The sequence below is a fragment of the Agrobacterium sp. rho-8.1 genome (genome assembly GCF_033957725.1).
Lineage (GTDB): Bacteria > Pseudomonadota > Alphaproteobacteria > Rhizobiales > Rhizobiaceae > Agrobacterium.
This window is the reverse complement of record NZ_CP192791.1, coordinates 1-57,421: the sequence shown is the minus strand read 5'-3', so window position 1 is coordinate 57,421 and position 57,421 is coordinate 1. Positions and strand designations below refer to the sequence as shown.

51 protein-coding genes and 2 pseudogenes (1 of these 53 cut by a window edge) are annotated in these 57,421 nt (G+C 54.8%); 26 read left to right on the top strand and 27 right to left on the bottom strand.

Annotated features, from left to right (window positions below):
* A protein-coding gene (locus RMR21_RS24065) for a retron St85 family effector protein (protein WP_498672565.1) crosses the window boundary here: on the bottom strand, positions 1-917 show its 5' portion. The gene continues 19 nt to the left of window position 1, outside the view; only the first 917 of its 936 coding nucleotides appear in the window; the start codon lies at positions 915-917; the stop codon falls past the left edge of the window.
* 350 nt (positions 918-1,267) lie between these two features.
* Here RMR21_RS24065 and RMR21_RS24060 point away from each other — a divergent pair, with 350 nt between their 5' ends.
* Both RMR21_RS24060 and RMR21_RS24055 read left to right on the top strand, forming a co-directional pair.
* A complete protein-coding gene (locus RMR21_RS24060; RefSeq protein WP_498672563.1) occupies positions 1,268-2,107 on the top strand; it encodes a hypothetical protein in 840 nt (279 codons plus the stop codon).
* Positions 2,108-2,287: 180 nt separating this feature from the next.
* Positions 2,288-2,437 (top strand): site-specific integrase, encoded by a 150-nt coding sequence (locus RMR21_RS24055; protein WP_498672561.1) that lies wholly within the window; start codon positions 2,288-2,290, stop codon positions 2,435-2,437.
* 201 nt (positions 2,438-2,638) lie between these two features.
* Here the strand turns inward: RMR21_RS24055 and RMR21_RS24050 are convergent, their stop codons facing one another.
* On the bottom strand, positions 2,639-4,891 hold the full coding sequence (locus RMR21_RS24050; RefSeq protein WP_498672558.1) for a S8 family peptidase: 2,253 nt from the start codon (positions 4,889-4,891) through the stop codon (positions 2,639-2,641).
* Positions 4,884-5,855: an AAA family ATPase gene (locus tag RMR21_RS24045; RefSeq protein ID WP_498672663.1), complete on the bottom strand. Its 972-nt coding sequence runs from the start codon at positions 5,853-5,855 to the stop codon at positions 4,884-4,886. Before RMR21_RS24045 ends, RMR21_RS24050 begins: the two co-directional genes overlap by 8 nt.
* 278 nt (positions 5,856-6,133) lie before the next feature.
* Here RMR21_RS24045 and RMR21_RS24040 point away from each other — a divergent pair, with 278 nt between their 5' ends.
* Together RMR21_RS24040 and RMR21_RS24035 are read left to right on the top strand one after the other, a co-directional pair.
* Complete coding sequence (locus tag RMR21_RS24040) at positions 6,134-6,358, top strand: DUF2188 domain-containing protein (RefSeq protein ID WP_498672553.1); 225 nt, start codon at positions 6,134-6,136, stop codon at positions 6,356-6,358.
* 51 nt (positions 6,359-6,409) lie between these two features.
* Positions 6,410-6,670 (top strand): hypothetical protein, encoded by a 261-nt coding sequence (locus tag RMR21_RS24035; protein ID WP_498672551.1) that lies wholly within the window; start codon positions 6,410-6,412, stop codon positions 6,668-6,670.
* A 19-nt stretch (positions 6,671-6,689) separates the two neighbouring features.
* On the opposite strand, the gene RMR21_RS24030 is transcribed toward RMR21_RS24035, so the two are convergent.
* From RMR21_RS24030 to RMR21_RS24020, 3 genes are all read right to left on the bottom strand, one after another.
* Complete coding sequence (locus tag RMR21_RS24030) at positions 6,690-7,088, bottom strand: DUF2513 domain-containing protein (protein ID WP_498672549.1); 399 nt, start codon at positions 7,086-7,088, stop codon at positions 6,690-6,692.
* Positions 7,089-7,091: 3 nt separating this feature from the next.
* Positions 7,092-7,307, bottom strand: coding sequence for a hypothetical protein (locus RMR21_RS24025; protein WP_498672547.1), 216 nt, complete (start codon positions 7,305-7,307; stop codon positions 7,092-7,094).
* A 164-nt stretch (positions 7,308-7,471) separates the two neighbouring features.
* Positions 7,472-8,602: an RHE_PE00001 family protein gene (locus RMR21_RS24020; RefSeq protein WP_498672545.1), complete on the bottom strand. Its 1,131-nt coding sequence runs from the start codon at positions 8,600-8,602 to the stop codon at positions 7,472-7,474.
* A 178-nt stretch (positions 8,603-8,780) separates the two neighbouring features.
* Between RMR21_RS24020 and RMR21_RS24015 the strand changes: the two genes are divergently transcribed.
* The 6 genes from RMR21_RS24015 (at position 8,781) to RMR21_RS23990 (ending at position 11,991) form a co-directional block, all read left to right on the top strand.
* Positions 8,781-9,068 carry a type II toxin-antitoxin system Phd/YefM family antitoxin gene (locus RMR21_RS24015; protein ID WP_498672543.1) on the top strand — a complete coding sequence of 96 codons (288 nt, stop codon included), beginning with the start codon at positions 8,781-8,783 and terminating at the stop codon, positions 9,066-9,068.
* Positions 9,065-9,442: a type II toxin-antitoxin system VapC family toxin gene (locus RMR21_RS24010; RefSeq protein ID WP_498672542.1), complete on the top strand. Its 378-nt coding sequence runs from the start codon at positions 9,065-9,067 to the stop codon at positions 9,440-9,442. The genes RMR21_RS24015 and RMR21_RS24010 overlap by 4 nt, the downstream gene beginning before the upstream one ends.
* Entirely contained in the window at positions 9,426-9,698 is a 273-nt protein-coding gene (locus RMR21_RS24005) for a prevent-host-death family protein (protein WP_498672540.1), read from the top strand. The genes RMR21_RS24010 and RMR21_RS24005 overlap by 17 nt, the downstream gene beginning before the upstream one ends.
* Positions 9,695-10,822 (top strand): site-specific integrase, encoded by a 1,128-nt coding sequence (locus tag RMR21_RS24000; RefSeq protein ID WP_498672539.1) that lies wholly within the window; start codon positions 9,695-9,697, stop codon positions 10,820-10,822. The genes RMR21_RS24005 and RMR21_RS24000 overlap by 4 nt, the downstream gene beginning before the upstream one ends.
* 23 nt (positions 10,823-10,845) lie before the next feature.
* Positions 10,846-11,292 carry a hypothetical protein gene (locus tag RMR21_RS23995; RefSeq protein WP_498672537.1) on the top strand — a complete coding sequence of 149 codons (447 nt, stop codon included), beginning with the start codon at positions 10,846-10,848 and terminating at the stop codon, positions 11,290-11,292.
* Between the two features lie 321 nt (positions 11,293-11,613).
* Complete coding sequence (locus tag RMR21_RS23990) at positions 11,614-11,991, top strand: hypothetical protein (RefSeq protein WP_498672536.1); 378 nt, start codon at positions 11,614-11,616, stop codon at positions 11,989-11,991.
* A 322-nt stretch (positions 11,992-12,313) separates the two neighbouring features.
* Here the strand turns inward: RMR21_RS23990 and RMR21_RS23985 are convergent, their stop codons facing one another.
* A complete protein-coding gene (locus RMR21_RS23985) occupies positions 12,314-12,820 on the bottom strand; it encodes an invasion associated locus B family protein (protein WP_498672534.1) in 507 nt (168 codons plus the stop codon).
* 29 nt (positions 12,821-12,849) lie between these two features.
* Positions 12,850-16,068, bottom strand: a complete 3,219-nt coding sequence (locus RMR21_RS23980) for an autotransporter domain-containing protein (RefSeq protein WP_498672533.1) — start codon at positions 16,066-16,068, stop codon at positions 12,850-12,852.
* 492 nt (positions 16,069-16,560) lie between these two features.
* Between RMR21_RS23980 and RMR21_RS23975 the strand changes: the two genes are divergently transcribed.
* Positions 16,561-17,193, top strand: a complete 633-nt coding sequence (locus RMR21_RS23975; RefSeq protein ID WP_498672532.1) for a LuxR C-terminal-related transcriptional regulator — start codon at positions 16,561-16,563, stop codon at positions 17,191-17,193.
* A gap of 38 nt (positions 17,194-17,231) precedes the next feature.
* Here RMR21_RS23975 and RMR21_RS23970 read toward each other — a convergent pair whose 3' ends face one another.
* On the bottom strand, positions 17,232-19,019 hold the full coding sequence (locus RMR21_RS23970) for an ATP-binding response regulator (protein WP_498672530.1): 1,788 nt from the start codon (positions 19,017-19,019) through the stop codon (positions 17,232-17,234).
* A 114-nt stretch (positions 19,020-19,133) separates the two neighbouring features.
* On the bottom strand, positions 19,134-20,069 hold the full coding sequence (locus tag RMR21_RS23965) for a hypothetical protein (protein ID WP_498672529.1): 936 nt from the start codon (positions 20,067-20,069) through the stop codon (positions 19,134-19,136).
* Between the two features lie 233 nt (positions 20,070-20,302).
* Here RMR21_RS23965 and tssI point away from each other — a divergent pair, with 233 nt between their 5' ends.
* Genes tssI through RMR21_RS23940 form a run of 5 tightly spaced genes read left to right on the top strand, consistent with a single transcriptional unit; the run spans position 20,303 to position 29,195 of the window.
* Entirely contained in the window at positions 20,303-22,705 is a 2,403-nt protein-coding gene (tssI, locus tag RMR21_RS23960; RefSeq protein WP_498672527.1) for a type VI secretion system tip protein TssI/VgrG, read from the top strand.
* An 8-nt stretch (positions 22,706-22,713) separates the two neighbouring features.
* Positions 22,714-23,856, top strand: a complete 1,143-nt coding sequence (locus tag RMR21_RS23955) for a DUF2169 family type VI secretion system accessory protein (RefSeq protein WP_498672525.1) — start codon at positions 22,714-22,716, stop codon at positions 23,854-23,856.
* Between the two features lies 1 nt (position 23,857).
* Complete coding sequence (locus tag RMR21_RS23950) at positions 23,858-24,265, top strand: PAAR-like domain-containing protein (protein WP_103588174.1); 408 nt, start codon at positions 23,858-23,860, stop codon at positions 24,263-24,265.
* A 38-nt stretch (positions 24,266-24,303) separates the two neighbouring features.
* On the top strand, positions 24,304-28,824 hold the full coding sequence (locus tag RMR21_RS23945; protein WP_498672523.1) for an RHS repeat-associated core domain-containing protein: 4,521 nt from the start codon (positions 24,304-24,306) through the stop codon (positions 28,822-28,824).
* Positions 28,824-29,195, top strand: a complete 372-nt coding sequence (locus RMR21_RS23940; RefSeq protein ID WP_498672521.1) for a hypothetical protein — start codon at positions 28,824-28,826, stop codon at positions 29,193-29,195. The genes RMR21_RS23945 and RMR21_RS23940 overlap by 1 nt, the downstream gene beginning before the upstream one ends.
* A gap of 35 nt (positions 29,196-29,230) precedes the next feature.
* Here the strand turns inward: RMR21_RS23940 and RMR21_RS23935 are convergent.
* A protein-coding gene (locus RMR21_RS23935) for an IS3 family transposase (protein ID WP_498672519.1) occupies positions 29,231-30,420 on the bottom strand; the annotation gives its coding sequence in 2 pieces (ribosomal slippage) (positions 29,231-30,168 and positions 30,168-30,420; 1,191 coding nt in all).
* Positions 30,421-30,923: 503 nt separating this feature from the next.
* On the opposite strand from RMR21_RS23935, the gene RMR21_RS23930 reads away from it, so the two are divergent.
* Positions 30,924-31,313 (top strand): transposase, encoded by a 390-nt coding sequence (locus RMR21_RS23930; RefSeq protein WP_498672517.1) that lies wholly within the window; start codon positions 30,924-30,926, stop codon positions 31,311-31,313.
* A gap of 283 nt (positions 31,314-31,596) precedes the next feature.
* Positions 31,597-31,944, top strand: a pseudogene (locus RMR21_RS23925) (nitrilotriacetate monooxygenase); the annotation flags it as partial.
* Between the two features lie 20 nt (positions 31,945-31,964).
* Here the strand turns inward: RMR21_RS23925 and RMR21_RS23920 are convergent.
* The 6 genes from RMR21_RS23920 to RMR21_RS23895 all read right to left on the bottom strand — a co-directional run bounded on the left by RMR21_RS23920 (position 31,965) and on the right by RMR21_RS23895 (position 38,109).
* Positions 31,965-33,035 carry an ABC transporter ATP-binding protein gene (locus RMR21_RS23920; RefSeq protein ID WP_498672514.1) on the bottom strand — a complete coding sequence of 357 codons (1,071 nt, stop codon included), beginning with the start codon at positions 33,033-33,035 and terminating at the stop codon, positions 31,965-31,967.
* A gap of 3 nt (positions 33,036-33,038) precedes the next feature.
* A complete protein-coding gene (locus RMR21_RS23915) occupies positions 33,039-33,869 on the bottom strand; it encodes a carbohydrate ABC transporter permease (protein ID WP_498672512.1) in 831 nt (276 codons plus the stop codon).
* 3 nt (positions 33,870-33,872) lie between these two features.
* A complete protein-coding gene (locus RMR21_RS23910; protein ID WP_498672510.1) occupies positions 33,873-34,805 on the bottom strand; it encodes a carbohydrate ABC transporter permease in 933 nt (310 codons plus the stop codon).
* Positions 34,806-34,920: 115 nt separating this feature from the next.
* Positions 34,921-36,180 carry an ABC transporter substrate-binding protein gene (locus tag RMR21_RS23905; protein ID WP_498672507.1) on the bottom strand — a complete coding sequence of 420 codons (1,260 nt, stop codon included), beginning with the start codon at positions 36,178-36,180 and terminating at the stop codon, positions 34,921-34,923.
* A 37-nt stretch (positions 36,181-36,217) separates the two neighbouring features.
* Entirely contained in the window at positions 36,218-37,393 is a 1,176-nt protein-coding gene (locus RMR21_RS23900) for a PLP-dependent transferase (RefSeq protein WP_498672504.1), read from the bottom strand.
* The gene (locus tag RMR21_RS23895) at positions 37,390-38,109 is read right to left on the bottom strand and encodes a FadR/GntR family transcriptional regulator (protein ID WP_498672502.1); all 720 of its coding nucleotides are present in this window, start codon (positions 38,107-38,109) and stop codon (positions 37,390-37,392) included. The genes RMR21_RS23900 and RMR21_RS23895 overlap by 4 nt, the downstream gene beginning before the upstream one ends.
* A gap of 199 nt (positions 38,110-38,308) precedes the next feature.
* Here RMR21_RS23895 and RMR21_RS23890 point away from each other — a divergent pair, with 199 nt between their 5' ends.
* Together RMR21_RS23890 and RMR21_RS23885 are read left to right on the top strand one after the other, a co-directional pair.
* Positions 38,309-39,298, top strand: coding sequence for an AraC family transcriptional regulator (locus RMR21_RS23890; RefSeq protein WP_498672500.1), 990 nt, complete (start codon positions 38,309-38,311; stop codon positions 39,296-39,298).
* 60 nt (positions 39,299-39,358) lie between these two features.
* Complete coding sequence (locus tag RMR21_RS23885; RefSeq protein ID WP_498672496.1) at positions 39,359-40,567, top strand: MFS transporter; 1,209 nt, start codon at positions 39,359-39,361, stop codon at positions 40,565-40,567.
* Positions 40,568-40,891: 324 nt separating this feature from the next.
* On the opposite strand, the gene RMR21_RS23880 is transcribed toward RMR21_RS23885, so the two are convergent.
* On the bottom strand, positions 40,892-41,575 hold the full coding sequence (locus RMR21_RS23880) for a hypothetical protein (RefSeq protein WP_498672494.1): 684 nt from the start codon (positions 41,573-41,575) through the stop codon (positions 40,892-40,894).
* A gap of 528 nt (positions 41,576-42,103) precedes the next feature.
* Positions 42,104-43,051: a YiiG family protein gene (locus RMR21_RS23875; protein WP_498672493.1), complete on the bottom strand. Its 948-nt coding sequence runs from the start codon at positions 43,049-43,051 to the stop codon at positions 42,104-42,106.
* A gap of 438 nt (positions 43,052-43,489) precedes the next feature.
* Between RMR21_RS23875 and RMR21_RS23870 the strand changes: the two genes are divergently transcribed.
* The 4 genes from RMR21_RS23870 (at position 43,490) to RMR21_RS23855 (ending at position 47,561) form a co-directional block, all read left to right on the top strand.
* Complete coding sequence (locus RMR21_RS23870) at positions 43,490-45,505, top strand: aq_1923 C-terminal domain (protein ID WP_498672491.1); 2,016 nt, start codon at positions 43,490-43,492, stop codon at positions 45,503-45,505.
* Between the two features lie 111 nt (positions 45,506-45,616).
* Complete coding sequence (locus tag RMR21_RS23865) at positions 45,617-46,390, top strand: SMI1/KNR4 family protein (protein WP_498672489.1); 774 nt, start codon at positions 45,617-45,619, stop codon at positions 46,388-46,390.
* A 307-nt stretch (positions 46,391-46,697) separates the two neighbouring features.
* Entirely contained in the window at positions 46,698-47,321 is a 624-nt protein-coding gene (locus RMR21_RS23860) for a hypothetical protein (RefSeq protein WP_498672487.1), read from the top strand.
* Positions 47,322-47,411: 90 nt separating this feature from the next.
* Positions 47,412-47,561, top strand: coding sequence for a hypothetical protein (locus RMR21_RS23855; protein ID WP_498672486.1), 150 nt, complete (start codon positions 47,412-47,414; stop codon positions 47,559-47,561).
* Between the two features lie 296 nt (positions 47,562-47,857).
* Here RMR21_RS23855 and RMR21_RS23850 read toward each other — a convergent pair whose 3' ends face one another.
* The 3 genes and pseudogenes from RMR21_RS23850 to repC (RMR21_RS23840) all read right to left on the bottom strand — a co-directional run.
* Positions 47,858-48,163, bottom strand: coding sequence for a helix-turn-helix domain-containing protein (locus tag RMR21_RS23850; RefSeq protein WP_498672484.1), 306 nt, complete (start codon positions 48,161-48,163; stop codon positions 47,858-47,860).
* Positions 48,160-48,444, bottom strand: a complete 285-nt coding sequence (locus tag RMR21_RS23845; protein ID WP_498672482.1) for an addiction module toxin RelE — start codon at positions 48,442-48,444, stop codon at positions 48,160-48,162. The genes RMR21_RS23850 and RMR21_RS23845 overlap by 4 nt, the downstream gene beginning before the upstream one ends.
* A gap of 112 nt (positions 48,445-48,556) precedes the next feature.
* A pseudogene (gene repC, locus RMR21_RS23840) lies at positions 48,557-49,326 on the bottom strand (replication initiation protein RepC); the annotation flags it as partial.
* An 89-nt stretch (positions 49,327-49,415) separates the two neighbouring features.
* Here repC (RMR21_RS23840) and RMR21_RS23835 point away from each other — a divergent pair.
* Positions 49,416-49,730 carry a hypothetical protein gene (locus tag RMR21_RS23835; protein ID WP_498672480.1) on the top strand — a complete coding sequence of 105 codons (315 nt, stop codon included), beginning with the start codon at positions 49,416-49,418 and terminating at the stop codon, positions 49,728-49,730.
* 568 nt (positions 49,731-50,298) lie between these two features.
* Here the strand turns inward: RMR21_RS23835 and RMR21_RS23830 are convergent.
* Positions 50,299-50,385 carry a WGR domain-containing protein gene (locus RMR21_RS23830; RefSeq protein ID WP_498672660.1) on the bottom strand — a complete coding sequence of 29 codons (87 nt, stop codon included), beginning with the start codon at positions 50,383-50,385 and terminating at the stop codon, positions 50,299-50,301.
* 681 nt (positions 50,386-51,066) lie between these two features.
* Positions 51,067-52,311, bottom strand: a complete 1,245-nt coding sequence (locus RMR21_RS23825) for an MFS transporter (RefSeq protein ID WP_498672478.1) — start codon at positions 52,309-52,311, stop codon at positions 51,067-51,069.
* A gap of 106 nt (positions 52,312-52,417) precedes the next feature.
* Here RMR21_RS23825 and RMR21_RS23820 point away from each other — a divergent pair, with 106 nt between their 5' ends.
* Positions 52,418-52,858: a winged helix-turn-helix transcriptional regulator gene (locus RMR21_RS23820; RefSeq protein WP_498672476.1), complete on the top strand. Its 441-nt coding sequence runs from the start codon at positions 52,418-52,420 to the stop codon at positions 52,856-52,858.
* An 884-nt stretch (positions 52,859-53,742) separates the two neighbouring features.
* Here RMR21_RS23820 and repC (RMR21_RS23815) read toward each other — a convergent pair.
* The 3 genes from repC (RMR21_RS23815) to repA form a co-directional block, all read right to left on the bottom strand.
* Positions 53,743-54,981 carry a plasmid replication protein RepC gene (gene repC, locus RMR21_RS23815; protein WP_498672474.1) on the bottom strand — a complete coding sequence of 413 codons (1,239 nt, stop codon included), beginning with the start codon at positions 54,979-54,981 and terminating at the stop codon, positions 53,743-53,745.
* A gap of 152 nt (positions 54,982-55,133) precedes the next feature.
* Positions 55,134-56,153 (bottom strand): plasmid partitioning protein RepB, encoded by a 1,020-nt coding sequence (gene repB, locus RMR21_RS23810; protein ID WP_498672473.1) that lies wholly within the window; start codon positions 56,151-56,153, stop codon positions 55,134-55,136.
* Positions 56,150-57,358, bottom strand: coding sequence for a plasmid partitioning protein RepA (gene repA, locus RMR21_RS23805; RefSeq protein WP_498672469.1), 1,209 nt, complete (start codon positions 57,356-57,358; stop codon positions 56,150-56,152). Before repA ends, repB begins: the two co-directional genes overlap by 4 nt.
* Positions 57,359-57,421: the final 63 nt, after the last annotated feature.

Sequence of the window (57,421 nt, the reverse complement as noted above, 5' to 3'; positions counted from 1 at the left end):
GCGGCCTGGATGCTGCTGAACCGATCAGCATCCGTCGTTTTCCAGTGCTCAATCACCCGAGCTCGCCAACGCTCTCTGTCCTTCTCTTCCACGGGCAGGTCTTTGCGCAGCTTATATTCTATAGCGGGACCCGTGTTGGGTAGTGCGCAAAAATATTCTTCGACGCCTCTTTTGTCCTTTAAGATCCAGTTAGCATTCACCGCACACAACAGATAATCTGGGATCTTTTCGGGCCTTACCTTTAGGTCCATGGCAAAAAGTAGCACTTCGATTTCGGTCTCGGTCAGAGCACCATAATGCTGGATTAAGCCAACGATCAATTTGATAAGATGGCCAGTTCTGTCGGGAATGAAGGTGGTACGCTCCTTGTAATCGCTTTTCCGTCTGGTGATGGCCGCAACGAGCGTAGCTGCGAATTTGTCTAGATTGACGTCTGCCACTTTGGTAATATCTGAAATATTGATGTCTTGCCGGTTTAGCACGCAGACCGCCGATTTGCCGTATTTGGTTTCCAGTCGTCGAACGGGGCCAAGCTTTACAAAGGAAGGGTCGGCGTAATTCTTGTCGTCCATTACCACAAGCAGTCGAAGGGCAATTTCTTCGACCATCGCAAATGCGCCAAGCTCCGCTACGCTGCCGTAACTCTCCGAAAACAGGATAATCAAATCCACGATTTGAGCGAATTCGCTCTCGAAGCTTAGCCAGTCCTGATAGTTGCCGTCCGGTGCAAATATCTTGAACTCTTCGGGCGTGACGTTTGCATAGTCCCGAAGTGTGGTACGCCCGTACACTAATGTGTAGGCTTCGCGAAGGGAAACCGGTTTTGGCGTCTTAACGTCAATAGGCCCGCCACAAAGCAGGATTATTGGACTTGGCGCGCGGACGTGCAGCGACTTCGCTTCGAAGCGGTATACCAAGTCTGTTATGTCACCCCCAGCTATCACTTACCCTTGGAGGTGTGGAAGAACGTGGGGTTTTACCGAGCGGAGCGGCCTGTGGCGGTAAGACACCACGTTCTTCCACACCGGATAAAACCTAACAATCAATTGATGTCTGACGAAACGTCGGACCAAGCACGCAAGGTGCTTATCGCGTAAGCTATGCAATATGTCTCACCCCCTATCGGCCCTGTCAAGAATGTGCCTTCCTCAGAGAGCAATATCAAGAGCTAGGTTGCTGAAAAGACATACTAGCGGTAATCAAAACAGTCCGCTGCTTTTCCTCATATATGATAATGTCCTTTATCACATATAGGAGAGGAAATCGCATGATTGGATTCCGCATTGTGAATCTTGTTTTGCCGGGGGAGCCTCGTTGCTTTGATGTAACGACCGGAACCGGCGTCTGGTCATTTGAGAAGGACAGTCGCTATGACCAGAACGTGGCGGCGATCAGGCAGGGACAATGTGCTGAAACCTACTTCACGTCCCATCCGGCAGCACTCAGCAACGGGTCTGCGTCGGTCGATGCAGCCTTTGATGAAATGATCCCCCTGGTTTTGGGGGCTTCGTATCTGACTGGCCTGAGCGTCACCTCCAAGCGATCGTTGCCCGGCAGTGATGTCATGCTGATGCAGAACGGACCCCACTGGCCCCGAGAAAGAGCGATGGGTGATGGGAATGCCATCGTAAAATCCGAAGCGGAATTCGTGACCAAGGTCGCGCAGTTCGTCGCGGCATGGAATACGGTTGGCGCGCAGGAAAAAGCACTGCTTCTTCTGCATCACTGGCTGGATTCGATGGCCTGTTGGTCATTTGAGGACCTTTATCTTAGCACCACAACGCTCCTGCAGATTATTGTGGAGACGGAAAAGACCGTGCAAGCTCGGGACATGAGTTACTTCCAGGGCGTCACCTATGCTGCCGGCAGAGCTGGGATCAGGGTCTTATCTCGCGATTTCAAGGATATGAGAAATGTTCTCATCCATGAAGGCCGATTAATCGGGGGCAGTTTCTCCGGAACTACCCTTGAGGATTGTGCTGATGTTGCGGCTGACGTTCTCAACTGGTTCGATGAGTACATCCATGCTGTCATGGGATTGGGATCGGTCGGCGACCCACGGTTCAGCAGACGTGATTTCCTTGGTCTAAATGCCTATTCGATCTAGACCATGAGTAAAATTGCTTTTTACGCTCCGGCCGGTCTGTCGCCTCTTCTTAAATCAGGTGGTGAGCCGGCCCGAATGCGGTTCATGGAATTCTTCACCGCACAAATCCGCAATGCCAATACCCGTCGCTCCTATCTTAAAGCCCCCACCTAGTTGCTTTCCTGGTGCGAGTTGCGGGACGTGACAGTATTGGCAGCAATCACTCCGATCCATTTAGCGGCGTGGATCGAGGGGCTGACGAAAACCCACTCGGCGCTAACGGTCAAACAGCGTTTAGCGGCCGTTCGGCATCTGTTCGACTGGTTGGTTACCGGCCAAGTGATGGTCTAGAACCCGGCTCCTTCTGTGCGCGGGCCGGCGCATTCCCGCCGACGTGGTAAAACGCCGGTGCTATCGCCGCAGGAGGCGCGTCAACTGCTCGACAGCCTTCCGTCCGACACGATCGTCGGAAAGCGCGACCGCGCCGTATCGGCCTGATGAACTACACGTTCGCGCGAATCGGCGCTGCGACCGGCATTAAAGCGCCGGACATCAGTTGCTGACCTCGATATCCTGATTGAGGACCGCGCTTTCGACGAAATTCCCGAGGGCCTGAGCAGTCGAGTCATAGATCGACTTGTCCCCGTCCGCGCTCGACAGAGTTAGGACGAAAGAGACGTCTTGGGGGCCAGCTTGGCTATGGTGCGTCCAGCCGAATTGATAAAGATCACGCATGAAGACCCGGGCATACAGCCGTAGGTGATTGCCGGAAAAGCCGAGGCCAGCGCCTTTTGTAAAATTCCGGCAGTGCCTTCTGATCGGCTGCCATTTGCGCAATTCGCCGCGTGCGTCTTGTTCGGCAAGGGTCGATTCCTGCATTGACCCCAGAAGCGGCGACCACTTCTTGGGTCCCGTCGGAAACGTCAGCGACGTTTCCAGCCTCGAGGCAAAATAGTTCGCGCCGCCATAGGGAGATACCAGCGGCCGCAACACCGCTGTGAGGCTTGCGCGTCCAAACAGCTTCTTATTGCGTACCAACTCCGGAGGAATGGGAATGTCGTTCCAATAGTATGCAGTTCCTGGTTCGAGTTGGGCGCGCCAGGCAAGCGTCACGCTACCAGGCGCGCAGGTCCATGGGAGATGGCCTTGGTAGGGTGTTCCCCATCCGAGCCGCGGATCATGCTCATCGCGTTCAGCAGCGTTGATCAAAAGTGCCTTTACCAAATCTGGCGTCGGTTCACGTAGCTGCGCAAATGTGTGAGCAGCCAAGGATGAAACCAGCGGTGCAGCATAGCTGCTTCCTGTCTCCACGACCCCGCCCAACATCCGGAGGGTCGAAAACCACGACAGGTCGGGCTTCATCATGCCATCGGGTCCAGGACCTGATAAGCAGGATGGGCACCCATCACCCGGCGTTCCATCCGCAAGCGCCTGCCGTCCGCCCACCACAATCGCAGCCTCGCAGTCAGCCGGCGGGTTCGGTCGCGTATGGTTGTCGGGGCCGACATTTCCGACCGAGATCACCGGAAGGATATTGGCGGCGCGTGCGAGGAGGCCGATTTCATGGCCAAGGACACTGACCTCAGACGGATCCAGGCCAACGCCGTCCTGATTTGCGGAAATATTCCACACGCGAGCTTCCGGGTAAAGGCGAGCAACTTCAGCCAGGTAATCGACCAATTCTCGCTCGTCGAAACGTCGGTTGGCATTCGCATGGGGAACTGCCTGAACCGAACCAACGCGGCAATCCAGCTCTGGCAAGGAGCGATTGCTATTCCACGCATGCCCGTGGATAACGAGCGAGCTTACGCAATTGCCATGACGGCGGTCAGCCTGCGCATTTGTAACGAATGGCGTTGCACGAAACGCCTCGGCTGCGCTGTAGCTTTGGGCATGCAGGCCGCCGTCGATAACTGCGACGACAGGAGCATTGGAAAGATTGGCGGGCGCCAGTGGCTCCGTACCTTCTCCAGGAGCTGCGACCCGAATTGGCCGGACCGGATCAATCCTGTAGGAGGCCCCTGACGCAATGAGGCGTATCAAGCCCTCCTTATTCGGGATCCGGACAGTTGCTCGGCCAACACCGGTGTTCCGATAGTCGCGCATCGCACGCGCGATGCTGGATTGGCGTGGTGTTGTCACCGGACGGGGTTCCGTGACTTCATCCGCAGACCCGATTGTGAGGCGGACGCTGGTAAACGTTGAAAGCAATATCTGCTCGTTAGACAATGCCACAATACGTTCCAGCACTTCAGCCTGTGCTGTGCGATTTCTGAATGGGGCCAGCCAGACGACGAAGAGCCGTCCATCGTCATCCTCCGGAGCAGCCTCCCACAGGTCCTTGATCGAGCGGCCCCGCAATCGATTGGCCGTATCAAAGCGCTCAAGTGCCGATACTCGTGAAATATCAGCCTGAACCGCATATCCTGTTGGACGCTCGATCGCTTGAATGAGCCGGGGCAGCGCCTTGACCTCAGCTTCGATCAGATAGCCGTTGTGAAACGGCGCGACGAGGCGACATCCGTTATCGGGTGAGAACAGGTCATCCGGTGTGTGTGTCGGAGCTAGAGAATCCTCACTAAACATGCGAACGACAAGATGCGTGAGGCCCGAATAGGTCGGAAGGTCCGCACTGTCGGCGTAGATATCACGGGTTTCCCGCGCAAGAACTTCCTGTTGGCGGCCCAGGCGCTCGCTTACAATGCTGTCGATGCCCTTACCGCGGCCGGTCGGGCTTCTGAGCGACGGGTCCATCTGAAGACTGAGGACCGGGTAAAGTAAAGGCAGGTCTCGTTCTTCAGCCATGTTGCGTCTCTCCGTCCTGCTGCTTCAGGTAGCCATAAATTGCCTGACGGGACACTCCGAGAATGCGCGCGGTATCCGCGCCGGCGATCGCGTATTTCTCCTTCAGCGTCACGGCGAGTTGTCTTTTCTGCTCGGCGTCAAGTGGATGGCGCTGAGGCGTTGCAACATGGCCCGATCTCAATTCTATAAGCGCCGAAACAACGGTCCCCAGATCAAGGTCGCGCCGTTCGTGAAGTGCGTGTCGGCGTGCTGTGAGACTGACTGTTTCGATGTCCGCGCCAGACAATCCTTCGGAGACCATTGCCAGCAAACCAGCTCGGCCGTCGTCGTCTTTATCTTCGAACAGAAAATGTCGCCAAAGGTCGGCGCGAACGCCTTCTTCTGGAATACCCAACTCAATTTTGTACGGAAATCGCCTCCAGATAGCGGGGTCGAGAAGATGTGAGTGATTTGTCGCACCAATGACAATGGAACTGGGATCCAGAGCATCAAGCGATTGAATCACGGTGTTGACGACGCGCTTCAACTCGCCCAACTCATGCCTGTCGTCGCGCAGTTTGGCGACAGCGTCCATTTCGTCTAGAAAAAGTACAGCATCTTTCCTCGGGACGAAATCAAAAACGGACCGGATATTTTTCGCAGTGTCGCCAAGCAGCGATGAAATCACGGAATCCAGCCGAACTACGTAAAGAGGGCGCGACAGCTGCGCAGCGATATGGCCTGCGAGAAGTGACTTTCCTGTGCCTGGTGGCCCAGAAAGAAGAAGGCCGAGACGCGAGGCCAACCCCTTTGCACTCAAATCTTCGATTCGCTTCGCGTCCGCTATAAAATCGTTGAACGTCCGCCACGCACCCTCATTCAGAAAAATGGGCGTGTCGGGCCAAGTCTGCTCCTCAAGCAGTGGAAGGCGGGATTTCGAATCCACCGGTAGTGTTTCCACATAACCAGATGCCTTCAAGGGCACCCCACGTTTGCGGACAAGGGCTTTGAGTTCGTTCGCTACCGCATCCTCGCCGCCCTTGGCCAGATCGCGCGCGAGCGCGTTAGCAGCACGGCGCACACGCGTGTAATCCGCAGCAAGTGCCGCATCGGCAAGCTCCAGTACATTTTTCAGCTCAATCGTCACGACCGCTCCATGTGTAAAATTCTAAGACCTATGTGTAAACCTTTTTTCGCATATTGACAATTAAAAACTAGTTAATGTAAGTTAATGTGGCACTCAAGAAAAAGGATTTTGATGCAATGACAAAGAAAAACCAGCATGTGGTACCGCATAACGGTGACTGGGCCGTTCGTGGTGCCGGAAACCAGAAGGTGACTTCCACCCACGCAACACAAGCGGATGCCGCAGCGGCTGCCCGCAGAATTGCGATTAACCAGCAGAGCGAAGTGGTGATCCATCGTCCCAACGGTCAGATCCGGGACAAGGATTCCTACGGCAACGACTCGTTCCCCCCGCGTGGCTAAAACCTGAAGCCGCCCGGGGTGAGGCGGCTTCTTTTTTCCAGGAGAAAACAAATGCAGTTCGAAGGTGCTTTAATCCGTGAGCAAGGCCTCACGTTCGCCGTTGTTATCGTCAAGCCGCATGTGCTCAACAGTGGCACCCAGGCCGATGATGTCGCGGACAGTTTCCGGCCAGCATTTCCCGGCGTTCCTATCGTGCTTATGGCGCAAAACGGGCGTGGCGTGCCGACCTATCGTGGTCGGCGTGATATCGTGAACTTTCTGTCCCGGGTGCCGGTGCGGGCCATCCCTTGGCGGCGCTACACCCTGAATTAGTTGGCGGGCGTGGGCGGAACTACAGCGAAATACCTGTCCGGTCTTCGATTTGCTTCTTGATGAAGCCTTTGGCGAGATCCTTCAATAGCTCGACTGTGAACCCGCCCGCCTTCAACGCCCCTGCTTTTGTACGGTCCCAAACATCCGGATCGCGTATGCTGTCGATGAAATCGTGGCCGGACCATGTTATCCCGTTGACGAACCAGCCACCGCCGCCTGTCTGCCGAAATTCGACCAGACCAGACTCATCCAAAAGTTTGAGATGGTAATTCCATTTCTCGGCGTCCTCGCGCGACATGGAGCCGGCCTCCTCGACGCCCAATGCCCGGCTCACTTCATTCGAACGAATGTCGTACAGTCGCTTTCCCGCCTCTATTTCCAGAAGTATCTGACGGATTAGATCCATATCGCGTTTCATTGTCTATTCGCCTTCATAGGGCTTGGTCACTCTCTTCAAGGGAGCTTCGAGGCGAAGTTTGACAACGCGACGGTTGCGTTCGATCTTTGCCAGAACTTGGCTGATGGTCGTCAGTGAAACTGAAAGCTCAGCAGCGAGCGCGGCGAGTGTTGCTCCCTCGCGTCTTTTCTGTTCGATCAAAGCATTCCGGCTGGCCTTCGAGGCGATCATCCATTTCATCTCCCTGTTCCAGCTAAACGCATAGCATGCCCATAGATGTTCCTCATTTGTTTTACGGTGCTCGTGGCAAATTACGCACAGGAGATGAGGCAGCGCATCCTGCAGACCAAGGCCTTCAATCGGCGCTGCAGCGCTTAAACCCCGACGAACAGCGTAGAGAAGGGTCAGATTACCCCCCATGCCCGAAACCTCCCCCTCCCCGTCATCTCGCGCAAGCCCAGCTCCAAAACGATCCGCCGCGCCGCCTGCGGCGTCACCTCGAGCGTCTTTGCCACCATTTTTGCCGACACCAACGGTTTGGCCATCACCAGCTCCACCAGCTCCGGCAGTTTTGAAGATGTCCGGCGCCCTTCCAGCTTTCGCTCCATCAGTGTTCGAGCCAGCGCCAGCCTGTCATGCTCCTTGAGCCCGATCTCCGCGGCCGCGATCAGCCCATGGGAGATGGCAAGCAAACGAGTCTCGCGATCGCGATGGCGGCGCCGATCGACAGGAATGGTTTTCAGGCCGAGATTGATGGCGGCGAGATGGGCACCGGTGGTAACGCCGGTCTGGCGCAATATCGACGCGGCCAATAGCCGACCAAGCCAGGGCGCGTGCTGAAGGACGGACAATTCGTTCCAGGCATCGAGGGCGACGATCGCCTGCAGCACCGCCGGCAGGTTTTCTACCTGGCGCACCACGCTCCGCCATTCGTCGAGCCGGGCATCCTCGTCCCAGTCGAGATCATAGACCAGCGGATCGGCCGGAGCCCGGCCGGGCTTTTTGGCTCGTTCGATCGCGGCGTCAGAGCGCGCGAGGATCGCATCGATCTCGGCATAGTCGACGCCGGGCAGAGTTTTGACGTCGTCACCTTCATCCCCCTCCCCTTCCGCGTCGATCGCGACTGCCGCCCGAATAACTCCGGCCGTCGTCGCCTCGTCCCCGCCGCCCGACCCGATCTCCGAGGTTTTCCGTAGCGAGCGGATGCCGTCGGCAGAGAGCGCCCAGTCCGGTGACTGGGCAGCGACGCGCCGACGGATTCGCAGCACGTCGCGGGCGATTGTCAGCTCATGGGTGGGTGTGCGAATATCTTTCGTGGCATCGTGGAGGACGAGGTCTTCGAGATGGACCAGTTCGCCGTCGATCCACAGCGATGCGCAGGCATCGGCGAAGTGGGTGCGCTCAATCCAGCCGGCGCCGACCGGCGAACGGGCGATGCGCTCATCCAGACGCGTGAGGGCGAGACCCGCCCGAAAAGCTGGCTCCATCAGGGCTGTCATGCTGATTTTCGTGAAATCATAAGTCATTGAAATCATGGTAAATGATTTGTTATAGGAACTCTATCTGTATTTTATAGTTCGCCAGTTGGTACGATTGACGGTTGGCATCCTAACCATCGATAAGTACCCCTTATCGTTTCTGATATGTACGTTTTTATTGTACATTCTCGTATCCCGTGATACAGTCGCTTACATCATGAATTCGGAGGTCGCCATGCCCCAGACCAGCTATAAAATCAGTGAGGCTCGCAAGAATTTTGCGGAAGTCCTCGAGCGTGCCAATCAGGGCGAGGAAATTGTGATTATGCGCGGCAACGAGGTCTATGCCCGTATTGGACCCGCCGTTGATGGCAACAAGCGCCCCTTTGGTCTTTTGCGCCATCGTGGCCTTCCCGACGACCTTTTCGATATTGTCGATGCCGAGCAGGCTGCGATAGACGCCGGCGACTGGAACGACGAGACAGGTGTCTGGCAGGACCAGCCTGGCGAAACAGCGCAATGAAGATCCTGCTTGATAGTCATGCGATCTACTGGTGGACCATCGGTAGCGAAAGGCTTTCTGAACGGGCACGCGCGCTGATCGAGGATAAGACGAATGTCGTCCTGGTCAGCGCCGTTTCGTTCTATGAGTTGGATAACAAGATGCGGCTGAACAAGCTCGACTTGAAGCCACAGGAGTTGCGGACAGCCGTGACAGCCAGTGGCCTGCAAACTCTTGCCATAACCGATCTGCACGCCGAGCTGGCTGCGGGCTTTGACTGGGACCATCGCGATCCATGGGATCGCATTCTGGCAGCACAGACGAGACTGGAGCATTGCGTGCTGATCTCAACGGATGTCGTGTTCGACACAGTGCTGAATGAGCGGATTTGGTGAGGCAGGGATGAGGGTGTTCATTGAAATCGAAGGGGCAGCAGAACGGCTTGAGGATCTGATTGAGCTGGCGCTCCTTGGTGATGAGATCGTGATCTGTAGAGACGGGACGCCGACTGCCTCCTTGACCTCGATCAATGAAAAAGAAAAAGCGATGGACAGGTTCATGGCTCTTGCAGAAGAAGGTCGCAAGAACGTTCCAGTCGGGGCCACATCCAACCACGACGATTTTTACGATGAGCATGGATTACCGATATGAGTGGTCTTGATCGCCGCTTACGTGAACTCGACACGATTGCAGCGGTCCTGCCGCTTGAGCGTCGCGATGAGCTTGCAGAGCTTTTGACCGATCAGGATATCGAGACGCTTCGACATCTGGTCAACGAAGGAATGGGTGCCAACACGCTGCGGGCGCTGACGTCTGACCTTGCCTATCTGCAGGCCTGGTCCATTGCAGCGACCGGCGTCTCCCTCCTCTGGCCTGCACCCGAAGCTCTGCTGCTGAAATTCGTTGCCCATCATCTGTGGGATCCCGAAAAGCGGATCAGCGATCCCGATCATGGCATGCCGCAGAACGTCGATCATCTCCTGCGTGAGCAGGGGTTCCTGAAATCCGTCGGCCCTCACGCACCCGATACGGTCCGCAGACGGTTGGCAAGTTGGTCGACGCTGACGAAATGGCGCGGCCAGCAGGGAGCGTTTACCTCACCTGCCCTCAAGCAGGCAATCCGGCTGGCGGTCCGAGCCACGCCGCGTCCGCGAAAACGGAAAAGTGCCAAGGCCGTAACCGGCGACGTCTTGGCGAAGTTGCTTGCGACCTGTGGGTCAGACAGCCTGCGCGATATCCGCGACCGGGCGATCCTGATGGTCGCGTTTGCCTCCGGTGGACGTCGGCGCAGTGAAATCGCTGGGCTGCGCAAGGAGCAGTTGACCGTCGAGGTGCCGATTGCGGTCGACGACGCCCTTTCCCTCCCTTCGCTTTCCATTCACCTCGGACGAACCAAAACGTCTGAGAGCGAAAACGATGACGTTGTTTATCTGACAGGGCGGCCGGTGGATGCACTGAATGCATGGATGACGGCCGCATGCATCGACAGCGGAAGCATTTTTCGCAAGATCGATCGCTGGGGAAACCTGTCGAAACATGCTTTGGAGCCGGGCGCCATCAATGCGATCCTGAAGCAGCGCGTGGTTATGGCCGGGCTGGAGCCCGGGGAGTTTTCCGCCCACGGGCTTAGGTCCGGCTATCTGACGGAGGCCGCGAACCGGGGCATTCCCCTGCCCGAAGCGATGGAGCAATCACGCCATCGTTCCGTTCAGCAGGCATCCAGCTACTACAACAATGCCACACGGCGCAGCGGTCGAGCGGCAAGAATGCTGTGATGGAAAGGCTCGGAATTTAGTCCATGGCAATCCTGTTCAAAACGACAATCACTGAAGACCAGGCCTTCGCAAAGATTGAGGCAGCGCTGGATACCGGTCGCGACTATGACGGCTATTTCAGTGTCGCCGACGATGACGCCGAGACCCCCTTGTCGTGGGGACCCTCCATGAGCGGTGAAGAATTTCTCGCGAAAGTAAGGGAGATGCTCGAAATGAAGTGGAAAGCAGCTCGGTTTTGGGTTGTCTATGACCGTCGAGAGGACCGTGGTGATCATGATGCCATCGTGATGCGCAATGCAGCGTTTCGGATCACCCGCGGTTATAACGGCGTCATCGTAGCTTCATTCAGTCTTCTGGGACGGAAAGACGCTTCACAAGATCTCGAACTGGTTTTTGTCTGTTTCAGAGAGGATTTCCAGCGTCGCAACTTTCGAATTCGCTTTGAGAACAAACCCATTACACCTCCGTGATACGGGGTCAGTCTCCCGAGGCGATCTGCAGTCGGCTACAAGCATTGGCGGATTTCATGCTTTCAAGCGCAGAAGCGTGAGACTCAACCTTCGTGTAGGACGTTGAAGCCGACGACGCCGCCATATATCTGAGGGACATTGAGTCCCTGCAGAAAAATCGTGATCGGCTGTTGTCAGCCCTCGGCTGATCAGAAATGAAGCCATCCGGAATATGAAGATTCAGTGGCCGGTCGAATCCCGTAAAAAAACTTGATGACCCATTGTAACTTTGTACCGCCCTAGAAATCCGGCGAAAGTGCAAAATAGTGTGAGGGCAGGATCATGAACAAGCCGCATGGTGTTGATATTTATATTTCGAGAGAGGTCAGTCTCGAAGATTCAAAGCGAGCAATATGTGAGGTTCTGGGCATCCCTGCGAGCAACATCTGGGACGGCGATGTTGTAGCTGTCGGCGAAATGCTTGATAACGGCGTCCCTGATTCATGGGCCGTTTTCTGGAAAACGGAAAGTATCGATTTTCCGATCAAGTTCGACGTTGAAGCCATCGATGGAAGAGATCACAAACTCGCACTTGGTGGTCTACCTCGGGCGTTAAATGGCGATATTGCGATCCCTGATGATGCAAGTGAAAATCCCTATGCAATGATCTTGTTTAAAGAAAACGGGACGATTGAGAAAACTTTCATTGAAGAAACCTAAGTTCATGGCGATATCGCCAGGTGTGCGACGCGTTCTGCAACAAAATGGGCAGCCATAATGAGGGTAACTCACATGAGCGCTGTTGCGGGAACAACAGGAAATGAAGATGATAAAATTGCTGATAGCGTTTTAGGTGTGAGGTGATTGAACGGATATCTGACGGCCCTGTCAGAGCCTGAGTTGTTCGGATCCCGTGCTGATTTACAAGTGGTATGGTACCAAGTTACCGGCAGAGGAATGAGCCGATAAAAGGCCAGATCAAGCACCGGAATAGAAATCCTTATGTAGGTTTTCTATTCCGGTGCTCTTCAAATCCCAACGGCTATTGTTTGCCAAGAGCACTCGTTCGCTGCAAGGCCGTTTCAAATCCTTTGAGCGACACTGAAAACACAACATCCTCGCCGCTATCGCTCGACTTGGCGGTAATTTTCAAAGTTGTTCCCGCGCGAAGTGAGGACGCAACCTTCTCGGTAAAGATCAATGAGACTACGCAGCCCACAGGAAGACAGGTGCGGAACGGCGCAGGCTTGCCTGGCGGCAGGTCGTCAACCGCGAAGGTTGCGCCGTCCGCCAATCGAAGTCCGAAAGGCAAAATCAAGCTTCCACGGAGGCTTCCATCTGCCTGAGTTCGTAACTCAGCGACCAGAACACGTTGCGAATTTGTGTTGAGTTGCGTCTGCGAAAACGCGCATTCACGCGCCTCATTTTTCGTCACGCAACGCACGCTCCAGTCGCCGTAGCTTTCTGCCAGAGAGGATGGCTCAGTCTTGACCGAGCCTGGAGACTGGGAAAATGCCGGGCCGATGGCGGCGGAGTAAACCGCCACCATCGTTATTATTTTCAGAAAGATGCATCTCATCAGAATTGCACTCTCAGGCTGGTATCAACACCGTTATTCACACCGTCGGCACCATATTCGCCGTTATAAGACACGCCTAAAGTGGCATCCTCCGAAATCGCGAAATCCAGCCCCAACTGCAAGACTGCGGTGTTTTGGGAAACAGATGCGCCATCGACAACGAAGCTATCGCTACCAGCAAAAGACATGCGAGACGTTGGGTCTGTGTCGCCGAAGGCATGTCTCCAGCCAACCGTACCGCTGGCCTTGGTGAGAACGCCGCCCAAGCTGAAATCGGAGGACGTGCGTAATCCCAGTGTCGTAAAGGTGGTGTTTGTGGTGTCTTTTTGTGAACTGAGCGCGGCGGAACCGCCACTTTCAGAAAACGCGTCTGTCCGGAGATTGACATGCGCTACGTTGAGGAAAGGCTCGAATGCCGCGACAGACGTTTGGACCTCATATCCGACCTCACCATAAACCTGCAACGAGCCGGCATTGTAATCGGCCTTCAGCTCTTGGGACAAGCCTGGGAAGTTTACAAAGCGGTCAGTCGATATCCGGTGGACCGTGTAGGCTGCGCCTGCCCTTACGCCCAAAGCACCCCATTCCTTGCTGCCATACAGACCGAATGAGTAATTATCGCTGTCTCCTGAAGAGGTGAGATCATCCGCTTCGAAACTGGAGCGGCTGTAGCCGGCAAATGCGCCGAGCCGAACATCCTGATCAACAAGTGTGTCGATACCTGTCACAAAGCCGCCGGTCGCAACGTCTGTCTTTGCTCGTCCGCCGTCCGCATCGAGACTGCTCCATGAACCGAAGGCTTTTCCCCATGCAGACCAAGCTGGATCGAGTTTCTTCGGAAGAATGGCGGCCATTGGATCTTCCTTCATCCAGCGGCCATTGTCCCAATAGTTACTGACTGGTACCGGCTTGGCGGCAACATCACCCGATGCCGCCCGTAGTCTGTCGTTTGCAGCATCTCTGATGAAATGGTTGCTTGAGACCAAGCCTGATTTCGCTGCGGCATGGGTTTCCCCGGACAGTTGATCGAAGGCACCACGCGCCTCGTCTGCACTCAGCAGCAAAAGTCGGTTATAGAGAGCAAGCGACTGTCCGCTCTGCTGCAGAGTGTTGAGCGAGCGGGCCACTGCGACCTGATTGCTTGTATCCGCAACGCTGTCGAAAAGTCCGGCTTCAGGGCTGACCGGAGGTGTTGGCGTCGGATTTGTCGGCGGCTGGGGGGGTGGATTGGCGGGCGGTTCCGGATTTGCTGGAGGCTCAGGAACCGGAGGTGTTGGCGGTTGCGGATTTGTTGGAGGCGGCGTCACCGTATCCTTCACCGAGATCCTCAGATCGATCTCTTTTTCTTTCTGATCAAGCGCCACGTCAAGGAATGCAGATTTGGAAACTGCCTGCGCAAAACTGCCTGTGATCCCTCCTTGCGATGTCAAGATCGTATAGGTCTGACCGGTCTGATAGCTTGTCGCATCATCCAGTGCAGTGACGTGGACAGCTGTATCCTGACCGATGGTGGTTTTGCCAACGCCGTCCACAGTGATTGGGTTGCCGTTCGCGTCACTACCTGCATACGCTTTAAGGGTCTCTACGTCGATACGATCACTCATGCCGTTTGCGGCAACGTCAACCTCGTAGATCGAACCTTCGAGGAAATCGAGTTCGCCACGAACCTTAATTGTACCAAGTGGATTACCGATATCGCCGGGTGAGATTGACGCACCCTTATCGACGCGTACCGAGCCGACAGTGCCAAATCCAGCAAGGCGGCCATATTTACCGGTGACGCTCGTTCCAGTATCTGCGGAGTTCAGCGTATCACCCCAGACGTCAACGCGACTGGTATAAAGTTCGTTGCCGAGGAAATCCGTGATGACTTGTCCGGTTTCGCCACCGATCACCAATGTGCCGTCACGCACTGAAAAATAGCTTGGGTCCTTGAATACCGAATCGTCGTCATCAATGATAGCAGTCCCAAGATCACCCTTGATCACAAGTCTACTGTTGCCATCGACAATGACCCGTCCTGCATAGGAATTAAACGATCCATAGCCGGTGAGGTCCCCGGTTAGAATCGTCTCACCCGCAAGACTGACAATTGAACCGTCACCGACAATTTTGTTAGAGAATTCGTAGGCTGTCTCGGTATGATTGAAAACAATCCGACCAGATCCCGACCCATCAAAATCGACCAGGGCCCCTGGATTAATTTTTCCCGCAGCCTCCGTATTGATAATCTTAGGTATACCAGCCAGAGAATCCGTATCAATCTGGCCGCCAATGACGAGATAACCATCGTTTCCAATGTTGATCGAGTTGGCGACGTTCAGCGAACCTCCCTGTGAAACGACAACATGGCCATCGTCTTCAATTTCGATCTTGTCTGAGATGTTGATGGAGCTTGCCCCACCTGTGACAATCAAGTCTGCGTGGGTATCAAGGGAGGCAGTCGACGTAACGAGAGTGCCGCCGTCCGAAACGCTCAGACTTCCGCTCAAGTCAAATGCACCGGTGTTTGTCCAATTTGATCCCTGACCTTTTATATTGACCGCACTGGTACCAACGGACGCATTACGCAATCCGATACCAGCGTAGTTAGTTAGGATGGATCCGCCATTTTCGACTGTGATGGAATCCTCTTCGTCTCCACTTTGAGCTGTGGTGAATGTGTCAGTTGAAAGGACAGAACCTACGCCCGTCACCAAAAGCGTGCCACGTGAATCCATCCCGTCAGCGAGGTTCACCTCCCGTGCGTCGACTTTTCCGCCGTTCTCGATGATCAGAGTACCATCGCCGCCGGTTGTGCAAAACAGCGAATAACCATTGCACCCGCCACCAATTGTCAAAAGGTTACCGAGGACGCTTGTTGTCCGACGGACATTGAGCTCGGAGCCCGGACCGGAGACAGTGACTGTGGCCTGAGAACCGCCTAAACCACCAATGATAACTCTGTTATCAACCAGAACCTTGGCACCGTTATTGATATCCAACGAGACGCCCTTATTGTTGAGGCCAACAATGAAGTCATCCTCGAATATATTATCGGTGCTAATTGTGGTGCTGCCATTGTCATGGATAAAGTCATTTGCGTCCTGAGACATCGCTGTTGACGTCAAAAGTGCAAGCGAGGCCGGAATAAAAACCGCTGCACGGCGGGTCACCATCAGCGCCGTAGAGTTTGATAGGGCCTGATACAGGCTCCCTTTTTTGCTTTTTGGGGTCAATCGTTTTTCTCCATAATCATGCCGGCGCACGCAATGCGTATGCGGTAGGTTAGGAGCGAGGATTAACCACAGGTTACAAAGCCAAGCCATTAGTACGGATGTACTACTCGATTATACTAAACCGAGAGACGTAAAAGAATGGGTTCAGTTTTTCTATAAACCACGCCTCTGATGAGACAACCCATTTTTAATCGGTATCTCAGAAGCCAGTCCGCCATGCTATTTTTCAGAGTAAGGGTTTCAGAATTTTCTTTTTTAATTAATGATAATATACACTTATATATCAGCGGCGCTTTAGAGATAAGCGGCGGCGCGTTCAAATTGCCCTCGACTATGATTCATAAGAAGATATCTTGTTTTAGTTGATTATAATTTTACTTTTTTCATCCATAGGTTTTTGTTACAGATGCGAACAAATAGTACAAACGTGCTAGTGTTATCGACACCACGCACTGCTATAGGTCCCGCCTAAAGACCTGAGAGGCGAATTGTGTGAACGCAGAAACAATCGTCGTCGTCGATGATCATCCAGTCTTTAGAGACGGCATGACGTCACTGATCCGACGAAAACTCCCTGAAGTGGTCGTTGTGAACAACGAGACGCTGGAAGAGGCTCTCAACTTCGCGAGAGAGCGTAACGAGCCGCCTTCGATGTTTCTGTTGGATCTCTTTTTCTCAAAGCACAGTATCCTGGACACGCTACCTGCGCTGAGACAAGAGTTCGCTCGGTCCTCGATCGTTGTCGTGACAATGGCGGACGATCCAGCGACGATCAACGCAGCGATGGCGTGTGGCATCAACGGCTTCATTAACAAGGCCATTTCCCCGCAGGCTATGTTTGAGGGGCTCGAGGCAGTGCGAGCTGGCGATCTTGTCGTATTGCTCCCACACAACACGCCTGCGCAATCATTGAACCGGACCACATTAAGCGAAAGACAGTTTATCGTCCTGCAATTAATAGCCCAAGGCAAGACGAATAAAGAAATTGCTCTGGAACTTGGTATTTCCCCTTTCACAGTCCGAATACACGTTTCGGCGTTGTTCAGAGCCCTTGGCGTGACCTCACGTGCCGCAGCAGTCACGCAAGGGGTTGCGGAAGGGCTGCTAAAGACGTGGCCTCTTTAGGCATCTTTTTGTCAGACACCAAGACGGGGCTTACGAACCTAACTGCGGTCTCTGAACTCCACGAAGGCAGCCATGATGATTGAGCGAAGTTCTGCTGGGCGCACGGGCTTTGACAGAATTGGAATACTATCATCTGACAATTCTTCTCGCACGCGAATGGCATCATGGCCGCTCATCACCACCGCTGGCAACGACCAACCTACCATTGTTCTTACCGCGAAAATGCAGTCGCTGCCCGTTCTACCCTCCCCAAGGTCGAAGTCCGTAATCACCAGGTCCCAGGAACCAGGCTGGACCGGAATGTTGATTTCTTCCTGTACCTCACAGCCCCACTTCCGCAATAGGCTTGCTGTCGCCCGCAAAACAGCTTCGTCATCTTCGACAAGAAGAACATGCAACCCAGTCATAATACCGATGTTGCGCGGCGACTGTTTGATCGGAGTTGGTGCTGAAAGCTGCTTTGAAGACACTTTCAAACCTGCCAGAGTGACGCAGGTACCACGCCCTGGAACAGAACGAAGCCGTACGTGCATGTTCATAAGATGTGCCAAGCGTCTCACGATCGGCAAACCAAGACCCACACCATCCACATCCCGGTCTCCACGTGCCCGAACCTGATAGAATTCCTCGAAAACCCTTTGTTGATGCTCCTCCGATATGCCAGGGCCCTGGTCATAGACCTGCACAGCCAAGGTGCCCTGTTCGCGTCGACAACCGATTGTGATGGACCGGCCCGGCGCATATTTGATCGCATTGTTCACAATGTTCTGCAGCATCGTCGTCAGCAATGCACGATCCGTCATAACAACGGCATTGCAGCTTATGACACTGAGTTTGCAGTCGTTGAGTTGCGCTGCTTCGTTGTTTTGCTGCAGCACATCATCAAGAATCTGCGCAATCGCGATCGCCTCATATGTCGGAACGACCTTGCCGCTGTCGAGAGTAGAGACGTCAAGCAACGACTTGAACAAGCGAGATACGCTCTGCAAAGAACGATCTATATTGTCCACCATTTGTAATTCGCTTGCCTGCAAGTTGGCATCGCGAAGACACGCCGTGAAAAGACTTATGGCATGAACCGGCTGGCGAAGATCATGGCTTGCCTGGGCGAGAAAACGCGACTTTGAAATGTTTGCTTCCTGCGCTGCCTGATAGGCGCGGTGCACCCGATCCAGCAAGACGTATATATAGGCTGGCACCAGAACAGCAGTCGCCGTCAGCGTCACGACGATGTATGGATTCTGTCGCATATAGGGATTGAAAATCGTAGCGACAGCTATCGATAGAAGAGCCACGACTGTTGAGGCAACAAGGTACCGAGGACCGAAACGCAACCCATTACCGACCGCAACCCAAAGCAAAAGCGCGAATATCGGCAGCATTGTAGCGCCGCCTACGGACATTGCGTAAGTCAGTGCAGGCATGTCACAAAAAATGGCGATCGTGCGCCGCCAAGGACGATTGCTCGGGCGGGTTTTCATCCACCACAACACGAAACAGGAAAACGGGAGATAGACTAAAAACAGAATTGTTATTCCAGTCGGTGGAGCGATCCGCAATCCGCTATAAGTGGTTGGTGCAATATAAAAAGCTGCCAAGGCAGAAATGATGACCCTGACGACGGCCTGTTTAACCTCTTCGCTATCGTCTTCGCGGGTTCGCAACAGACCGATTGCTTGACCTGTACCACTGACAAAATTCTGCAAATACGCTTTTCGTGCCATATTGCCCTCTCTAATTTCCACCCGATATTCCGTGACATAATCCCGGAAAGCTTTTCTGTCAGCGGCCCATTTCTGCGAAAATTCAAAATTGACGGATGTCATCAGGTGTCTTGTGGGAGGAGGCTACGAAGTAGTCCACGGAAAACGCTTGTGTGGACCAGAGAAACGCGACGCCCTGATGATGATAAACGTTGCGAGTGAAAGCTGGTGCCTGTTTCAGCGTGGGCAATTGGATCTTGAATTTTTGGCCGCCTCCACAAATACCAGCACGTTGAAGCCCTCCCCTGCATCGAAGCGGTTGTCATCCAGAAGGTCGTTGCCCTGCGCTTCCATAAACCATCTTGCTGTATCCGCGTCATAGAGCTCTGCAACCGCCGCCTCGATCTTCGATTTGACCTCGCTCAAAGCCTCAAGCTTGCCGAGCTTACGTGTATTGACCTGCATCAGCTTGCGTTTGGCAGACTTTCCGCCATCGGATACGAACACCGAGAGCCTGTTATGATGGTAACGCTTGACGCGAACCCGCAGCCGCTTCGGTCGCGTCCTGTCGAAGTCATCGTTGATCACCTGGATGCGGGCTTCGATCTCGTCAGCAGTGAGATGCGTTTCCGGCATCACGTCGCTGACGGGGATGAGATCGTCGGCAAAATGCTCCAGCGCCACGTCTGCTGCGTGTTGGGCATAGGCCAGATGTGTCACGGGCAGATCGGCCAGCCATTTGCGGCGTTGGGCGATGGCCATGGATTTCGCGGCAAGTTCACCGAACTTCGACACGCTGAAGTTCTCGCGCTTCTGACCGTCATTTGTCATCAGTGTCGCCTGCCACGCTTCACCCTCGCGGCTCTCGATCCGGCGCACCCCGGAGATGCCGCTCTTGTTGGTCTTGCGCAGAAGAACGGCCTGCTCATGATTGGTGGCGGGCGGTATGGCTTCGATGATTGCATCGCGATAGGCGCGGGCCGCTCTGTAGGCAACTTCATCGCTGCCATAGACACTGTCCTTGAACAGCCGCACGATCTTGTGCCCGCGGCGTCCGAGGCTCACCCACCAACTGGCCCCGCGACGCTCGTTGGCCTCTTCACGATGAAGGCCATAGCCTTCGGCATCATGCTTCGTCTGCGGGCTGTGCGCCTTCGCGCGTCTTTTGGGCATTGTGCTGTCCATATCAACAAGCGCCATCAGCGAATCCCCATGTCCCGACCGCATCCATCCTCATAAAACTAGATGGCAGATTACGGCAGGTTTGGGACTGCGGAACGATTTTCCGCCTGATTGGTTGTACAAACGGCCAAGCCTCCTTGGTTTTGCCACAATGATTGATTGCATTCCGACCAGATTTTGACAGCTGATTGATATTTTACTCTATCCGATCACCGGGGTTCCCCATGACCGACCAGCCATCGTCCGCCGATTTCATCCAGGCCAGCCGTGTTTTGAAGGTCAAGTCGCCGCTGGGCGAAGACCAGTTGCTGCCGGAGCGGATGGTGATCAACGAGGGCGTTTCACAGCTGTTCGAGATACAGCTGAATGTCCGTGCCAAGAAGGAAGCGGTGAAGCCGGAAGAGCTGATAGGGCGTCTGGTTGATGTGTCGGTGGAGGTGCAACAGGGCGAAGATGGTGGTGGCGTCCGCCGCCCGTTCAACGGTCTGGTGACGGACCTGCATGAGGGACCACCCATCACCCGTGGCCTGCGCTCCTACGCCATGACCATTCGTCCGCAGATGTGGCTCTTATCCCGCCGTTCCGATTGCCGCATCTGGCAGAACCAGAACTCGATCGATATCGTCGAAACGCTGTTTTCCGAGCACGGCATTCCCGCCCCGGACACCTCGGGCATCATCAAACCTCCGCCTGCACAAATCTACAGTGTTCAGTTCAACGAGACCGACCTCGACTATCTCTTGCGGCGTTTCGAAGAGGACGGATTATACTATTTTTTCAGCCATGAGGACGGCTCTCACAAGCTGCATGTGGCCGATACCGCCAATGGATGGCTTGGGCCATCGCCGTCCGCTCAGGGCGAAGGCAGAGTGAGACTGGCACAGGGATCGTCGGATCGCAACCACATCAATGACTGGGCCCGTCGTTTTTCCTATGTGCCGGGTCAGCGCGCAGGCGCTGACTGGAATTTCGAGACACCGAGCATGGTGCCGGGCACCATGACACCCTCATTGGTGCAGATGCCGGATGCGACCAAGCGGGAGCTTTACGAGTACCCTTCCCGCATCAAGACGGTGGAAGAAGCAGAGCGGGCGCAGAAGCTGCGGGTCCAGGCGACAGAGGCCGATCATGACCGGGTCTTCGGTGGTTCGACATCGCGTATTCTCGAAGCCGGTCGTCGCTTCACGCCCTACGAAGAAGCCCATCCCGAGCACGAATACGAAGAGCATGTGATCATCAGAGCCAGCCACACCATCGTGGACCGCTCCTATGAGACCAACAGCAACGAGCCGGAATACCGCAACCAATTCGAGGCCATTCCAGCCCGCGTGCCACTGACCCCGCACCGCACGACCAAGCGCCCGAAGATCGAGGGCACGCAGGTCGCCATCGTCGCTGGTCCCGAGGGAGAGGAAATCCATCCGGATCAGTATGGCCGTATCAAGCTTTGGTTCCCTTGGGACCGTAAGGCGAAGAAGGACGGCACGGATACCTGCTGGGTGCGGGTCAGTCAGGCATGGGGCGGAGGAACATGGGGAGCGCAGGTCATACCCCGCATTGGCATGGAGGTGATGGTTGCGTTTGTCGATGGTGATCCGGACAAGCCGCTTGTTATTGGCGTGGTACCAAACCCTGCTAACTCTGTGCCCTACGACCTGCCAGCCAACAAGACCCGCATGGCGATCCGTTCCAATACTCACAAAGGCCAAGGCCATAACGAGCTCACCTTCGAGGATGAAAAGGGACAGGAAAATCTATTCCTGCACGCCCAAAAGGATCAGACGGTCAAAGTTCTCAACAACCAGACCAGCCGTGTGGACGCCAACGCGGTCCACTCGGTTGGCACGAACCAGTCTCTGGAAGTGGGTTCCAATATGAGCCAGCAGGTGGGCGGTGGCTTGAACATGGTCGTCGGCGGTGTTGGCGGTGCAGTCAACGCTATTGCGGGGGGATTGCTCGCTGGCCTCTCCGGAACAAGCGCTAGCATGCTACAACATGCGATGTCACTGGCTTCCGCTGCGGCACAAGACAGCCCCTCATCGGAAAACAAAACCCTTGCAGCAGCACAAGCAGCAAGCGGCGAGGCCTCTGCTGAATCAGGTAGCGGAGCAACTGACTTTCTTTCTCAGGCCGCAGGTTACACGGGCCTTATGTCTGCGGGTGCTTTGGGCACTGTCGCCTCATCAATCGATACAATACGCGCGGGAGTTAATGACGCTGCCGTCAGCGAGTTGCGCACCGATGCCGGTGATGCGATGCGATCGGCAGGTTCGGGACTCGGATCGCAGGTCGCCTCAATGATTGGGCAGGGCGTTTTCAACACGCTTGTCAGCCGCATGCAAAACACCAGCGTCGGCATGGCTCAGACCGAGCAGGTCGGCGTCGCCAAGGTCGTCACTGTGGGCCAGGTCTATAATCAGACGGTCGGGCACACGAAGAATGTTATGATCGGCAAAGAGTTGTTTATCGGCGTTGGCGGCGGCAAGGACGAAGATGGTAATGACATCCCGCCAAAATCCATCCTGATCATGAAAGATGACGGTACAATTGTTCTGAAGGGTGTACGCATTTACGTCGAGGCCGACAGCCACATTCAGCTCATCGCTCCGATGATCGATAACAATTAGGTTTGTCCATGCCCCAATTGGTCAATTACACCCCCTTCCCCAACTTCCGATATTACAGCCGGGACAGGAAAGATCGCGAATTTGGTATCATTGTCGTTAAAGCGACCTATGAGCTAGGCCCATCGGGGCTCCTCATGGTCGCAGAGGAGCAGGCACCAATGGTGTTCACTGACCTGTGCCATGGTGCCGTCAATGTGACTTCGCTTTGGCATCCGTCAGATATGGTGCCCAACAAGCCTGCAACCGACATAATCGTCAATGCCGTGGCAAGAGCACCCAGTGGAAATCCGCAAGCGTCATGGAGATGTGGTCTTCGAATAGAAGACGGTGAAGATGTCCGTCTGGAAAAATATCTTCGTGTTACCGGGCCGCGGTATTGGCAACCGCAATGGAAGCGAAGATTATCCGAAGGCGAAAAAAAGGAATGGCAGCGACATAGGCGATACTTCGATGGCTGGGTGCTATCGGAACCGACACCCGTAGCGGACGTGCCACTTCATTACGAGTATGCATTCGGAGGAGAAGTTCCCCAAGGGCAAGATGTAGATGGCAAGCCCCTGTTCGATACCGATCACCGAAATCCCCTGGGCCGTGGCAAGGTCGATCCCGAATGGACGGACCACACCATACAAGTCGCAGCACCGCAGATAGAAAGCGTGCATGAACGGGTGTCAGATCCCTATGAGAAAATGACCCCGCAAAACCTTGGTCCAATCCCGCCCGCGTGGTTGCCGCGTCGCCCACTAGGTGGAAATTATGACCAAAACTGGAAAGATAATATCTGGCCAGCCTGGCCCCCCGATTATGATTTTGCCTACCACAATTCGGCACATCCGGACCTCATCCTCGACCCCTATCTGAAAGGTACAGAGAGAGTGATCCTGAGCGGATTAAGTGCCCAATTCGATGAGGTGCGCTTTCACCTTCCAGAGGGACAGCCGATGGTTGATCTTGTCGCACCAGACGGCCGGGAAGTTCAGCAACCCATGGTTCTTGATACCGTGTTTCTGGATATCGCCGCCAGGAAAATAGAGGATTGGCGCGTCTATTTATCATGGCGCCTCAACTTCGAGGTTGACCGTTTTGAACAGGCCAAAATCTTCTCTGTGAAAACGCCTCAAGTCATTCAGAAAACACCGGAAGGAGCATGACATGAACCAGGCCATGGTTTCGGCTCGACGTTGCCCCTCTAACGTCATTACTTCGACAGGCCCAGATGTTTGCAAGACGCCGGTTGGTTCAAGTGTCGAAGACGTTGCCTATTGCTCGATGGTCAATCTCGAGAGAACCGAGCGCTTCACCCCAACCGTTCGAAACAACGGGAAGTTCGACTGCCAACTGAACTGCGCCGTGCCGAACGTAACCGGACATGAGCCGGGCGTTCTCAGGGGAACCGTCAACCCCGGATATAAAGGCTGGGCGCTTATCGAACAGGGCTCCAATTTTAGCTACTCCATGGGATTTTCGACATGGCATCATCGGCAGGAAGCCTGGATCAACCGTTCCGATCCCGGACCACAAGAGCCGCAGAAATCTATTGGGTCCTTTGAGCCCACCTGAGAGCCAACGCCCCCCTTTAATCTATCAGGAGCCTCACGATGAATGACAAGCTCGACGGCCAGGCGGGGCGAACGCCAGAAATGCTGACGGGTCTCAGCGGTGATCTAGTAGACGAGAGGCTTGTACCAGAGCCACCGGCAGGTAAAAAATACCTTCGACGTCGCGTGCTTATCAACGGCCAGGAACGCGATTTAGAGGGTAGTTACCTTGCAAAGCGGGACGGTAATGCGCGAGCATTGCTCGTCGTTGATGCAACTGCTCCACCTACGCCGAATTATTCAACGGTTTTAACGCAGGAGGCGAGAGAGCTTGCTGCGAGGGAGGGGCTTTCTGAGGCAGAGGCTCAAGCCGCCCTCATTGAACTCGCTAACGCCGCTCAGTGGTATAAGGACCAAGGAATTTCAGCTCCTAGAGTTGAATACAACTTCAATGCGTATCAACGCGGTGAGGCGCTGACTTGGAGCGGAAACGTCGTGGGGAAGACGTTTGATCAAATGGGATCTACAGCGGGCGATATGGTCGCGGGTGGAGCACAAGGCTTCTTCGTTGATACTCCTAAAGCAATTTACCAGATTTTTCGACATCCGATCGAAACGGCGAAGGGAATATGGCACGCGGCTACGAATTTAGGAGAAACGGTCGATAAAGCCGTAGCTGACCTCAACGAGAGCGCGGAAAAAGGAGAAGCCGGTTTTGCGATCGGCAGAATGTGGGGAAACCTACTAGGTGGAAAAGCTATTGGCTCTTTGGGAAAGGCAGCACTAACCAAAGCTGGTTCTGTGCTTACGGCAGGTGAGCCAGTATCTGTCGCGAACGGCGAATATCTTGAGACATGGTGCGACTTCGTGGTGCCCGGAACTCTGACGTTTGATGGCTCCCGGTATATGGGTCTCAAGCTTGCTCTTCCCAGCGACTATATCAGTCCGCTTGGACCATGCCAGGTTTCGATGTTCGACGAGGTGTTTTCCAATCCGAAGTCAGGACAGCTTGTTTTCCACAATGCCGACGGCAAGGTAATTTTGTTCGATCGGCCGTTCAACTTCTTGCCATCGACCAATTCCGCTTATCCAAACTTGGAACTGAAAGCGCCGTGGCTTAAGCAACTGACCCTGAAAGAAGGGCGCATCACCAGGCACTTCCGGCAATATGATGACAAGATCTATCGGCTGGAAAAGATCACAGACCTCAATGGCTTCGACCTGCTCCTGTCTCGCAATGATGACGGATGGCTCGAGCGGGTTGACGGTCCTGATGGACTCTTGCTTCTGTTCAATAATGATGAAAACGGTCAGCGCCTTTCCATCACACTCGTCGGAACAGACGGCACTGAGCTCGAATTGGCTCGATATAAATACGATCAGAAGGGGCGTATGGTTTCCGCCGACTGCGACTATGGGATGTCGGTGCGGTATTCCTGGCATGATGACGCAGATCTGCTCTCCTCCTGGCATAACGTAACGCGGCAGTCGGAAACGCATTTCACCTACGATGTGGAAGGTCGGGTTATTCATACCCGCACCAACGGCATGTGGAATGACGACAGCTTTCGCTATCAAGACGGTGAAACGATTTATCTTCCCGGCGGAAATGAAGGCTCGGCGCAGCGCTTCCGGTACGATGAAAATGAGAACATCACCGAGGAAGTCGATCCGCTCGGCGGTACCGTTGCACATAGCTACAGCCGCGCTGGATTCAGGAAGGCGACAACCGACGCAAATGGCAACACAAACCGTACGAAATACGATCAACGCGGCAATGTTGCAGAGCAGACCGATGCAGAAGGCCGCACCACGACATTCATCTGGGGCGATAACAGTGAACTTCATCTTGTCATCGATGGTACCGGCAACCGAAAATCCTACCAACACGACACACATTCGAATGTCGTTGCCGAGACAGACGCCGAAGGCAATGTCACACGACTTGTTCGCGACAATCTCGGTCATATTGTCGAAACTCATTTTGCCAATGGTGCCGTCGAGAGTCGGACCTGGGACAAATATAATCGCCTGGAAACCATTACCAATACGAAGGGCAACACCACCCGTTTCGAATATGACGCGTTAAACCGCCTGATCGCAACGATCAGCCCGAATGGATCGGTAGCGCGACAGAGTTACCGGGCAGGCGCCGGTGGTTTCGATACCGTCAGCGAAATGGTTCGTCCCGATGGCATCCGGGTGGCACGAAGCTTTGATGGATCAGGCCAGCTTGCAAGCGTCACCGATGGCGAAGGCCGTCTCTGGACCTATCGCTATGGTGCTTTCGGCGTACTCGAGGCGATCGTTGATCCGAAGGGCGGTAAGATCAAGCTTGGCACGGATATAGAAGGACGACTGATCTCCGTTACCAATGCTGCAGGCCGCGTTTACAGCTATGAGCGCGATGCCGCGGGCCGTGTCATTCTGGAAGAAGATTTCGATGGCCGCGCCTGGCGCTATGGTCGCGATCCTGCCGGTCAGGTGACCGAAACGATCAAGCCCGATGGCGCAAAGCTGCGCTACGCCTACGACAAATCCGGTCTCATCAAGCGGATCGAGACGTTCACGGTCAAGGACGAGCCAGAGGATGTCACGCGCTTCTGGTATGACGGGCGCGGTCTGCTGACGGGTGCCGAGAACAAGGCGGCGCTGGTCAAGTTCGAGCGTGATCGCAATGGCCGCATCATTGGCGAGACCCTGAACGGCAAGCGGATCAAATCGAAGCGGGATGCCATGGGCAACCGCATCCTGCGCGAGATCACAGGCCTTGGCGGTTCGGTTGTCGACTATCTGCGAGACCCTCTGGGCGCTGTCGAGCGCATGGTTGCCGGTGATACAGAGTTCACCTTCAAGCATGACAGTCTCGGTCGCGAAACCGAACGGCGCATGGGTGGTTTTAATCTGCTACAGCGCTTCGATGCCGCAGGTCAGTTGATCGCCCAGGCAGCAGGTCCAGCGGTTGCCAGCAATCTCGATGTCTCCCGCCTTGGCTGGACCATCCCCTCCTCTTCCGGTCCACGCTCGGCGCGCGCCAAGCCCGGCCAGATCCGCCGGCTTTACGAGTATGACCGCGCCTTTGCTCCCATCAGCATTAATGACAGCACATGGGGGGAACGGAAGTTCACCTATGACGACAATGGCCAATTGACGGATGCCGACGCCACCTTCGGATCCGAGCGCTACCAATATGACGAAGCCCGCAACGTGGTGGGTGCTTCCTCATCCATCTTGTCCGACCCTGCTGCGACACCCTATGGGCGGGAGTTCGACGAGACCTTCGGTTCTTTCATCCCTGCCCCCAAGCCGTCCGGCTGGCAGACGTCGCCCGGTGGCATCGTCCAGATTGCCCGTGGACCGAAGGGCGAGCGCATCCAGTTCAAGCATGATGACTGCGGCCGGCTGATCGAGCGGCGGGTGGAGCGCGACGGCTTTCGCCCGCAGCGTTTCCGCTATCGCTGGGATGTGCATGACCGGCTGGTGGCCGTCACCACGCTGGAGGGCGAGGAATGGCTGTTTCGCTATGATCCCTTCGGGCGCAGAATATCGAAGGTCCGTCGTTTTGCCGAGCAGGAGCGCTATTCTGCAGCCCTTCGCTGGCGGGGTCTCGTCGAAGATGATGGCGTCCCGATCGCCACCCGTCCGCAGGCAGACGAGACGGATGCCGAAAACACCGTTCCCACGGTTGGTACTGCATATTTGTGGGATGGCGACCATATGGTGGCAGAGGCACCACTGCGGCTCGATGGCCACATTGCCTGGGATGAAGCCACACATTGGCACTTCGAGGAGAACAGTCATCTACTGCTGGCCAAACAGCTACCGTCCAGGGAGATGCTTGCGATCGTCTGCGATCATCTGGGTACGCCCAAGGAGATGTTCGACCAACAAGGCAATCTCGTCTGGGCGGCCGATCACCATGTATGGGGCGCCGTTCGTGCCACCCGCACCTATGGTGCGCTTGCTGCAGCGCCAAAGCATCAAAGAGAGCCGGATGAGTTGTTCTGCCCTTGGCGGTTTCCGGGACAGTATGAAGATGCAGAGACAGGTCTCTACTACAACCGACATCGGCACTACGATCCGCTGACCGGGCAGTATGCCAGCCCGGATCCGATTGGGCTAGCCGGTGGAGATCGGCCGCAAGGGTATGTCGTTAATCCAACAACCCAGACCGATTATTCGGGTTTAGCTGCGAATTTGTCAAAGAATCCATTTTCGTTTACCCAGACGACTGCCAGCCCAAGGTTTAGTGCGGAAGGTGCATTCAGTGGCAAGACGGTAAACGATGTGGCACAAATGTTGAGAAAAGGCGAACTTACGCCCGAGCAGATCCCGGTACAAATAATCGTAATTAATGGACGAAACCTAGTTGTAAACACACGTTCGTCACTTGCGCTTCGTCAAGCAAATATTCCGGTCGACCGTTGGAAGTTGATTGATCTATCCTCAGATTCCGCAACACAAGCCGACATGGCAGCACGTCTTGCCCGAAACGGTTTGTCCGACTTTGGCACCCCATATATTCGAATCACCGGGTCCGGCTCAAAAGCTAGCACTTATATAAGTTCAGGAGATAACTAATGGAAATCATCTGGGACTTTCCCTCCCCACCCACATCTCTTTATGACGGTCCTGTCTTAAAAAGCCAAGGCGGTCGACAATTTTCGCTTGAATTCTCTTTCGAGAACGAAAGAGGTGATATTGAAAATAAGTGCTTCACGTTCAAAAACGTATGGGCTTATAGGTGTGATTTTCTCTACGCGATCCGACGGGATCTCATGGAAAAATCATACGGCAAACTCGTAGAGCTTCCCAGTCACGCTTGGCTGGAAGAAATAAGATACAAAGAGGGGCAGTACGGCTCTTCTGCGGTATTCACAAAAGTGTTCGTAATTACATTTGACGACGGTCCTTGTTATCAGTTTCTTTGCGAACAAGTCTCCGTTACGTAGTCAACCTAAATAGCCCCTGACCTGCCACTGAAGTTTCATCCGGCTGCGATTAGAGCCTCGGCGGTTTTTGATACGCCAAATGGCGCGGTGGGAGCAACCGGCGGAAACGCGAAGCTTCCACTTTGCGTAGCGTTGGAGCCGGTTGCGGCGATGATCCCGGCATAGTCCGCCGGGGTCTGGTATCCGAGCGATGAGTGCGGCCGGAAATTGTTATAGTCGTCGGCCCATTCCGCAATGGCGCTGCGGGCATGATCGAGCCCAAAGAACAAACTTTCATTGAGCAGTTCGTCGCGCATGCGGCCGTTAAAACTCTCGACATAGCCGTTTTGCATCGGTCTTCCCGGCGCAATGTAGTGCCACTCAACCTTGTGATCCTTCGACCAGGCAAGGATGGCATTCGAGGTTAGTTCGGTCCCATTGTCTGAGACAATCATGCCGGGCTTGTCCCGTCGCTCGATAAGCGTCGTCAGTTCTCGCGCGACACGGCGGCCGGAGATCGATGTGTCCGGGATCGCCGCCAGGCATTCGCGCGTGACATCGTCGACCACATTGAGGACACGGAAGCGTCTGCCGCAGGCGAACTGGTCGTGGACGAAATCCAGCGACCAGCGGGCATTTGCCTTTGCTTCAACGAGGATCGGCGCACGCGTACCGACAGCACGACGCCTCGCTTTCCGCTTGCGCACGGAAAGACCTTCCTCGCGATAGAGCCGGTAGATGCGATTGATACCAGACGGCTCTCCGTCTCGTTGAAGCAAGACGAACAATCGACGATAGCCGAACCGGCGGCGCTCATTGGCCAGATCGCGCAACTTTGCTCGCAGCTCTAACTCAGGTAGTCGACTGGATCGATAACGGACTGTCTTGCGGTCGGCAGATATGATCTGGCAGGCCCGCCGCTCCGAAAGCCCCATTGTGACCTTCAGATGCGTGACGGCTTCACGCTTGGCGGCGGGCCCTACCATTTTTTTCCAAGAAGCTCACGAAGAGCGGCAACATCCAGCATCTGCTCGGCCAACAACTTCTTCAGCTTTGCATTCTCGTCCTCAAGCGCCTTCAGACGCTTGGCCTCCGACACCTCCATGCGGCCGTATTTGGCCTTCCAATTATAAAAGGTCGCCTCGGAAATTCCGTGCCTGCGGCACAGGTCGGCGGCCTTAACGCCCGCCTCCTGCTCCTTCAGCACACCAATAATCTGCTCTTCCGTAAATCTCTGCTTCTTCATAAGTCCGTCCTCGATGAGCCGGACTATAATCGAATCTGGAGGAAATTCTCAGTGGCAGGTCACGCAGGATTGCCACCGTCAGTTTCCCCTCCATCCGCTTTGTCGTTACCGCTATAGATATCTAGGTCCAAGGCTAGCCCACGGACGCCGATGGCAATCAAGGTCTGGGGCGAGATAACCAAACCCTCGTTAAAGCTTGATAGAAAAAGTCCAGCAAAGATTCGCCCCCGGTAGCGGGCTGCGAAATCCCTCCACATGCCGACGTCCTCGCTAAGACCGGAGAAGAGTGAATGTATCTAGGGTCGGAACAAAGAACAGCTCCAAATCGTACGCTAAGATCGAACGGAGCGTGAACCTTCATCGTGGACCTGCATGATAGTCTGTCGACTTGTTGCAAGTTTCCTAGCGAAGGCTGAAACGTAACGGGTTTTCTCCCCGCACATTGCCCGCTGTCGCTTGATCTGTGATCGAAGTTCCATGGAGAAGCGATAAGGAGCTTCTCCATGGATACTACATTGGAGGTTCTCACGACGCGGCAGAGCGGACGCGAGGTGCATCGTCAATCGCCTGATGAGGTCAAGTCACGGATCGTGTCAGAAAGTTTGCGGCCGGGTGTGACGGTGAATGAGGTCGCGGCCCGCCACGGGCTAAAGGCCAATCAGCTGTCGATCTGGCGAACACTGGCACGAGAGGGCAAGCTGGTTCTGCCTGAGCCGGAAGACGCAGTCGAATTCGCGGCCGTGGTCGTCGAGACGCCCGCGCTGGAGCGGTTGAATGTCAAACCAGTTTCCCTCACCGAAATTGTTGTTGGCCCGGTCACAATCCGTCTTGAGGAGGGTGCGTCTGCGGCTCGGATCGGCGCCGTCGCGCGTGCCTTGGTGGCGACGACATGATCTTTCCATCGAACCGCGTACGGATCATGGTGGCAACCAAACCCGTGGATTTCCGCAAGGCTCATGACGACTTGGCGGCGTGACTTGCGTTGACTGGCTTGCCTGCATCTGACTCGAACACCGAAAGACTGCCACATCATTCCGTGAATGCATGGGAAGAAGATCAGGCAGGCTGAGATCGCAATTACCCTTCGTCGCTACCGCTCGACGATCTGCCGGACCTGCGAATGAACTTCTGGTAAGATTTCGACGATGTGATCGCCGAAGCCCAATGACTGCATAATTACCTGATCTGCCGATATCGGACCAATTGCGGAGCCGAGCCGAATTGCTGACTGCTCTGGCACGCCGTGAAAGCCTGACGATCCGTCAATTGGCTCTGCGTCTTGCCGCCGGTCGCGGTCATCATATCGTCCTTGGCACGCCAGTCGAGATTGCCGACCGTATGCAGGAATGGTTTGACGGACGCGCCGCCGATGGCTTCAACGTCATGCCTCCCTTCTTCCCGCAACGCCTTGAGGATTTCACGCTGCTGGTTGTCCCGATCCTTCAGGAAAGGCGCCTGTTCCGCACCGAATATGAAGGGTCAACGCTGCGCGATCATCTCGGTTTGGCGTGCCCGCCGCTGTAACGACGGCTGGCGCCACCAATTCAGTCGATACGGCCGCCCTTCACGTCAAAGACGTGCAGTTTCTCCGGCGGCAGGCCGACCGTGATGGACTTGCCCGGCTGCAGAAGGGCGCGATCTGATGAAAACAGCTTGAAGGGCATTCCGTGGACTGCCAGATGCAGGATGATGCCAAGGCCAGTCGGCTCGACAAGGTCCACCTTGGCCTCAATACCTTCTGCGTCAGGAGCGACCACGACGTGTTCGGGTCGAATTCCGAGCGTTATAGCCTCGCCGTCCTGAACGGCAACCTGCCGCCCCAGTGGCATCACACTGCCATCCGGCAGTGCCATGGCGCTTCCATCGGGCTTTTGCATGCACCGGCCTTCAAGGAAGTTCATTCCTGGTGACCCGATGAAGCCTGCGACGAAGAGATTGGCCGGACTATCGTAAAGATCGAGCGGCGCGCCGATCTGCTGCACATATCCGTCATTCATCGCAACGATCCGGGATGCAAGCGTCATCGCTTCGATCTGATCGTGGGTCACGTAAACGGAGGTGGCGCGCAGATCTGCTTGCATGCGCTTGATTTCTGCCCGCATCTGCTCGCGCAGGCGCGCATCCAGGTTCGAGAGCGGTTCGTCAAAGAGGAATGCCTTTGGCTGGCGCACGATTGCGCGACCCATCGCGACGCGCTGGCGCTGCCCGCCGGAAAGCGCCTTTGGACGCCGCGCCAGATAGGGGTCCAGCCCAAGCTTGCCGGATGCTGCGGCGACGGCTGATGCGATGACCTCCTTGGGGCTTTTGCGCAGACGCAGACTGTAGCTCATATTGTCTGCCACAGTCATGTGCGGGTAAAGCGCGTAGGACTGAAAGACCATGGCGATATCCCGGTCCTTCGGCTTGAGATCATTGACCAGTTGCCCGTCAATGGTGAGCGTACCTGAAGTGATCTCCTCAAGACCCGCGATCATGCGCAGAAGCGTGGATTTTCCGCAGCCGGATGGACCGACGAGGACGACGAATTCGCCATCAGCAATGGAAAGATCGACACCGTGCAGGACGGGATGGTCACCATAGGATTTGGCGACGCGATTCAGCTCGATGGAAGCCATGGATTATCCTTTCACCGCACCGGCCGTCAGGCCCTGCACGAGGTATCGTTGAATGAGCAGGAAGAAGAGGCATGCGGGGATCAACGACAGCACGCCTGCCGCCATCATCTGTCCAAAGTCGACCGAGAATTTTGACACGAAGGTCAGCAAACCAACCGGGAATGTGGCGCTTTCGTTTCCGGAAATCAGCATCAGGGCAAAGAGCAACTCGCTCCACGCTGCCGTGAAGACGAAGCCGAGCGTCGCGGCGATACCCGGCAGGGTTAGCGGCAGGATGATCTGCCGGAACGCCGTGAAGCGACTTGCACCGTCAATCATCGCCGCTTCCTCGAGGTCTTTCGGAATGCCGTCGAAGAACGACTGCATGAGAAAAGTCGCAAAGGGTACGTTGAACGCCGTGTAGACAATGACGAGGCCCGTCAGGCTGTTCGTCAAACCCAAAGGCGAAAGCATCTTGAAGATGGGCGCCACGAGCATGACGAGCGGAAACATCTGCGTGACCAGCATCAGCCCGATGATCCAGAATTTGCCCCGAAAGCGGAAACGCGACAGTGCGTAACCGGCAAGCGAGGACAGGATGGTCACCGCAAACGCTGTCGAGCCGGCAACGATGACGCTGTTTTTAAAGAAGGTGGGAAACGCGCTGTTTTCGATAACGTACCGATAGTGATCGAGCGTCGCATGCGACGGCCACATCCGCACACCCTCACTATAAAGAAGGTCGTTGGGCGTGACCGACACCTTGAGGAGCCAGAAAAGTGGGAAGAGCGCAAAGAGGATGTAGATAAGAAGCGCGAAGCGATGCGCGATGGTGAGAAAAATCCTGCCGGTCATAAGTCAATCCTTCTCGATGAGGCGCTGGCGCATGATGACGATGACCATGGAATAGGCGAGCAGAAGCACCAGCAGAGCCAGCGCGATGGCGGATGCGTAACCGAAATCGAGCCTCTTGAAGGCCTGCGTGAAGATGTAGCTTGCAACGATCTGCGTTCGGTCAGCCGGTCCGCCATTGGTCATGACGATGATGAGATCGGCGAAATTGGCGATCCATACGGTGCGCAGCAAAACGGTGATCGCGATGGTGGGTGCCGCAAACGGCAGTGTGATGGATGTGAAGCGCTGGAGCGGCGTTGCGCCATCGATCGATGCGGCCTCATAGAGATCACGTGGAATGGCCTGAAGGGCGGCCAGCAGTGTGATGGCAAAAAACGGAATGCCCCACCAGACATTGGCGATGATCGGACCCCACATGGCCAGATGCGGATCCGCGAGAATGTTGTTGGGCGCAGAGAGCAGCCCGAGCGACGTCATCCAATGCGGCAGTGGACCGATGACGGGATTGAACAGCCATGCCCAGTTGAGCCCGGCCAGAAACGTCGGCACGGCCCATGGCAGGAAGACAAGCGCCTGCACCACGCCACGGCCCGCAAAAGGCTTGTCCAGAAGCAGGGCCAGAATAAGCCCGAAAGTGAATTGTAGAAAGACGGAAGCCCCGGTCCACCAAAGCGTGTTCTTCAGCGCGCGGTAAAAAGCGACGTCCTGCGACAGCTCTCTGAAATGGTCGAGCCCGATGAACCCGCCAGAGAACGGGTTGAGCAGTTGAACGTCGCGAAAGGCGTAAGACAAGCCTAAAACCAGCGGCACCATCATGACCGTGATGATAAGGATCAGGACGGGTGCACTGTAGAGCCACGGCTCGGCGGCTCTTGCCAGACGCTGCAATGCGGGTTTACGCGGAGCCACTGGCCCGGCGCTTTGGGTATAGGACATCAGGTGCTCCCCAGCGAAACACGGCGAACGGATGCGCCACGCGCTGATCTCGTTTGTTTCTGAACCGAAGCGGTGATCAGACAGCGCGCTGATCTTCACGCGCTGCCTGTCTCGTTTATTTCGATTTCAGGAACTTCTGCTGAGCCTTCGTCATGTAGTCAGCCCACTGCTTGGCGAGTTCTTCCGGCGTGATGTCACCCAGAAGAGCCTCCTGCGATGACTTGATGACGAGCGAGTCCTTGAAGAACGCGAATTCTTCGAGATAGGTCGGCATGGTCGTTGGTACGGCATTCTTGTCTGCCAGCTCCTCGAACCAACCCTTGAACTGCTCGCTGGCATAGAACGGATCTTTTTCGGCCGAGGTGTGGACGGGTAGCGCACCGGTTTTCTTGTTCCACTCGATGTTGCCTTCCGGCCCTTCCAGCGTCTCGATCAACTTCCAGGACAAGTCCTTGCTCTTTGACGACGCCATCATAGACCAACCTGCAAAGCCGATTGTCGGGAAGGTCTTGCCATCAGGACCCTTTGGCATCGTCATCACGCCGAAATCTTCGGCCTTCATGCGCTGGGCAATGGCAATCAGAGCATCCGGGTCCTGATCGAGGAACGCGCATGTGCCGGAATAGAAACCGGCCACGATCTCATTGAAGCCCCAGTTGACGCTGTCCTTAGGCGCATAGCCGTTCTTGTAGAGATCGACGAGATAGGTCAGACCCTTTACCCAGCCGGGACTGTCAAAGGTGGACTGTCCGTCCTTGGTGAAAAACTCGTTGGAGCCGGCCATCGACGCGCCGAACATAACCCAGCCATTCAAGCCGCCCGGACCGCCGCGCAGGCAATATCCGTATTTTCCGGGGATGGCAGCAACCTTCTTGGAAGCATCGGCAAACTCTTCCAGCGTTTTGGGCAGTTCCTTCACGCCTGCCTGCTCAAGCAGCTTCTTGTTGTAGAACATGGCACGCAGGTAAAAACCGTAGGGCAGCATATAGGCTGTGTTCTTGACGTCGCGGCCAAGCTCCAGCGTGCGTGCGCTCAAACCGGCGGTGTGTTCCCACTTTGCCAGATAGGGCTCAAGGCTCTCGAGCAAGCCATTATTGGCGTAGAGCGACAGCCATGTATCGGGCATTTCAATGACATCGGGAACGTCGCCAGCCGAAACCATGGTGGCGAACTTCTGGAATGCTTCGCTCCATGGAAGGGAGACGATCTCGACCTTTGTGCCGGGATTGGAGGCTTCGAATTTCGAGACGAGGCCTTTGAGGGTCTCGGTGCGCTCAGGGCTCGTGATGACTTCCACGAGTTTCAAGGTCGTGTCCGCCAGTGCCGTTCCGGCCATCAAGACGGTAAAGAGTGTTGCTGCTACCAGTTTTTTCATTGCGTTCTCCCGTTTTTTGTCGTCGTTCGTCAATGCGTCAGGCGGCGGCAGATGCCTCCCGGATCGCAGGTTCAAGATCGTTCCAGAGCGCTTCAGTACCCTCAAGACCGACATGCAGGCGCACGGAGCGCGGGCTGATACCGAACGTATGCGCTGAATTCGGCTGCGCCTTCTGTTCGAGCACCACTTCGCCAGGGACGATCAGGCTTTCATGTCCTCCCCAGGAAACACCAAGTTTGAAAAGTTCGAGACGGTCGGCAAAGGCCCTGACATCCACGCCCTCGCGGAAGATGAATGAAAACAGGCCGGATGTGCCGTTTAGGCCGGGCGGCAGCCGGTTGACCAGACCGGGATGGCAAACGGTTTCGACGACATCGAGCGCCTGAAGACGCGATGCGATTTCAAGCGCCGATTCCTGATGCGATTTCATGCGAATGGGCAGGGTGCGCAATCCGCGGATTAAAAGCCAGGCATCGAAGGGAGACATTTTGCCGCCCAGATAGGGATAGGCTTCGGCACGGATGGTATCGATCATGGCTTTCGAGCCCGCAACGATGCCGGACACCACATCGCTATGGCCGCCGAGATACTTCGAGGCAGAATGCACGACCAGATCAACGCCAAGCGACAGAGGCTTTTGAAAGATCGGGCTCGCCCAGGAGTTATCGATCACCGAAACAGCACCGTGACGGCGCGCAATTGCGGCCAGTGCCCCGACATCATGCGCTTCCATGACCCAGCTCGTCGGGCTTTCCATATAGAAGAGCTTTGCGCCCGGCATCGCCTTTTCAACGGCAGCCTCATCCCGCCCGTCGACATAGGTGACGCCGATGTTCATGCGCTTCATCAAGGTGCCGAAAAGACGGAAGGCATCCGGATAGACGTGGCGCACAGCGACGATACGGTCCCCCGGTGAAACGAAGGAGAGAACCGTCGATGAAATCGCCGCCATGCCGCTGGCAAAGCCAAGCGCATCCTCCGCACCCTCGAGCTTCGCTAGCATTTCCTCAAACATCCGGACCGTGGGATTCAATCCACGCGTATAGACGGGCCGATTTCTTTCGCCGCGGTAGGTGGCGACCATTTCGTCATAGCTTGAGAAGGTGAAAAGAGAGGTCTGGACGATGGGCGGCACCACGGCCTCAAAGGGATGCGTTGCATCATGGGCAACGATGAGAGATGCGGGATCATAGAGATCGTTGCCTTGGCTCATTTGGACATGTCCTTGATATCTTCCTCGACAATGGCGAGGATTTTCAGCGTTTCTTCACGCGCAGAGACGGCATCTGCTGCGACTATCGCGTTGAAAAGCGTGCGGTGGAACGGAAAGGAGCGTGATGCAAAATCCGGTCTGTCGAAGGGTTTCAACCAGAAGCGCTCGAAGCCTTCACGCATCTGCTCCAGAAGCTGCTTGAACAGCGAATTGTGGGTGGCTTCATAAATAGAGAGGTGAAAGGCGAGATCGGCCTTGCCTGACGTGCCCTCGGCAAGATGGACGCGCTCCATCTCCTCCAGCCGCAGGCGCATGGTTTCGATATCCTCTTCCGTTCTGCGACGGGCTGCAGCCATGGAGGCCTCGACCTCTATTCCGCGGCGCACCTCCAGCGTCATCAGCAACGCATCACGCAGGCTTTCCGCTTCAATGGAAATGGGCATGTGAACGGTCGCGCTGGAAATCGGCTTGAGCAGGTAGTTGCCGCTACCCTTACGGCTATCGATAACGCCAAGCGCCTGAAACTTGCGGATGACCTCACGGATGGTGGAGCGGCCGACGCCCAGAGCGGTCATGAGTTCGCGCTCGGCAGGCAGGCGACTACCAGCTTTCAGCCCTGCCCTGTCCACGAACTCGGCAAGTGCGGCCTCGACCTGGCGCACCCTGTTCACCGCGGGCAAAGGCGTCATCAGGTAATTGTCTGCCGACTTGTTCATTCCGAAACCCCGACCGCCCAGTCAATAATTGGTCTGACATCTTACCGATTATCAGATGGTGAGAAATTTTCAAGATGGATTTCAGTTTTGCACAGTGATCGGTGACGACCCGGGTGCAGCTCGGATTTTGGGATCGAAGACGTTCAACGTTGCGAATACCCAGATTGAAAGCCAGACGATTTGCATATAGATTGTTAGAATGCTTGATCATTCGTCCCGAAAATCCCCATCGACAGATCTACCCATGGACGCGCTCAGCGAGGTCTTGCGGGACTTTCGCCTGAGCGGCGTCAATTATGGGCGCTGTGAGCTGCGGCATCCGTGGAACATCGCGTTTCCTCAGCAGCCGCTTTTGCGCTTTCACTTTGTGAGCCAGGGGCCTTGCTGGATTTACACTGAGGCTCAAGGGTGGGAAGCGTTGAACGAGGGCGATCTGGTGCTGTTGCCGCAGGGCATTGCGCATCGCTTGGCGAGTGCGCCGGATGTTAAGGGCGATTGTCGCGAATCTTGCCAGATTACGAAACTGGAAAGCAGCGTTTGTGAAGTGGTGCGGGAGGGGACGGGGGCCACCGCCACCCTGTTCTGCGGTTCAATGGCTTTGGGCGAGCAAGCGCTTCATCCGTTGATTTCCTTGATGCCACCCATCATCCGGGGCTGTGATGTGGCGGGGAATGACCCGCTCATCGGACCTTTGCTGGCCGCCATGTCTGTCGAGGCATCTCAGCCACAAATGGGCAGCGCAACGGTTCTTTCGCGGATGGCGGACTTGCTGACGGCCCGGCTTATTCGCTGCTGGGTGAATTGCAGCGGCGCTTCGACCACCGGCTGGCTTGCGGCCATTCGCGACCCACATATCGGGCGCGTGCTATCAGCCATTCACCGGGAGCCCGGCCAGCACTGGACGCTGGAGAGCCTCGCTGTCGTGGCAGGTCAGTCACGGTCGATCTTTGCCGAGCGGTTCAGCGCAGTTCTCGGCGAAGGCCCGGCGCGTTACCTCGCTCGCCTGCGCATGGAGCTTGCTCGGGAGATGCTGTCTCGAAACGGCATGTCGGTAGCGGAAGTGGCCACCCGGTTGGGATATGAGTCGGAAGCCTCATTCGCGCGGGCGTTCAAGCGCGTGACCCACTCATCGCCCGGCATTGTGCGCCGCAGCAATTCCGGACGAATGGACATGAATTTAGGATTTTGAGCTACATATCATCCTGAGGGGGCTGGCTATAGTTGTCTGCGATGTAGGAGACACACAGAGATGACGGACACAACTTTACAGCTCGATGAGCCCATCAGCGATTCTGGAGCGGCGGAAGACACCGCGTGGACAGCGGCAACCTGGCTTGCCGTGCTTTCCATGGCCGCAACCAGCTTTGCTCTGGTGTCTGCCGAGTTTTTGCCAGCCGGACTTTTGACGCCGATGGCGCGCGATCTGGGGATCAGTGAGGGCACTGCGGGACAGGTCGTGACGGCAACAGCTTCCGTTGGTGCCATTACGGCTTTGTTCAGTAACGTGCTGATCGGCAAGTTGAACCGCAAGACGGTGCTGGTTGCTCTGACGGCGCTTGCAGTCGGCTCAAACATTCTTGCAGCCACGGCCGGCGAATTCTGGTTGCTGCTGGTTGGTCGCGCCGGATTGGGCATTGCACTCAGCGGGTTCTGGGCACTTTCCGTTGCCGTCGTCGCAAGGCTGGTTGGCACCAACGCCACCGGGCGCGGCATGGCCATCGTGACCCTTGGCGTCTCGCTGGCAACGATTGCCGCACCATCCATGGGCGCATTGATCAGCGATTGGCTAGGTTGGCGAACGGCCATGGCGATGACGGCCGGGCTTGCGCTGATCGCCATGCTGATGCAGGCCATCAGCCTGCCCACTCTGCCGGCAAGCACGAGCAACAGCCTGACCGACGTGTTCAAGCTGACACGGCGTAGGGGTATTCAGCTGGGCATGTTGGCCATTCTCTTGCTGATGACCGGGCATTTCGCGGGTTCGATCTATGTACGGCCCTTCCTGGAGCAGGTGACGCTGCTTGATACGCAATCGATCGCTCTTGCGCTGCTCGGTTTCGGCATTGCCTCAGTGATCGGCAATGTCGCCGGCGGACGGATGGCCGATGCGAGTGTGACGATGGCACTTGCGGTAACCGCTGGCCTGATGGCATCTGCGGCGCTCATTCTGGTTCTCGGCGGCGCTTATGCGGCCATCGCATTCACGCTGGTCGCGCTCTGGGGCTTTGCGTTTGGCATGGCACCGGTCGTGCTTCCGACCAATCTTTCCCGCAGCGCGCCGGACGCCCTCGAAGCTACCGGTAGCCTGATGGTGGTCTCTTTCCAGGTCGCCATCAGCATTGGTGCCGTTGTCGGCGGCTACGTTGTGGACAATTATGGTGCCGCAGGACCCCTTACCCTGACGGCCGTAATGGCCGCCACGACCGTCGCACTGGCGCTTATCCAGCCGCGCAATTGAAGGCTTGAACCAAGGCATCAATCCCCATCAGGGCGCGTGTGCTGATGGGGCGACAACGCCGCGCGTGATGTCGCGGCTAAACTCGGCGTATCGTTGTCGACGCTCTATGCCTACGTTGATGCCAAGGGAAAGCCCCGCGAGCGGGCAAGTGATCTGCTGCCAAGCAAGCGTCGAGCGAAGCGCGACAACAGCATACAGGGCACTGTAAGGTTAACCGGTCGGCTCATAGATGGCAACATATCACCCCTAATGGCGCGACCTGATCAAAACACCGCCATGCAATCCTTTGCGATCGAGGATAAAGAGCTGTCGGCTGACATATGCTCATTTCGCGAAAGGTATCGCGTTGTCCCGTTCGCGAGTGCCGGGTGGAAGGCCTTTGCGGTCGTCGTCAACCATCATTCCTCGGGTGGAGTAAGCCAGGCTGACCCAGAAGCGGTCCCACATCGCAGAACGCACGCCTGAGCGATATCCTTCGTGTTCGCTTAAAGCCTTGTCGCGCCAACGGTTAGCGATCTCGGAGGGTACGAGCGCGAAAAACATCGTATCGCCGTCCGTCGCATCAATCGACAGGAGAACCTTACCCCTCTCTTGGATGCTCTGCTCCAGCTCCTTTGTAGCATCGGCATATTGAGCCCAGACGAGGTCACGATAAGAGCTTATCGGTCCCGGTGGTTGTTCTCCAATGATCAGAGGGCCGAAAACAGCATTTGCGATAGGGCCGAGCGAAGTTTTGGTTATAATGCCAGCGTCTTGCCAGATCGAGAAAATATCGCTGGTGTACTTGTCTTCCACCGAGTGCAGCTTTCCGGCATTGTCCAACAGATTGACGGTGGCAAGAAATAACCGATGACGCGCAGAGTAATCCTCTACGCCGTAAAATCCGACAGTCTCCATATCCGTGGGCGGGTTGACCGCCATCTCCTGGACCCGCTTTACGATGGTGGGGTCACCTCTCGAGAAATCGGAGGCGAAGGCGATGATATCGGCATAATCTTCAGATGGCATTTCGGCTCCTGCAGATTGGGCTATAGAAAGGATGCAGAATAGGGCGATCAGCGAACCGTACCGCGCTAATATCTTAAGTTGGCTGATCACTTCGCTAAAAATCTCTCCTGAAATATATTGTCTCAGAAGTGGCGCACACTTCGTGACACAGCATAGACACCCTCTCACACCGATGACAGGATTATCGACGAGTGAGAATGCCGGGTAGGAAATGATGATACTTGCGTTCTGTGTAACAGCCGTCGTGGCGTCTGCAACGGTTCAACTGCCTCACGAAGTCGAAGCGTTTCTCGACCGCCGTGCTCAATGCGAACACTGGGCCGGAGAAGAACCATATGATGGTCCGCGCGCCAGAGAAATCGAGGCAGCAGTGCAACGACTGCGTTGCGATAGCCTAGAGGCGGATGAATCTCGAATACGCCTACGGTACAAACCAAGCCAATGGGTGATCAAAGCACTCGAACCAGAAAAGCCATAGGCTCCATTCGACAACTTGCACTCAAATGGAGAGGTGTGCTTTCGTCTGACCTAATCCTTGGCAAACGTTGTGGCCGTCTCGGCGGTGCTTACCATGGTATTGTAGTCAGACACCAGCCACTGCAAATCCTCGCCAGCCCCTTTGCGAGCGTCGCCTTTTGCCTTCTCCAGCTTTTCGTCCAAATCACGCAGCTTCGATAAAAGCGACGCCGGCTGCGATTCAAAAACGTGGAAGGAATCGGGATGCTCCAGTGAGTAATCGTCGAACTCCCGCACAGCGCCCGAATAATCATCAAGTGCTTGCTTGAAGTCAGACATCTTCACGACCGGGCGATCGTTTGTCGGCATCAAATCCATCACCGCTTCTGCACGAAACATCACGTTGCGGACGTGCCAGCGAGACTTCTTGCCCTCGCTTTTTTCCAACGCGGTCAGTGATGCCAGATCTGCTTTCACCTTCTCCGTGCGCAGCGCAGCATCTGCCGTCTTGCGACGCTCCTCAAATGCGGGAGCAAGCGCAGCTATCTCCTTATGGAATCCCTTGCCGGCTTCCATCTTATCGCTCTTGTAGTCCTGTCTCTCGTAATATTTGTTGGCGCGTTCAATGACTGGCGCAAGCTGCTGGTAAGTTTCGACATAGGCGGCCATTGCAGCATCGAGCTCTGGCATCTTGGGGGCTACCTGCGCAGCGGCTACCGCGGCAGAAGCCTCATCTCGGACGTCGTAAAGCGAGTACAGGCCGTAGATGATCCTTTCTTTGCCAGTGGGCCCTTTCTTCATGTCGACCCAACTGTCGTACCTCTCCAACGATTCTGATGCTCTGAGCGTCCGGTTCAAGAACTCAACATACGTGTTCAGCTTGGCTGTGACCTCTTCAGAGACCACGGCTTCCGAAGCAGTCTGCGAAAATGCCGGACGAGCCACGAACCCAACAGCGAGCGGATTTTGCAAAAGGAAAACAAGCGCGGTCGCGGCCATAAACGTCTTGAAAAACGGCATCAAAATCTCCCTGCAATTATGGTCTTACATTCATTTGAAAAGGCGCGAGGCCAATGGCTGCGGCCCAACTTTGGCGTATATTGAGCCATGAGAATAGATCAGCTGGTGACCGAACCGTTATCGCGGTTAACAGTGTTTAGATACGTTAACGAACGCGTTGATCAACCGGAGGACGATATTGGTGTTTAGGCACCACACCACAAGCTCGCCCACTTCTAAAATCGAGGATGCGACGGGTCCCCGCCGTCACGCCAAGATAGATCAGACCACCCGATATCAAAATCGCAAATGCAAATCGAACGGGATACCCATTGATCTGCTTGAGCAAACAACGGGATCATGTTGCAAAACTTCCGCTGGCCGCTGTGCACCTCTTGCATAGCAACTTTCGCGTGCCTAAAAAGCGCACAGATTCAATTCGCTGAGGGGACCAAATTCGTGGAACAGCAAGGTAGAAAAGCCAGCACGGGCCGACGCAAGGCTCTATGGGCGACCGCTGGAATTATCGCTGTTACTGCCACTGGTGTTGTCGGGGTCAAAATCTACTACGAGACAAAGGTCAGCGAACTTCTTTCCAGCAGCGGAGCAACGGCCGGTTCCGTCGATGTCGATTTTTTAGGCCAAATTCATGTCCGCGACCTGACATTACCTCTGGCCGACGGCAAAACGATAAGAATCGCGGCGATCGATGGACGGCCCAAGCTTCCGTTCCTGGACGGCGCGCTTGATATCAATGAAGTCGCGATCGATGTGCCAACGGGGACACTCTCGGTGGCACATGCGCGCATTGAGAATGCCATCGTTGAAGATGCCGTGCGCTCGGACGAACCAGGCGTTGGCAGTGCCCAATCTCTCGGAAAGCGCATCGAGCGCTTCGCGGCGACGCGGATATTCACCCCAGAGATGACACTTACGCAATCCATTGCCAGCACCGAGCAAAAAACCGTTTACAGGAACATCACGCTCTCAGACGTTGCCGATGGGCGGATCGCCAACTACACGGTGGACACTGCCAGCTACGACATCAAGATGGAATTGCCGAACAGTGCCGACGAGCCCAAACAAAAGCATATGGTCGTCTCAACCGGTGCCATCGTCGGCCAGGATTTCAATGCGGCTTTTATAGCGAGGCTTTACACTGAAAAAGCAGGTCCTCAAGACAAGGAAGCAAAGCCGGTCTATGGCCCTCTGTCAGTTAAAAATATTTCCTTCACTGAGGGCGACGGTCGTTTCAGCTACGACGAGATCCGTAGTGATGGTTTCACCGCCCGCATGCCAGCCGAGCCGCTTCTTGACACTTTGAAAACACTTGCGACGCTCGAAGCGAATGCTGAACCGTCACCGCAGGAACGACAGGCTTTTTTTGCCAAGGGTGTGTCTATCCTTGACATGATAGGCAAGAGCAACATGCAATTGCTGGGGCTCAAAGCAGACGTACCGAACGAAAGTGAGGGGTCGGCTGGTAAGCGTGTCATTGGCGGCATTGATCGCATCGACATGCAGATGGAGAGCCGCAAGCTTAGTTTTGGCCTTTATGGCCTGTCAATGAAGTGTGGTGACGACACGATCGAAGTGGGCGAGGCAAGCCTCAAAGGGTTTGACTGGAGCTCAACGATTGAGGGTCTTTCACAAATTGTCGGACTAGACGATACGCAGATCGAAACATCCGCTTTTACGCGCCTGATACCAGAACTGGGCAGAGTACGTGTCGGTGGTATCAATGTCGATGTCGCCACCCTGGAAAAGACAGACGAAACCACGGCATATATGCCTGAACGCGTTCAGTTCAAACTCAAGAATTTCGAGATAGGGCTGACAAAGCCCTATAACGGTATCCCGACCGATATTGAGATCAAGCAGGACGAACTTTCTGTTCCCATTCCGGTCGATTCATCGGAGGAGGTGTTCATTGAAGCGCGTAAACTGGGGCTGGAATCTCTCGCCCTGTCTTATGCTCTCTCTGCCGGATGGGATGAGCCGAACAAGAACCTGCACATCAGGGAAATCTCTCTCCGCAGCAAGGATTTCGGCAGTGTCAATCTTTCCGGATTGGTCAGCGGGTTTACAGAAGAGTTCTTCGCGTTCGATGTCGGCCGTGCTCAGGCCGCCCTCTTCGGGCTCGCGGGTCGTGAAGTAAAACTGACAATCAGAGACGAGGGTATGATGGCCAAGGCGATCAAACTTTATGCTCTGCAGAATAAAATGACCGAAGATCAGGTGCGCGGTACTTTGACAATGGTGGCCAGCATGATGTTGCAGCAGATTGCGGCCGAACAGCCCAAACTTCAGAGTGCAGTGGAAGCACTGGTTCGCTTCGTCAGCACTCCTGGAACACTGATCGTGACCGTCAAAGCCACCGGCTCAAACGGGCTCGGCCTTCTGGATTTGGTTGCTGCCTCTGAATATCCGATGGGCTTGCTCGACAAGGTGGATATTCAGGCAACCTCTGAGTAACAGCTTAAAATCAGAGGTATCCGCTGAGCTATCGTGATCTGGAGAAATGTTCGAAGAGAGCGGTCGGTTTCGCCAGGCCTAACGGCTTTTGCGAAAAGGAGTTTACGGAGAATGACGAAACCTACATCTTCTTCGCTCACTTCAGACGAAGTAGAAACCGAGCGGCTTTTCCTTGGCATCTTGGACGAGCGCAAGAGGGATCGGGAATCGGCCATACATTGGCGCCCCGTTAATCCCGATATACGCCATGAGAAAAAGCGACTGAACCAGCCGGTTACGTGTGTGGATGTGAACAACATATTTACTTGGCACCTGGACCAGCACACGGTGATCGAGAACGAGACGGATCCCGAACTGACAAAGAACCGTATCTGGCAAAGGCGGGTTGGCGTAAAAGAGAGCGGCAGACTGACCGAGGCACAAATTGCGGCGCAGGAAGAGCGGCTGGGAATTCGCCTGCCAATGCCGTGGCGCGACGTCTACAAGCAATTCAACGGTGGTTGGGTGGATACCTTGTATTGGGGAGATAGAAACAACCCAAAGAGCGATGATATCGTGCCCATTCCCCAATCAACACATCAATACCTTGCGTTGGAGAATGTCGCACCTCTAAGCGATCTTCTACATGTTGAATGGGAAGAGCTCGATCTCGGCAGGCTTGATTGCAGCAGCCTTGATCCACGCCTGATTGCTATCGCATGTGCCGGAAGCCAGGCTGTTCTGCTGGACTATCGCCAAGGTCCGCCGCCACGTGTCTGCAAGGCTTTTTTCAGCAACTACGATGACGATCCTTTGGCCGGGTGGGAAACAAATGAGTTTGCTTTCTGGTGGCCAAACATGGCTGTGTTTTTTCGGGGCCTCTACCTGCAGAACCGGACGGCGTGAACCTAAACCAAGCTCACTGAGCGCTTTGGGCTGAATCCGGACTTCACCTTTGGCGCTGGCTACTTTTGCAACGCGGCAAAATCGCATTTATCGTGTCGGGCAGAATTCGGAGTTTCGCTACATCGTTCAGGAGGGAGATGTGAATCGAATTGTGGAGGGCTTGGTCATTGGGCTTTTCAGCGGACTTAGTGTTTGGATTGGGCAAATGGTGTCAGGAAGATCCTGATTTTGCAGCGCTGCCAAAGTCAATGTAACCTATCGAGCAAAATCTTGAGATTTTTCGACCGAAACGATGTTAGGAAAGCCTATGGCCGATATTGACCTCCTTCTTCTAGACGGCACTGTGAAAGATGAACCTTCTCCGGAGACAAGCTTTGGAGGCTTACCTTCCACCGATGACAGTTTCTCTTGGCCAGCATGTAAATCCTGCGGCGGCAATATGCAGTTTCTCGGTCAGGTTCGACGCACAGGCGCGCAGAAGCTCTACTTGATCTTTATGTGTCAGAACGACCCTGGGGTATGCTGGGAGTGGGACGCAGATCGTGGCGGAAATGCTGTCGTTTGTACAGGCATTGATAATCTCAAAACTGCTGATGCTCCGTCCGAAGGCGAGGTCGTTCGCGCTGGCCTGCGATATGGCGCTCGTATCGAGCGAGTCCAGTCCTCGACCTATAACAGTGCCCGTGAGGAATGGGCCCAACTGGATTCTCGCCGTCAGCGTGACGTTCTCGGCCAGATTGGCGGAAATCCAGTTTGGCTACAGGGCGACGAAACGCCAACCTGCCATCACTGTGATAAGAAGATGGGTTTTGTAGCTCAGCTTGAAACTGGCCCACACTACGAGACGGAAATGAACTTCGGGGGCGGTTGCGGTTATCTGTTTGAATGCAAATGTGAAGGAGGGAGTGGCAAGTTCCTTTGGCAAAATTGATAACCGTCGTGAAACCCGTTCAATGACCACATTTCCAATTACGTCTATGACGATGTCTCCTCTCCGCCTGACGTGAACCGAGGAGACCTCATGAATATTGAGGCGCCATGGGATTTGGTCGAAGGAGTGGCGAGATTGGCTCTCATACGTTATTCCAACGCCACTCGCGTCGAGGCCGTCGATGAAAACAGCCATGCGCAAGGGCAGTGGACTACCAAAAGCTGGTCTTCAAAACCTTAATAACGGGAGACTTGCGCACCGGCCTGTCCGGTCGAAGGATGTGGCTCGGAAGCCGGTTCTTTCTCTTTCGGGCCCCGTACCGAGAAAAAAGAGAGCCGTGAATTCAATCGCGGCTCTCTTAGGGACGGGGAAGCTCGGGAGGACTCGACCTGTCAGTTGCCACTATAGCTAGCATTTCATGCGCCAAGCTTAACTGGCGCCCAGCGATCGAACCAGTCGCTTGAAGAGGCCTTCGCCCACCCCAGAGCCAGACGTTGACTCTCGTTTTCTGACCAACACTAACAAAAACAAAGACTTCAGCTTGAGAGCGCTCGCAATACCGCTTCCGGTTCTCTTTCCATGACACGCAGAAGCGTTCGGGCGGCGCCTGAGGGCTGTCGAGCCCCCTGCTCCCATTTTTTGTATCCTGATGGGCTTGTCCCGAGGAAAGCCGCCATTTCATCTTGTGTCAGATGCAGCTTTTGGCGGATCGCCTTGGCGTCTACGGTTTGCAGATCAACGGCAGTGACACGCATACCCGCAGGGTCCCTGCCCTGCGCATGACCCAGAGCTTCGGTCATAGCCTGAATCAAATCCTCGCCGAATTTTGTCGTCTTGCTCATGGTTTGCTCCTGTACATCGCTTTGATCGCCTTTGCGAACGCAGCAATCGCCTTGGCCTCGTCCGGCTTTAAATCCGTCTTTCCGTTCTTTCCGTAAACGAGAAGCGCATAGATTGGCGCATCGTCGCTACACCAGTAATAGATAGCGCGCGCGCCGCCTCGCTTACCTTTGCCCTTGGCGCTGAATTTCAGCTTTCGGACACCACTCGCACCCGGTATTTCATCACCAGCTTGGGGATTGGTCGCCAAAAAATCAATCACATCCTTGCGCTCATGGTCCATGAACAGAGCCGCTGCCTGTTTGATGAAGAGCGATGTTTCAGCAACTGTCTACATAGTGATTATAACCCATTGGGGTAGTTATGCTGATCGAACTGGCTTTTGTCAATGATCATCAAGCCGACTGCTTTTCGACTTCCCCGTGCAACCTCAGCAGTGCCATGACCATCAGCCCGAGCGAAAACTCGCCACGCGCTGCCCGGTTGGTGAGATCACGCAGATAGCCACCGGCGGAATTGATATGCCCTGCCCTCTCCAGAATACAGGCAATCGCCACCGCCGCATTTTCAGGTCCCATGGTTTCGCAAGCCTCCTGATAGGCGGACGGGCTGACGCCCGGCATTGATCTCACCACAATCGCGGCCGACATAAGATCGCGCCAACCACCCACAGGAAAGGCCTTCAGCGTCTCAGTTTGAGGTTCGCGTCTCTTGCTCGGCTTTTCGCCCTGCTCTCTTTCAGAGCGAGGTTCAAGTTCATGGAAGGATTCGGGTTTTGAATTCTGTATGTGCTGCTCAATATGAGCATCCTTAGTGCTATTAGATTGTGAATTTGACTGCGTATCCAACAGATTAAGGATTTCCTCGAGACGACGCTCCAGTTCGTCGAGGACGCTGGCGACGTCAGCGATGGTGGGGGAGCGTGAAATGCGAGCAACGAGGTCGATGTACATGGCCTCTATCGCCATCCAGTCGCCGTCAGCCCCTCCTCTATCGCTGCAGTGATCAGCTTTCGGACATCGCGGCGGCAGATTGTCAGGTTCTCTTTCGCCTCGCGGAACGCGGAACGAGCAGCAACGACTTTCTGCGCGATGACGGCAAACTCCTCAGACCGGGCAAGAATGGGCGAGCGGTCGAAACTGAAAGCATTCTCGATCTCCCCGGCACCATTGGTCTTGTCGCAAATTGTCTGGCTTAACGGAATGTTGACCATCGGAAGAGAAATTCGCGCTCCAAAAGTTGCGGAGCAATCCAATGATTATGAATGCCATTGCCAAAAAGCTCAAGCGCCAATCAAAGGGTCATTTCAAGGGACGGCATTTCGAGGCGTGGCTGATCGTGCAGGCAGTTACCTGGTATTTGCGATACCCACTCAGCTATCGGGACCTGGAAGAGATGTTCCGTGAGCGTGGCTTCCAATCATTCAACACAGCGCGACGAACCATCTCGGGTTTTGAGGCGATGCTATGGCTGCGGAAAGGCTTCGGCTTTTCAGGCGGCTGGACTGTCAACGACCAGAACGACTTGCTTGTGCGCCTCTTTGAAATTCAAAAGGTTAACAAAGCGTGAGGATCGCTGCATTCAGCGGATAAGCCCCGCCTAGGGCGATGTTTGCGACAAGCCCCTCAAAAGACATTCAAGGCAGAGTTGGTTGTTAGAGAGATCCATGTCTAGAGTTAGGTTCGAAACTTGACCAGTAAAGCCGAGGGAGCAGCGAGGGATCCCTCTTAAGGAAAGGAAAGCCGTGCTTACCTTGTGTCGGTTGAGTATTACCAAAGTCCCCGATCAGGGCCTTACGCGGCCTGCACGAAGCCACCCCTATCGAGAAACTAAAATGCATTGCAATTTAAGCTGAGACCCGCCTCGGAGGGTCTTTCTTTGAATCCATTTACAACGCGTTTACACCTGTCCTGCGACAATAGCACAAGCGCGAAATGTATTCGATACGCGCGGCATTGACCAACTTCGCCCGTCACACTCGGCGGGTTTTTGCTTTTCAGGTTAACGACTGTTGATCTGACACGATCCACCAGAACAGCTGGGCAGGATCGCGGCAATACTACCACACATGGTTATGTAGAAGTACGGGCGCCGGATAACCGCGGTTCGTCTTGCGTGTGAAAATGTCAAAAAACGCCTAGTGTTGTGTCTTGCTTTGGCCACGGCAGCCAATTCCGCCCCAGGTCCGCGTGAGACACACGTCTCCGAACAGAGTGGATGTCATGCATGCGGGAACGACCCTTGAACCTGAAACCAAAAGAGAAAGTGTCTCATTTCAACCGATTGCTTGGGGTCAGCTGACCACATCCATAAGCTATTGTATTATATGACTTTCTTTAATTCGGCGCTACAATACACGTGTAACAGGCCTCACGACGAGCAAACTAAATATTTGTGATTGAAGCTCAAAACGATAGTTTGTCGGTGGTGCGCACCTTCTTCGGCTATCTGGCGAAATTTTCTTTGACTGCGAGGTCGATGCAAGAAAACTTATGGCGATGATGTTCCAATTGAGACTAAGCAGGGTAGGGTAGTGCATGAACCTCGATAGGAACTAACCCCTTTTGCGCTGAAGAACCGCGGTTCATGACAAAACGTAGCCTGCAAATCCCGACAGGCAAATGGTCAGATCGAACTGCGCACTCAGTTGTTGCGGAGCTGTGAATTCCTAACCCCGTATAACAGTGCAATTATGCCATTATAATAATATGATCGAAACGATCCAATTTGGGATCAAGAACTCTCGAAATGAAATTCAAGCTGATAAGGCGCAAGAAGCATAGGCTTTCGGTTACCTCTAAACAAAAGCTGCTGTCAGATGTGGTTCAAACGAGATGAGAGGCAGATATGACCGCTGCAACGACCGTCATCGTCGAAAACGGAAAATTGCAGCCTGCCCAAACAGTCATCGACGAGGGCAATGGCTAATGCGCGTTGATTGAATTGTCCTTTCCGATATCTCGCTTTTGATCCACAATGCTAGGGCAATTGCACTGAACGTGGCCCCGAGGAGAGAAATCCCCATCCAGCCGAACCACGCGTAGGTTGTTGTGGCAGCAATAGCGCCGATGGCGCTACCAACCGAGTAGAACACCATGTAGCCTCCAATCAAGCGTCCGCTTTTTAGCGGGTTGAAAGCCACGATGGCGCTGAGATTGGTGACGTGAACGGCCTGTACCGCTAAGTCCATCAAGATTATACCTACGAGCAGCATCACCATCGAAACCGGAAGGAGAGCGATTAGTCCCCAGGATGACAGCAAGAGCGCCAGAGAAACTCCTGTTGTCCATCGACCGTAACCTCCATCCGCAAGTCTTCCCGCGCATGTCGCGGCAATCGCTCCCGCCAGCCCAACCAGTCCAAATAAGCCTATTCTCGTGTGTGAATAGGAAAAGGGCGGGGCACTGAGCGGAAGGACAAGCGCGGTCCAAAACGTGCTGAAGGCAGCAAAGATCAAAAGTGCAAGCACGCCTCGATACAGCAAGCTCCGCTCTCGGAGAAACATTGTTGGAATGGAGAGTAGAGCGTGGGTATACGTCTCCGTATTCCGTTCCGTAGATTGGCGCGGCAGAATCGCCATGAAAACGATGGCCATGACAAGTGTGACAAGCGCAGATGTCAAATACACAGCCCGCCATCCGCTAATATCGGCAATTGTTCCTGCAAATGATCGCGCGGCAAGAATGCCTGTTACGATTCCGCTGGTTACCGCGCCGACCACCCTACCCCGCTGCGCCGGATTGGCTAGGGCCGCCGCCTGAGCGACCAGTGTCTGTACAACAGCAGCCGACAAGCCGACCGCACCCATACCTGCCAACAAAATCGCGTTCGTTCCCGCTGCTCCGACAATCAGAAGAGCGATCCCCAACAACAATGCCTGAGCGATGATAAGCTTACGGCGGTCAATGAGATCGCCAATCGGCACGATAAAGATCAACCCCAACCCATAACCGACCTGCGTCACCATCACGATGAGACCGACGGTGGCTGGCTGTATTCCAAGATCATGTGCCATCAGGTCGAGCAAGGGCTGCGCGTAATAGATGTTCGCTACGCTAAAACTGGCTGCGGCGGCGATGATGAGGGTCTGTAGTCCCGACAAGCCCTGGTCCCGCATTCCTGGCACGGCATTGTCTAACTTCTCTTCCATTTGGTGGCCCTCATGATCTTGTTTCGTGCCACTCCCAGACCACTTGGCTCAACACATTTCCAGTTCTAAGATAGAACCAGATTCTGAAGGATGGAGATGGGTACCGATGGTGAAACGTGTGAGCCTGTGGAATTCCGGTTGTCCGGTGGCACGGTCTCTCGATGCAATCGGAGACTGGTGGTCGCTTCTGATCATCCGCGATGCTTTCGATGGCAAGCGCCGGTTCGGTGAGTTCCAGAACGGGCTGGGCATCAGCAGAGGCGTATTGGCCACTCGGCTTGGTGATCTGGTAAGGCGGGGAATATTTGAAACCGCACCAGCATCGGATGGAACTGCGTACCGCGAGTATGTACTTACTGCAAAGGGGCGCGGGCTGTTCCCTGTCATCGTTGCACTACGCCAGTGGGGCGAAGATTTCCTGTTCACCGAGGGCGAGGAACGCTCATCAATCGTGGATCAAGAAACCGGAACACCAATCGCACGGCTCATTATTCGATCCGCCGATGGTCGATCCCTTGACTGGAGCGAGACGCGGGTCACAACTTGAACACTTAATTATTGGGATGCTTTTTTTTGGTAATGTTTCAATAATGGCGCGTCAGAATTATTGCCAGCAAGCTGCCTTTCTTCGGTCAAAACATTCGATCCATAAGCCCGTACGGAAACACTTGAGACCTATAGTTCCAAAGACTTCTATTCCGCGCTGCTGATGGACATTATTGCGTTCGTCGGTGTATGGCTGATAATATCCGACCTGCGCCAGGCTTGTAGGCACTGCTGTATTGGCGGCTGTCACAATCGAGGGGCCGATGGTAGAACTCAATAGTTCTGCAACCGCTCGTGATACAGTCGTCACGACTACGATCAATGATCGTTACGGTGCAGTTGTCAATGCGGACAAGCGGGTCCGGTACTTTTTGTAGCCTAATCAAACTTTCATCCATGTTCCATCGCCAGAACGCATTTGGAACTTATTCGATCAGGCCTCTCAGTCGGTTGCTGAAAATCAAGGTTCTGGTTGCGAAATGAGCGCGAGAACTTTGGCACGGAATGAACGGGTCGGTTGCCATATCGACGATAGAAGGGGAGAGATCACCCCAATTAACGGCAGAACCAAAACTCGGAATGGCGATGAGGCAAACACTGCCTTTGCGGCACGTATCGAGGAGCTAATTCATCTCATTTCTTACGGACCATTGTCGTCCTAAACGCGAGTCCTTACAGCCATTTTGATCGGATTTGATGCAGGGACTTTGAGTTAACTGATCGCTTGCCTTTAGGCTGACCAATGCCGTCCCCAATAATCCTTTCATCGGTGATATGGCAAGACTTACATTAGAGGACCACGCAGATACTCATCACCGACGTTCACATCGGCACAGGTTTCCAAACTGTCGATCACGAAATCCGCCTTGGCTATTGAATGACCGATCATGCAGTACGGAGAGCATCTTCACCATTTGCCTTCAACAATGCAATCACCATAGGCCCAAGCGAAAACTCCCCGCGCTCGGTCCGCTTCGTCAGATCGCGAAGATATCCACCTGGTGAATTAATGAAATTAGCCCGCTCCAGAATACAGGAAATCGCCACGGCAGCATTTTCCGGGCCCATCGCCGCACACGCTTCTTCATAGGCCGATGGACTCACTCCCAGCATTGATCGCACAACGATGGCAGCCGTCATCAGCTCCCGCCAATTCGATATTTTCCCACCCGGCCCATAGTCGTTGATCACCGGGCAGGCTCGCAGAACCATGGACAAGGGGAACGCCTTTAGCTGTTCTCCATTCAGCTTCGCCTTCGGCACGCTCATCGTTTTGGATTCAGCACCCAACTTTCCGCCCTGCTCTTTTTCAGAGCTAGGTTCAAGTTCATTAAGGAAATTGGTATTTGAATTCTGTATGTGGCGCTCAATTTGAGCAGCATTGGCGCTCTTATTTTGTGTATTTTTGTTATTTTCCAGGTATTTGACGGCTCGAGTATGCAGTCCCTTCATTTCTTCAAGCAGTTGCACCAGGTTTTCTCGCGTACCCTTTCGGGGAATCCGGGCCACAAGCGCGACATATCTAGCCTCTATCGCGTGCCAGTCCCCTTCAACCTCTTCCTCTATCGCGACAGAAATCAATTTGCGAACATCCCGGCGACACACAGTCAGGGCTTCTTTCGCGTTTTTGAACGCCGCTCGCTCCGCTATCACTGTCTGGGCAAGGACCGCAAGTTCTTCCGAACGCGCGAGCAGAGGTGACAAATCAAAGCCGTAAGCAGTGTCAATCTCGCCGTTGCTATCCTTGCGCGCAAAGCGCTTACCATTCGCGCTGTCTTTGCGAGTGATCAGGCCCGCCTGGACCAAGACGGCAATGTGTCGACGCAACGTCGCTCCTGCCATGCCATGAGCGCGAAGTCCCAGCTGAAGATTTGAAGGAAAAACGATCAGGCTGGCATCTTGACGGAGCTCTGTTTCGGGATAGAAACTCAATAGCGCATCAAGGACAGCTAAGCTATTTGACTGCACACCCAGCAAACTCATTGCTGCTGACGCATCTCTCAAAATCTTCCACTTATCCGCCGCTTTGCCAATCTTGATTTCGGCTGTGGCTGACTGTGTTTTTACAAGGGCAAGCGTCATTGGTCGCCGCCCAAAGGGCGTCGTTATATTTCCACTCTGCATCGTCTTTCACCTTTCAAAAGGCAAAAGAAATCAGCTCACCAAATCGGTGCCAAAAACTCTTGACGTAGATTCGTGAAAATGCGATTCTCTAGTTGCTTAGACATCGAGAAGGGCTTCCACGGGCAACCGTTGGGGGCCTTTTTCTTTTCCGCTTAGTCTCCGTGTTTCGTTGTCGGTTCACTGCGATACTCTTGGTAGAGTTTCGGCAACTGTTCGAGCATAAAGGCCGCGAAATCCGGCGTCGCCTTCCTGTCGATGATAATTTCGAGCCTGCTTTTGCTCTTGATTACCTGAGCAAGCCTGTCTCCGTCGGGCGTCGCTAGTACCTCTGGAATTCCGCGTGCAGTGCGAGCGGGCTTCAGCTTTGCCACAAGGGCCTTGAATCGGTCGGCTGATGGCAGAGATTGCACTTCCTTAGAGGCCGCATAATCGACGGCATCTTTTGGCGACGATATTTTCTGAAACAGCTCTGCGAACTGCTGCCAGCTCGGGCGACCAATCCCAGGAGCAGCTCCGATTGCATCAACAATCTCAGGGGGTAGGGCATCGATAAGCAGAATCATTTTCGACAAATTGCTCCTGTCGATCGAAAGAGCAGAAATGACGACATCGCGAGAGAACTGGCTGTTTAACTTATGCGCAAAGCGTGCCTTCTCAATGAAGGTGAGATCTTCACGTTCGTTGTTTTCCTGACCCTGAGCGACGACCAGTTGTTCATCTGTCAGTTCACGCACGACAGCTTTGACCGGCAGTCCTAACTCCGAGACTGCTCTCAGTCTGCGGTGCCCGAAAGCGACCTGATAACGATCAGAGTGATCAGGATGAGGGCGGACCAAAATCGGGACCTGCTGACCTTGCTCCTTAATCGATGAAATTAAACCATCAATTTCACCCTGCATTCGGTCTTGAACGAAGGATGGTTCAACAGCTTCTGTATCCAGTTCAATGACGGCCTGACCTTCGGCAAGACGGCGTTCGATTTCTTCGGCACGGGTCAGCCGTTCGTTTTGCTCGCGAAGGGCATTACCAATACTCGCCGTCAGTTTCTTTGACGGATCTCGCTCTTTTCGTGCAACGCCCATCAGGGGCATGGGGCGGTTCTTTGTCGTCCTATTGTCAGGAGACTGGCTATTACCCTCTGTGGAAACTCCAAGGATTTGTTTACGGCTCATGTTCTTCCCCACGCAGCCTTGATCAGGGCTTCAATCTCGCCATTTACCGCGTTCATCGATTCCAGCGCGCGGTCATAGGTCGAGCGCGTGAACTGGTTACGCTCGACCTCGAAAAGTGTCTGGTTGGTTAACCCAGCGTCCGAGACGGCCGTCGTCTTGAGCATTGGGAAATTGAGAACATTTTCTCCGAATATCGACCGCAAATATCCTACCATCTGATTTTGTGGACCATCGCTCGGCTCGAAGCGAGTTATCAGGTAACGCATCCAGTTAAATTTGAATTCTGCACCTGCGTTCTCGATTTCCCGCAGAAGGTTTGACGTCATTGCCAGAAACTGGTTCATCGACATGACGTCGAGCATCTGCGGATGCACCGTGACAAGGATTGAGGTGGCGGCAGTCAGTGCAGACAATGTGAGGTAACCAAGTTGTGGCGGGCAATCGATGACCACGACATCGTAGTTGTCAGCGATATCCTCGATCACTTGGCTGATCCGGCTATAAAAGAGGGTATCACCCTGTTTTCGTTTCATCAAAGCGCGCGGCGTGTCATGCTCGAACTCCATGAGTTCAAGATTACCAGGAATGAGATGAAGGTCGGGGATGTACGTACCCCGTACGACCTGCTCGATCGGCACCTGCTCATCGTCATATCGTATCGCGCCATAGAGGGTTTCGTTCGGCCCGACATCTGTTTCCGGCTGGCTTCCAAACAGAGCTGACAGACTTGCCTGCGGGTCAAGATCAATCGCGAGTACTCTGTATCCACGCATGGCGAGATACTGAGCAAGGTGTGCAGCGGTCGTCGTCTTGCCAGAACCGCCCTTGAAGTTCATAACGGAAACGATCTGAAGCTGCTCGCCATCCCGGCGATGGGGAAGATAGCGTCGGCTTCCGCGGCCTTGATCCATATGCTTGCGGATTGTGTGGATGTCCTCAATCGAAAAAATGCGCCGCCCGCCTGGGCTCGTTCCGACGTTGAGCTCTGGCATCTCGGATGCGGTTTGCCTTAGATATGATTCACCGACACCCAGAAGCTTGGCAGCTTCCGACGGGGCAAACGTCCGTATGCTCTTCTCGGCAGTCGGTGGAAAGATCTTAAGGTGATGTGCCTGAAGTTGAGTTGATAAAGCATCGGCATGACGCTCCATCAAGGAGGTCAGACCTTCAACTACGGACGGTGCCTTTGAGGCGGTCTTCGCCATTTCAAACCCAATTTCTGCCATCGGCGATATTTTTCGCGAAACCAATAAAGTTCCGCCACTCAT

What these genes read in the sequence shown, in the direction of transcription:
- RMR21_RS23965 (WP_498672529.1), bottom strand. Translation starts at nt 20,069, where the DNA reads ATGCCCAAAAGACGCGCGAAGGCGCACAGCCCGCAGACGAAGCATGAT.
- RMR21_RS24050 (WP_498672558.1), bottom strand. Translation starts at nt 4,891, where the DNA reads ATGGCTGAAGAACGAGACCTGCCTTTACTTTACCCGGTCCTCAGTCTT.
- RMR21_RS23825 (WP_498672478.1), bottom strand. Translation starts at nt 52,311, where the DNA reads ATGGAAGAGAAGTTAGACAATGCCGTGCCAGGAATGCGGGACCAGGGC.
- RMR21_RS23985 (WP_498672534.1), bottom strand. Translation starts at nt 12,820, where the DNA reads ATGGTGGCGGTTTACTCCGCCGCCATCGGCCCGGCATTTTCCCAGTCT.
- RMR21_RS24030 (WP_498672549.1), bottom strand. Translation starts at nt 7,088, where the DNA reads ATGAAACGCGATATGGATCTAATCCGTCAGATACTTCTGGAAATAGAG.
- RMR21_RS24010 (WP_498672542.1), top strand. Translation starts at nt 9,065, where the DNA reads ATGAAGATCCTGCTTGATAGTCATGCGATCTACTGGTGGACCATCGGT.
- RMR21_RS23995 (WP_498672537.1), top strand. Translation starts at nt 10,846, where the DNA reads ATGGCAATCCTGTTCAAAACGACAATCACTGAAGACCAGGCCTTCGCA.
- RMR21_RS23990 (WP_498672536.1), top strand. Translation starts at nt 11,614, where the DNA reads ATGAACAAGCCGCATGGTGTTGATATTTATATTTCGAGAGAGGTCAGT.
- RMR21_RS23880 (WP_498672494.1), bottom strand. Translation starts at nt 41,575, where the DNA reads ATGCCATCTGAAGATTATGCCGATATCATCGCCTTCGCCTCCGATTTC.
- RMR21_RS23950 (WP_103588174.1), top strand. Translation starts at nt 23,858, where the DNA reads ATGAACCAGGCCATGGTTTCGGCTCGACGTTGCCCCTCTAACGTCATT.
- RMR21_RS24000 (WP_498672539.1), top strand. Translation starts at nt 9,695, where the DNA reads ATGAGTGGTCTTGATCGCCGCTTACGTGAACTCGACACGATTGCAGCG.
- RMR21_RS24015 (WP_498672543.1), top strand. Translation starts at nt 8,781, where the DNA reads ATGCCCCAGACCAGCTATAAAATCAGTGAGGCTCGCAAGAATTTTGCG.
- RMR21_RS23905 (WP_498672507.1), bottom strand. Translation starts at nt 36,180, where the DNA reads ATGAAAAAACTGGTAGCAGCAACACTCTTTACCGTCTTGATGGCCGGA.
- RMR21_RS23875 (WP_498672493.1), bottom strand. Translation starts at nt 43,051, where the DNA reads ATGCCGTTTTTCAAGACGTTTATGGCCGCGACCGCGCTTGTTTTCCTT.
- RMR21_RS24035 (WP_498672551.1), top strand. Translation starts at nt 6,410, where the DNA reads ATGCAGTTCGAAGGTGCTTTAATCCGTGAGCAAGGCCTCACGTTCGCC.
- RMR21_RS24040 (WP_498672553.1), top strand. Translation starts at nt 6,134, where the DNA reads ATGACAAAGAAAAACCAGCATGTGGTACCGCATAACGGTGACTGGGCC.
- repB (WP_498672473.1), bottom strand. Translation starts at nt 56,153, where the DNA reads ATGAGCCGTAAACAAATCCTTGGAGTTTCCACAGAGGGTAATAGCCAG.
- RMR21_RS24005 (WP_498672540.1), top strand. Translation starts at nt 9,426, where the DNA reads ATGAGCGGATTTGGTGAGGCAGGGATGAGGGTGTTCATTGAAATCGAA.
- RMR21_RS24020 (WP_498672545.1), bottom strand. Translation starts at nt 8,602, where the DNA reads ATGATTTCAATGACTTATGATTTCACGAAAATCAGCATGACAGCCCTG.
- RMR21_RS23845 (WP_498672482.1), bottom strand. Translation starts at nt 48,444, where the DNA reads ATGGACCATGAGCGCAAGGATGTGATTGATTTTTTGGCGACCAATCCC.
- repA (WP_498672469.1), bottom strand. Translation starts at nt 57,358, where the DNA reads ATGGCGAAGACCGCCTCAAAGGCACCGTCCGTAGTTGAAGGTCTGACC.
- RMR21_RS24025 (WP_498672547.1), bottom strand. Translation starts at nt 7,307, where the DNA reads ATGAAATGGATGATCGCCTCGAAGGCCAGCCGGAATGCTTTGATCGAA.
- RMR21_RS23900 (WP_498672504.1), bottom strand. Translation starts at nt 37,393, where the DNA reads ATGAGCCAAGGCAACGATCTCTATGATCCCGCATCTCTCATCGTTGCC.
- RMR21_RS23910 (WP_498672510.1), bottom strand. Translation starts at nt 34,805, where the DNA reads ATGTCCTATACCCAAAGCGCCGGGCCAGTGGCTCCGCGTAAACCCGCA.
- RMR21_RS23955 (WP_498672525.1), top strand. Translation starts at nt 22,714, where the DNA reads ATGCCCCAATTGGTCAATTACACCCCCTTCCCCAACTTCCGATATTAC.
- RMR21_RS23945 (WP_498672523.1), top strand. Translation starts at nt 24,304, where the DNA reads ATGAATGACAAGCTCGACGGCCAGGCGGGGCGAACGCCAGAAATGCTG.
- RMR21_RS23970 (WP_498672530.1), bottom strand. Translation starts at nt 19,019, where the DNA reads ATGACATCCGTCAATTTTGAATTTTCGCAGAAATGGGCCGCTGACAGA.
- RMR21_RS23920 (WP_498672514.1), bottom strand. Translation starts at nt 33,035, where the DNA reads ATGGCTTCCATCGAGCTGAATCGCGTCGCCAAATCCTATGGTGACCAT.
- RMR21_RS23895 (WP_498672502.1), bottom strand. Translation starts at nt 38,109, where the DNA reads ATGAACAAGTCGGCAGACAATTACCTGATGACGCCTTTGCCCGCGGTG.
- RMR21_RS23885 (WP_498672496.1), top strand. Translation starts at nt 39,359, where the DNA reads ATGACGGACACAACTTTACAGCTCGATGAGCCCATCAGCGATTCTGGA.
- RMR21_RS23855 (WP_498672486.1), top strand. Translation starts at nt 47,412, where the DNA reads ATGAATATTGAGGCGCCATGGGATTTGGTCGAAGGAGTGGCGAGATTG.
- tssI (WP_498672527.1), top strand. Translation starts at nt 20,303, where the DNA reads ATGACCGACCAGCCATCGTCCGCCGATTTCATCCAGGCCAGCCGTGTT.
- RMR21_RS23850 (WP_498672484.1), bottom strand. Translation starts at nt 48,163, where the DNA reads ATGAGCAAGACGACAAAATTCGGCGAGGATTTGATTCAGGCTATGACC.
- RMR21_RS23860 (WP_498672487.1), top strand. Translation starts at nt 46,698, where the DNA reads ATGGCCGATATTGACCTCCTTCTTCTAGACGGCACTGTGAAAGATGAA.
- RMR21_RS23865 (WP_498672489.1), top strand. Translation starts at nt 45,617, where the DNA reads ATGACGAAACCTACATCTTCTTCGCTCACTTCAGACGAAGTAGAAACC.
- RMR21_RS23915 (WP_498672512.1), bottom strand. Translation starts at nt 33,869, where the DNA reads ATGACCGGCAGGATTTTTCTCACCATCGCGCATCGCTTCGCGCTTCTT.
- RMR21_RS23835 (WP_498672480.1), top strand. Translation starts at nt 49,416, where the DNA reads ATGATTATGAATGCCATTGCCAAAAAGCTCAAGCGCCAATCAAAGGGT.
- RMR21_RS23930 (WP_498672517.1), top strand. Translation starts at nt 30,924, where the DNA reads ATGGATACTACATTGGAGGTTCTCACGACGCGGCAGAGCGGACGCGAG.
- RMR21_RS23890 (WP_498672500.1), top strand. Translation starts at nt 38,309, where the DNA reads ATGCTTGATCATTCGTCCCGAAAATCCCCATCGACAGATCTACCCATG.
- RMR21_RS24060 (WP_498672563.1), top strand. Translation starts at nt 1,268, where the DNA reads ATGATTGGATTCCGCATTGTGAATCTTGTTTTGCCGGGGGAGCCTCGT.
- RMR21_RS23940 (WP_498672521.1), top strand. Translation starts at nt 28,824, where the DNA reads ATGGAAATCATCTGGGACTTTCCCTCCCCACCCACATCTCTTTATGAC.
- repC (WP_498672474.1), bottom strand. Translation starts at nt 54,981, where the DNA reads ATGCAGAGTGGAAATATAACGACGCCCTTTGGGCGGCGACCAATGACG.
- RMR21_RS23830 (WP_498672660.1), bottom strand. Translation starts at nt 50,385, where the DNA reads ATGACATCCACTCTGTTCGGAGACGTGTGTCTCACGCGGACCTGGGGC.
- RMR21_RS23820 (WP_498672476.1), top strand. Translation starts at nt 52,418, where the DNA reads ATGGTGAAACGTGTGAGCCTGTGGAATTCCGGTTGTCCGGTGGCACGG.